The sequence below is a fragment of the Micromonospora sp. NPDC049645 genome (genome assembly GCF_040675155.1).
Lineage (GTDB): Bacteria > Actinomycetota > Actinomycetes > Mycobacteriales > Micromonosporaceae > Micromonospora.
On sequence record NZ_JBFAOI010000006.1, the window covers coordinates 57672 to 115342 of the forward strand.

The 57671-nt window shown below is 72.6% G+C and carries 55 protein-coding genes, 3 tRNA genes and 1 pseudogene (2 of these 59 cut by a window edge); 21 read left to right on the plus strand and 38 right to left on the minus strand.

What is annotated here, in order from left to right; translation table 11 throughout:
• The 4 genes from AB0J33_RS15775 to AB0J33_RS15790 all read left to right on the plus strand — a co-directional run.
• Positions 1-165, plus strand: partial view of a MarR family transcriptional regulator gene (locus tag AB0J33_RS15775; protein ID WP_225854595.1) — the final stretch only. It extends 276 nt beyond the left edge of the window; the window shows 165 of its 441 coding nt (coding positions 277-441); its start codon lies beyond the left edge, outside the window; the stop codon is at positions 163-165.
• A gap of 145 nt (positions 166-310) precedes the next feature.
• Positions 311-1930, plus strand: a complete 1620-nt coding sequence (locus tag AB0J33_RS15780) for an MDR family MFS transporter (protein WP_363614030.1) — start codon at positions 311-313, stop codon at positions 1928-1930.
• Between the two features lie 9 nt (positions 1931-1939).
• Positions 1940-2434, plus strand: coding sequence for a universal stress protein (locus tag AB0J33_RS15785; RefSeq protein ID WP_363614032.1), 495 nt, complete (start codon positions 1940-1942; stop codon positions 2432-2434).
• Positions 2435-2478: 44 nt separating this feature from the next.
• Positions 2479-3000, plus strand: coding sequence for a DinB family protein (locus AB0J33_RS15790; protein WP_363614034.1), 522 nt, complete (start codon positions 2479-2481; stop codon positions 2998-3000).
• Between the two features lie 7 nt (positions 3001-3007).
• Here the strand turns inward: AB0J33_RS15790 and AB0J33_RS15795 are convergent, their stop codons facing one another.
• The 3 genes from AB0J33_RS15795 to AB0J33_RS15805 all read right to left on the minus strand — a co-directional run bounded on the left by AB0J33_RS15795 (position 3008) and on the right by AB0J33_RS15805 (position 7784).
• Positions 3008-3628, minus strand: coding sequence for an HAD-IA family hydrolase (locus AB0J33_RS15795; protein ID WP_363614036.1), 621 nt, complete (start codon positions 3626-3628; stop codon positions 3008-3010).
• Positions 3628-7242, minus strand: coding sequence for a chromosome segregation protein SMC (gene smc, locus AB0J33_RS15800; protein WP_363614038.1), 3615 nt, complete (start codon positions 7240-7242; stop codon positions 3628-3630). Before smc ends, AB0J33_RS15795 begins: the two co-directional genes overlap by 1 nt.
• A 347-nt stretch (positions 7243-7589) precedes the next feature.
• The gene (locus AB0J33_RS15805; protein ID WP_007456482.1) at positions 7590-7784 is read right to left on the minus strand and encodes a hypothetical protein; all 195 of its coding nucleotides are present in this window, start codon (positions 7782-7784) and stop codon (positions 7590-7592) included.
• A gap of 372 nt (positions 7785-8156) precedes the next feature.
• Here AB0J33_RS15805 and AB0J33_RS15810 point away from each other — a divergent pair, with 372 nt between their 5' ends.
• A complete protein-coding gene (locus AB0J33_RS15810; RefSeq protein WP_363614041.1) occupies positions 8157-9275 on the plus strand; it encodes a CAP domain-containing protein in 1119 nt (372 codons plus the stop codon).
• Positions 9276-9392: 117 nt separating this feature from the next.
• On the plus strand, positions 9393-10235 hold the full coding sequence (locus tag AB0J33_RS15815) for an endo alpha-1,4 polygalactosaminidase (RefSeq protein WP_363614043.1): 843 nt from the start codon (positions 9393-9395) through the stop codon (positions 10233-10235).
• A 27-nt stretch (positions 10236-10262) separates the two neighbouring features.
• On the opposite strand, the gene AB0J33_RS15820 is transcribed toward AB0J33_RS15815, so the two are convergent.
• The 9 genes and pseudogenes from AB0J33_RS15820 to rsmD form a co-directional block, all read right to left on the minus strand.
• Entirely contained in the window at positions 10263-12482 is a 2220-nt protein-coding gene (locus tag AB0J33_RS15820; RefSeq protein WP_363614046.1) for an MMPL family transporter, read from the minus strand.
• Positions 12483-12702: 220 nt separating this feature from the next.
• On the minus strand, positions 12703-13560 hold the full coding sequence (gene mutM / locus AB0J33_RS15825; RefSeq protein WP_363614049.1) for a bifunctional DNA-formamidopyrimidine glycosylase/DNA-(apurinic or apyrimidinic site) lyase: 858 nt from the start codon (positions 13558-13560) through the stop codon (positions 12703-12705).
• Positions 13561-13858: 298 nt separating this feature from the next.
• A pseudogene (gene rnc / locus AB0J33_RS15830) lies at positions 13859-14566 on the minus strand (ribonuclease III); the annotation flags it as partial.
• Complete coding sequence (locus AB0J33_RS15835) at positions 14563-15525, minus strand: phosphate acyltransferase PlsX (protein WP_363614617.1); 963 nt, start codon at positions 15523-15525, stop codon at positions 14563-14565. The pseudogene rnc and the gene AB0J33_RS15835, both read right to left, overlap by 4 nt.
• A gap of 135 nt (positions 15526-15660) precedes the next feature.
• The gene (gene rpmF / locus AB0J33_RS15840) at positions 15661-15834 is read right to left on the minus strand and encodes a 50S ribosomal protein L32 (RefSeq protein WP_030335284.1); all 174 of its coding nucleotides are present in this window, start codon (positions 15832-15834) and stop codon (positions 15661-15663) included.
• A gap of 5 nt (positions 15835-15839) precedes the next feature.
• Positions 15840-16403, minus strand: a complete 564-nt coding sequence (locus tag AB0J33_RS15845; RefSeq protein ID WP_110562455.1) for a YceD family protein — start codon at positions 16401-16403, stop codon at positions 15840-15842.
• A gap of 109 nt (positions 16404-16512) precedes the next feature.
• The gene (locus tag AB0J33_RS15850; RefSeq protein ID WP_030335287.1) at positions 16513-17010 is read right to left on the minus strand and encodes a hypothetical protein; all 498 of its coding nucleotides are present in this window, start codon (positions 17008-17010) and stop codon (positions 16513-16515) included.
• Between the two features lie 259 nt (positions 17011-17269).
• Entirely contained in the window at positions 17270-17752 is a 483-nt protein-coding gene (gene coaD / locus AB0J33_RS15855; protein WP_363614052.1) for a pantetheine-phosphate adenylyltransferase, read from the minus strand.
• Positions 17749-18312, minus strand: coding sequence for a 16S rRNA (guanine(966)-N(2))-methyltransferase RsmD (gene rsmD / locus AB0J33_RS15860; RefSeq protein WP_363614054.1), 564 nt, complete (start codon positions 18310-18312; stop codon positions 17749-17751). Before rsmD ends, coaD begins: the two co-directional genes overlap by 4 nt.
• Before the next feature lie 305 nt (positions 18313-18617).
• Here rsmD and AB0J33_RS15865 point away from each other — a divergent pair, with 305 nt between their 5' ends.
• Positions 18618-20135 (plus strand): cell wall anchor protein, encoded by a 1518-nt coding sequence (locus AB0J33_RS15865; RefSeq protein WP_363614056.1) that lies wholly within the window; start codon positions 18618-18620, stop codon positions 20133-20135.
• 247 nt (positions 20136-20382) lie between these two features.
• Here the strand turns inward: AB0J33_RS15865 and recG are convergent, their stop codons facing one another.
• Together recG and AB0J33_RS15875 are read right to left on the minus strand one after the other, a co-directional pair.
• Positions 20383-22581: an ATP-dependent DNA helicase RecG gene (recG, locus tag AB0J33_RS15870; protein WP_363614058.1), complete on the minus strand. Its 2199-nt coding sequence runs from the start codon at positions 22579-22581 to the stop codon at positions 20383-20385.
• A complete protein-coding gene (locus tag AB0J33_RS15875) occupies positions 22578-24197 on the minus strand; it encodes a DAK2 domain-containing protein (protein ID WP_363614060.1) in 1620 nt (539 codons plus the stop codon). Before AB0J33_RS15875 ends, recG begins: the two co-directional genes overlap by 4 nt.
• Before the next feature lie 287 nt (positions 24198-24484).
• Here AB0J33_RS15875 and rpmB point away from each other — a divergent pair, with 287 nt between their 5' ends.
• A complete protein-coding gene (gene rpmB, locus AB0J33_RS15880; RefSeq protein ID WP_007456456.1) occupies positions 24485-24676 on the plus strand; it encodes a 50S ribosomal protein L28 in 192 nt (63 codons plus the stop codon).
• Positions 24677-24781: 105 nt separating this feature from the next.
• On the opposite strand, the gene AB0J33_RS15885 is transcribed toward rpmB, so the two are convergent.
• Both AB0J33_RS15885 and AB0J33_RS15890 read right to left on the minus strand, forming a co-directional pair.
• A complete protein-coding gene (locus tag AB0J33_RS15885; protein ID WP_363614063.1) occupies positions 24782-25243 on the minus strand; it encodes a GNAT family N-acetyltransferase in 462 nt (153 codons plus the stop codon).
• A gap of 29 nt (positions 25244-25272) precedes the next feature.
• Positions 25273-26262 (minus strand): thiamine-phosphate kinase, encoded by a 990-nt coding sequence (locus tag AB0J33_RS15890; RefSeq protein ID WP_363614065.1) that lies wholly within the window; start codon positions 26260-26262, stop codon positions 25273-25275.
• 96 nt (positions 26263-26358) lie between these two features.
• Here AB0J33_RS15890 and AB0J33_RS15895 point away from each other — a divergent pair, with 96 nt between their 5' ends.
• Positions 26359-26592: an Lrp/AsnC ligand binding domain-containing protein gene (locus AB0J33_RS15895; RefSeq protein WP_030487446.1), complete on the plus strand. Its 234-nt coding sequence runs from the start codon at positions 26359-26361 to the stop codon at positions 26590-26592.
• Complete coding sequence (locus tag AB0J33_RS15900; RefSeq protein ID WP_363614067.1) at positions 26593-27282, plus strand: DUF3515 family protein; 690 nt, start codon at positions 26593-26595, stop codon at positions 27280-27282. It begins immediately after the preceding gene.
• Positions 27283-27339: 57 nt separating this feature from the next.
• Here AB0J33_RS15900 and AB0J33_RS15905 read toward each other — a convergent pair whose 3' ends face one another.
• A complete protein-coding gene (locus tag AB0J33_RS15905) occupies positions 27340-28440 on the minus strand; it encodes a D-alanine--D-alanine ligase family protein (RefSeq protein WP_363614069.1) in 1101 nt (366 codons plus the stop codon).
• A gap of 172 nt (positions 28441-28612) precedes the next feature.
• Positions 28613-28831, minus strand: coding sequence for a hypothetical protein (locus AB0J33_RS15910; RefSeq protein WP_363614071.1), 219 nt, complete (start codon positions 28829-28831; stop codon positions 28613-28615).
• A 278-nt stretch (positions 28832-29109) separates the two neighbouring features.
• Between AB0J33_RS15910 and AB0J33_RS15915 the strand changes: the two genes are divergently transcribed.
• Both AB0J33_RS15915 and AB0J33_RS15920 read left to right on the plus strand, forming a co-directional pair.
• On the plus strand, positions 29110-29955 hold the full coding sequence (locus AB0J33_RS15915) for a helix-turn-helix transcriptional regulator (protein WP_363614073.1): 846 nt from the start codon (positions 29110-29112) through the stop codon (positions 29953-29955).
• Positions 29956-29960: 5 nt separating this feature from the next.
• Positions 29961-30161: a DUF397 domain-containing protein gene (locus AB0J33_RS15920; protein ID WP_363614075.1), complete on the plus strand. Its 201-nt coding sequence runs from the start codon at positions 29961-29963 to the stop codon at positions 30159-30161.
• Between the two features lie 89 nt (positions 30162-30250).
• On the opposite strand, the gene AB0J33_RS15925 is transcribed toward AB0J33_RS15920, so the two are convergent.
• From AB0J33_RS15925 to AB0J33_RS15945, 5 genes are all read right to left on the minus strand, one after another.
• Entirely contained in the window at positions 30251-31300 is a 1050-nt protein-coding gene (locus tag AB0J33_RS15925; RefSeq protein ID WP_363614077.1) for an ROK family protein, read from the minus strand.
• 172 nt (positions 31301-31472) lie between these two features.
• A complete protein-coding gene (locus AB0J33_RS15930; RefSeq protein ID WP_363614079.1) occupies positions 31473-32258 on the minus strand; it encodes a putative protein N(5)-glutamine methyltransferase in 786 nt (261 codons plus the stop codon).
• Between the two features lies 1 nt (position 32259).
• A complete protein-coding gene (locus tag AB0J33_RS15935) occupies positions 32260-33378 on the minus strand; it encodes a cystathionine gamma-lyase (RefSeq protein ID WP_363614081.1) in 1119 nt (372 codons plus the stop codon).
• An 8-nt stretch (positions 33379-33386) separates the two neighbouring features.
• Positions 33387-34394, minus strand: a complete 1008-nt coding sequence (locus AB0J33_RS15940) for an NAD(P)H-dependent glycerol-3-phosphate dehydrogenase (RefSeq protein ID WP_363614083.1) — start codon at positions 34392-34394, stop codon at positions 33387-33389.
• 61 nt (positions 34395-34455) lie between these two features.
• Positions 34456-35193: a lysophospholipid acyltransferase family protein gene (locus AB0J33_RS15945; protein ID WP_363614085.1), complete on the minus strand. Its 738-nt coding sequence runs from the start codon at positions 35191-35193 to the stop codon at positions 34456-34458.
• 128 nt (positions 35194-35321) lie between these two features.
• Here AB0J33_RS15945 and cofC point away from each other — a divergent pair, with 128 nt between their 5' ends.
• The 5 genes from cofC to AB0J33_RS15970 are packed head-to-tail and all read left to right on the plus strand — an operon-like array spanning position 35322 to position 41038.
• Positions 35322-35966, plus strand: coding sequence for a 2-phospho-L-lactate guanylyltransferase (gene cofC, locus AB0J33_RS15950; RefSeq protein WP_363614087.1), 645 nt, complete (start codon positions 35322-35324; stop codon positions 35964-35966).
• Positions 35967-36014: 48 nt separating this feature from the next.
• Positions 36015-36212 carry a hypothetical protein gene (locus AB0J33_RS15955; protein ID WP_030335323.1) on the plus strand — a complete coding sequence of 66 codons (198 nt, stop codon included), beginning with the start codon at positions 36015-36017 and terminating at the stop codon, positions 36210-36212.
• Between the two features lie 54 nt (positions 36213-36266).
• Complete coding sequence (locus AB0J33_RS15960) at positions 36267-38627, plus strand: RNA degradosome polyphosphate kinase (protein ID WP_363614089.1); 2361 nt, start codon at positions 36267-36269, stop codon at positions 38625-38627.
• A gap of 24 nt (positions 38628-38651) precedes the next feature.
• Positions 38652-40172 (plus strand): CYTH and CHAD domain-containing protein, encoded by a 1521-nt coding sequence (locus AB0J33_RS15965; protein ID WP_363614091.1) that lies wholly within the window; start codon positions 38652-38654, stop codon positions 40170-40172.
• Positions 40160-41038 (plus strand): NUDIX hydrolase, encoded by an 879-nt coding sequence (locus AB0J33_RS15970; RefSeq protein WP_363614093.1) that lies wholly within the window; start codon positions 40160-40162, stop codon positions 41036-41038. The genes AB0J33_RS15965 and AB0J33_RS15970 overlap by 13 nt, the downstream gene beginning before the upstream one ends.
• Positions 41039-41056: 18 nt before the next feature.
• Here the strand turns inward: AB0J33_RS15970 and AB0J33_RS15975 are convergent, their stop codons facing one another.
• From AB0J33_RS15975 to leuC, 4 genes are all read right to left on the minus strand, one after another.
• The gene (locus AB0J33_RS15975; RefSeq protein ID WP_363614095.1) at positions 41057-43006 is read right to left on the minus strand and encodes an endonuclease/exonuclease/phosphatase family protein; all 1950 of its coding nucleotides are present in this window, start codon (positions 43004-43006) and stop codon (positions 41057-41059) included.
• Between the two features lie 140 nt (positions 43007-43146).
• The gene (locus tag AB0J33_RS15980) at positions 43147-43830 is read right to left on the minus strand and encodes an HU family DNA-binding protein (protein WP_363614097.1); all 684 of its coding nucleotides are present in this window, start codon (positions 43828-43830) and stop codon (positions 43147-43149) included.
• A 172-nt stretch (positions 43831-44002) separates the two neighbouring features.
• Positions 44003-44590 (minus strand): 3-isopropylmalate dehydratase small subunit, encoded by a 588-nt coding sequence (gene leuD, locus AB0J33_RS15985; RefSeq protein ID WP_363614099.1) that lies wholly within the window; start codon positions 44588-44590, stop codon positions 44003-44005.
• Positions 44591-44604: 14 nt separating this feature from the next.
• Positions 44605-46050 (minus strand): 3-isopropylmalate dehydratase large subunit, encoded by a 1446-nt coding sequence (leuC, locus tag AB0J33_RS15990; RefSeq protein WP_363614101.1) that lies wholly within the window; start codon positions 46048-46050, stop codon positions 44605-44607.
• Positions 46051-46099: 49 nt separating this feature from the next.
• Here leuC and AB0J33_RS15995 point away from each other — a divergent pair, with 49 nt between their 5' ends.
• The gene (locus tag AB0J33_RS15995; RefSeq protein WP_007456408.1) at positions 46100-46786 is read left to right on the plus strand and encodes an IclR family transcriptional regulator; all 687 of its coding nucleotides are present in this window, start codon (positions 46100-46102) and stop codon (positions 46784-46786) included.
• A gap of 144 nt (positions 46787-46930) precedes the next feature.
• Here the strand turns inward: AB0J33_RS15995 and AB0J33_RS16000 are convergent.
• The 4 genes from AB0J33_RS16000 to AB0J33_RS16015 all read right to left on the minus strand — a co-directional run bounded on the left by AB0J33_RS16000 (position 46931) and on the right by AB0J33_RS16015 (position 48374).
• Positions 46931-47003, minus strand: a tRNA-Glu gene (locus tag AB0J33_RS16000).
• 180 nt (positions 47004-47183) lie between these two features.
• Positions 47184-47256, minus strand: a tRNA-Glu gene (locus AB0J33_RS16005).
• A gap of 134 nt (positions 47257-47390) precedes the next feature.
• Positions 47391-47462 (minus strand) — tRNA-Gln (locus AB0J33_RS16010).
• Between the two features lie 108 nt (positions 47463-47570).
• Positions 47571-48374 (minus strand): fumarylacetoacetate hydrolase family protein, encoded by an 804-nt coding sequence (locus AB0J33_RS16015; RefSeq protein WP_363614104.1) that lies wholly within the window; start codon positions 48372-48374, stop codon positions 47571-47573.
• A gap of 175 nt (positions 48375-48549) precedes the next feature.
• Between AB0J33_RS16015 and AB0J33_RS16020 the strand changes: the two genes are divergently transcribed.
• Complete coding sequence (locus tag AB0J33_RS16020; protein ID WP_363614106.1) at positions 48550-49989, plus strand: hypothetical protein; 1440 nt, start codon at positions 48550-48552, stop codon at positions 49987-49989.
• Positions 49990-50024: 35 nt separating this feature from the next.
• A complete protein-coding gene (locus tag AB0J33_RS16025) occupies positions 50025-50891 on the plus strand; it encodes a 3-methyladenine DNA glycosylase (RefSeq protein ID WP_363614108.1) in 867 nt (288 codons plus the stop codon).
• 31 nt (positions 50892-50922) lie between these two features.
• Here the strand turns inward: AB0J33_RS16025 and arfB are convergent, their stop codons facing one another.
• From arfB to AB0J33_RS16060, 7 genes are all read right to left on the minus strand, one after another.
• Entirely contained in the window at positions 50923-51348 is a 426-nt protein-coding gene (gene arfB, locus AB0J33_RS16030; protein WP_363614110.1) for an alternative ribosome rescue aminoacyl-tRNA hydrolase ArfB, read from the minus strand.
• A 34-nt stretch (positions 51349-51382) separates the two neighbouring features.
• Positions 51383-51679, minus strand: a complete 297-nt coding sequence (locus AB0J33_RS16035; RefSeq protein ID WP_363614112.1) for a hypothetical protein — start codon at positions 51677-51679, stop codon at positions 51383-51385.
• 98 nt (positions 51680-51777) lie between these two features.
• The gene (locus AB0J33_RS16040) at positions 51778-52632 is read right to left on the minus strand and encodes a trypsin-like peptidase domain-containing protein (RefSeq protein ID WP_363614114.1); all 855 of its coding nucleotides are present in this window, start codon (positions 52630-52632) and stop codon (positions 51778-51780) included.
• A 36-nt stretch (positions 52633-52668) separates the two neighbouring features.
• Complete coding sequence (locus AB0J33_RS16045; RefSeq protein WP_363614116.1) at positions 52669-53628, minus strand: VWA domain-containing protein; 960 nt, start codon at positions 53626-53628, stop codon at positions 52669-52671.
• Positions 53625-54650 (minus strand): DUF58 domain-containing protein, encoded by a 1026-nt coding sequence (locus AB0J33_RS16050; RefSeq protein ID WP_363614118.1) that lies wholly within the window; start codon positions 54648-54650, stop codon positions 53625-53627. Before AB0J33_RS16050 ends, AB0J33_RS16045 begins: the two co-directional genes overlap by 4 nt.
• Positions 54647-55696, minus strand: a complete 1050-nt coding sequence (locus AB0J33_RS16055; protein ID WP_363614120.1) for a MoxR family ATPase — start codon at positions 55694-55696, stop codon at positions 54647-54649. The genes AB0J33_RS16050 and AB0J33_RS16055 overlap by 4 nt, the downstream gene beginning before the upstream one ends.
• Positions 55697-56100: 404 nt before the next feature.
• Positions 56101-56610, minus strand: coding sequence for a hypothetical protein (locus tag AB0J33_RS16060; protein WP_363614122.1), 510 nt, complete (start codon positions 56608-56610; stop codon positions 56101-56103).
• A 386-nt stretch (positions 56611-56996) separates the two neighbouring features.
• On the opposite strand from AB0J33_RS16060, the gene AB0J33_RS16065 reads away from it, so the two are divergent.
• Positions 56997-57671 carry the 5' portion of an endonuclease/exonuclease/phosphatase family protein gene (locus tag AB0J33_RS16065; protein WP_363614619.1) on the plus strand. 264 nt of this gene lie beyond the right edge of the window, so 675 of the gene's 939 nt are visible here — the first part of the coding sequence; the start codon lies at positions 56997-56999; its stop codon lies off the right edge, out of view.

Consider the following 57671-nt stretch of genomic DNA (forward strand, 5'->3'; position numbering starts at 1 on the left):
CGGCGGGCCGCGCAGATCAGCCTCACCGAGGAGGGGCAGCACCGGTTCGACGTCGCCCGCGCGGCACGGTTGGGCGAGTTTCTGCGCGCCCTGGACGGCTGGCCGGAGCGGGACGTCGAGGAGTTCGCCCGGCTGTTGGGCCGGTTCAACGACTCCTGGCAGTAGGGCCCCCGCGCCGGGGAATAGCCGGCCCGCCCGACAAGTTGTTGCTTCAGGCAACCAAGCCTTACGGTTGCCTCAGGCAACTCTCAGGCGGCCCGTGCGTACCAGCCCCGCCGTTCCACCTCGACTCCGCTCGGAGGCAACAACGATGAGCCAGGCGACAGTGCCGATCCAGGCGCCCGCCGTCAACATGACCCACCGGCAGATCCTGGAGGCACTCTCCGGCCTGCTGCTGGGCATGTTCGTCGCGATCCTCTCCTCCACGGTCGTCTCGAACGCACTGCCACGGATCATCACCGAGCTGCACGGCGGCCAGTCCGCGTACACCTGGGTGGTCACCTCGGCTCTGCTCGCGACCACCGCGACCACCCCCATCTGGGGCAAACTCGCCGACCTGACCAGCAAGAAGACCCTGGTCCAGCTCTCCCTGGCGATCTACGTGCTCGGCTCGGTGCTGGCCGGCCTCGCCCAGGGCACCAGTGAGCTGATCGCCTGCCGGGTGCTCCAGGGCATCGGCGCCGGCGGTCTCACCGCGCTGGCCCAGGTGATCATGGCCACGATGATCGCGCCGCGCGAGCGGGGCCGCTACAGCGGCTACCTCGGCGCCGTGATGGCCGTCGGCACCATCGGCGGCCCGCTGATCGGTGGCGTGATCGTCGACACCTCGTGGCTCGGCTGGCGCTGGTGCTTCTACGTGGGCGTGCCGTTCGCCATCGCCGCGCTGGTCGTGCTGCAGAAGACCCTGCACCTGCCGGTGGTCAAGCGCAAGGCGCAGATCGACTGGTGGGGCGCCACCATGATCACCGCGGCTGTCTCGCTGCTGCTCATCTGGGTCTCCCTCGCCGGCGACCAGTTCGCCTGGGCGTCCTGGCAGACCGTCGCCATGGTGCTCGGCGCCCTGGTGCTCGGCGCGGTTGCCGTCCGGGTCGAGACCCGGGCCGCCGAGCCGATGATCCCGCCGCGGCTGTTCCGCAACCGCACCATCACCCTCGCCGTCGTCGCCAGCATCGCGGTCGGCGTGGGCATGTTCGGCGCGTCGATCTTCCTGGGCCAGTACTTTCAGATCAGCCGGGGTCAGAGCCCGACCATGTCCGGTCTGATGACCCTGCCGATGATCCTCGGCCTGCTCGTCGCCTCGACCGTGGGCGGGCGGATCATCACCAAGACCGGTCGTTGGAAGCGCTTCCTGGTGCTCGGCTCGACGCTGCTCACCGTCGGCTTCGCGCTCATGGGCACGCTCCGCGCGGACACCAGCTTCACAGTGCTCAGCGTCTACATGGTGCTGATCGGCGTCGGCCTGGGCCTGACCATGCAGAACCTGGTCCTCGCCGTGCAGAACACCGTCGGCCCGCACGAGCTCGGCGCGGCCAGCTCGGTGGTCGCGTTCTTCCGCAGCCTGGGCGGCGCGATCGGTGTGTCCGCCCTGGGCGCGGTGTTGGCCCACAAGGTCAAGGACTACACCGCCGACGGGCTGGCCCAGCTCGGCATCCCCGCGTCCAGCTCGGGCAGCGGCGGTGCCCTGCCCGACGTGCACACCCTGCCCGGCCCGCTGCGCGCCGTGGTGGAGAGCGCGTACGGCCACGGCGCCGGTGACATCTTCCTCACCGCCGCGCCCTTCGCGCTGATCGCGCTGATCGCGGTGATCTTCATCAAGGAGGTGCCGCTGCGCCAGCACAACAGCAACCCGGTTTCCGACGAGGTCGAGCGGGAATCGACTCTCGCCGCCGGCGCCGGAGCAGCCGTGGTCCGTACCGGCGAGCAGAGGTGAGGTAGGACCATGGGCGTGGGAGCACCGGACCGCGAGGAGTACGGCCCCCGGACCCGTCCGCTGCCCTTCGAGCGCGGCACGGACGGGCCCCGGGTGATCATGGTGGGGGTCGACGGCACCCGTACCTCCGAGCGGGCCGGCGCCTACGCGGCGGGCCTGGCCCGCCGGCAGGGCGCCGCCCTGGTGGTGGTCTTCGTCAGCTCGGCCAGCGGGCTGACCGCCCTGGTGCCCGGAATGGACGCGGGCGCGGTCCAGCGCACCCACGACGAGTTGGCCGACGAGCTGCGTCGCGAGTGCCGGCGCGGGGCCGAGCAGTGGGGCATTCCGGTGACCCTGCTGGTCCGGCGCGGCGACGCGTACGGCGAGCTGTGCGCCGCCGCCGACGAGTTCCACGCCGACATGCTGGTGGTGGGCGCCTCCGAGCAGGCCGGTCACCGGTTGGTCGGCTCGGTCGCCACCCGGCTGGTCCGCGCCGGCCGCTGGCCCGTCGTCGTGGTGCCCTGATAACCCGTCGCGGCGGGACCGGGGTGCCCGGCAGGATGCGCGGCATGACCTGGACCGCACCGGAGATCACCCGAACCCCCGAACCGTACGTCGGCGACGAGCGCACCATGCTCGAAGGCTGGCTCGACTACCACCGCCAGACCCTGCTGCTGAAGTGCGCCGGCCTGACCGCCGAGCAGCTGAAGACGCCGAGCGTGGAACCGTCCGGGCTGACGCTGCTCGGCCTGGTCCGGCACCTGGCCGAGGTCGAGACCTGGTGGTTCCGCGAGAACTTCGCCGGTGCGCTGGCCGACTACCCGTACTTCACCCCGCAGACGCCGGACGCCGACCTCGACGTCAGCTCCGCCGACGCCGAGGCCGACTTCGCCACCTTCCACCGGGAGGTGGCGCTGGCCCGCGAGGCCGCCGCCGGCCACTCGCTCGACGAGACGTTCACCGAGGTGGGCGCGAAGAAACGCACCTTCAACCTGCGCTGGGTGTACGTGCACATGATCGAGGAGTACGCCCGGCACAACGGTCACGCCGATCTGATCCGCGAACGCATCGACGGCGTCACCGGCGAGTGAGCAGCGCTCAGTAGTCCAGGGCCGCCCGCAGGTACCGCAGGTCGGCGTGGCCGCCCCAGCGGTGCGCGGACAGCCCGGCCGACCGGGCACCCCGCACGGCCCAGTCCTCGTCGTCGACGAAGAGGACCCGGGCCGGCGGGGTGGTCAGGGCCACGCAGGCGGCCTGGAAGTATTCCGGTGCGGGCTTGTGCACCCCGAGCGTCGACGAGTTGACCACCACGTCCACCTCGCCGACCAGGCCGAGGGCGGCCAGGTCGGCGTCGAGCAGGTCGGTGGCGTTGGTGGCCAGGCCGACCCGGATCCCGGCGGCGCGCACCTCGCGGACGAAGTCGAGCACCTCGGTGTCCACCTCGCCGCGGTAGCGCTGCCACTGCTCCACCGCCGCGCGGGCCCGGTCCGGCCCACCGGCCGGCTCGGCGAGCGCGTCCGCCACGCTGCTGACCCACTCGGCGTGGCTGACCTGGCCGGTGAGCACCGGCTGGAGCCGTCCCCACTGCATGGCGATCTCCAGGAGCACCCCGTCCGCGAGGCCGTACTCCCGCTCCACCCCGGCGGCGACCGCGGGGTCGAACCGGCGCAGTACGCCGTCCAGATCCAGCAGGAGCGCCGTCGCGCGTTCCCGAGCCACTACCCGTTCTCCTCGCCGCGGCCGTGCCGCTGGTCGTCCTCGTCGGCCCGGTTGAGCCGTTGGCTGATCACCTGAGTGACCCCGCTGCGCATGGTCACGCCGTAGAGCGCGTCGGCGATCTCCATCGTCCGCTTCTGGTGCGTGATGACGATCAGCTGACTCTTCTCCCGCAACTGTGCCAGCAACGTGATCAGCCGGCCCAGGTTCACGTCGTCCAGGGCCGCCTCCACCTCGTCCATGATGTAGAACGGACTGGGCCGGGCACGGAAGATCGCCACCAGCATGGCCACCGCGGTCAGCGACCGTTCGCCACCGGAGAGCAGCGACAGCCGCTTGATCTTCTTGCCCGGCGGGCGGGCCTCCACCTCGACGCCGGTGGTGAGCAGGTCGTCCGGTTCGGTGAGGATCAGCCGCCCCTCGCCGCCGGGGAAGAGCACGGTGAACACCTGCTCGAACTCCCGCGCGGTGTCCTCGAAGGCGCTGGCGAAGACCTCCAGGATCCGCTCGTCCACGTCCTTGACCACGGTGAGCAGGTCCCGACGGGTGGCCTTGAGGTCCTCCAACTGCTCGGAGAGGAACTTGAACCGCTCCTCGAGCGCGGCGAACTCCTCCAGCGCGAGCGGGTTGACCTTGCCGAGCAGGGCCAGTTCGCGTTCGGCCTTCGCGGCCCGCTTCTCCTGCACCGGCCGCTCGTAGCGCACCGGCTCGGGCACCGGCAGGCCGTCACGTTCGGCCGCCGCGACGTCGACCTGGGTGGGCGGAACGGGCTGGGCGGGGCCGTACTCGGCGACCAGCGTCTCCACGTCCAGTCCGAAGTCCTCGGCGGCCTTCGCCTCCAACTGCTCGATGCGCAGCCGCTGCTCGGCCCGGGCCACCTCGTCCCGGTGCACCTGGCTGGTCAGCCGCTCCAGCTCGGCACCGAGCCGCTTGGCCGCCCCGCGTACCTCCTGGAGCTCCGCCTCCCGCGCGGCGCGCTCCAGGGCGACCGCGTCGCGGTGCTCCTCGGCCGTCGCGATCGAGGTGGATAGCCGGGTCAGCGCCTCCCGGGCGCCACCGGCGACGGACCGGGCGATGCCCGCACCCCGGGCGCGGGCGGCCCGCCGGGCCGCCGCGCGCTCCCGGGCCGCCCGCTCCGCGGTGGCCTGCCGGGCGAGCGAGTCGGCCCGGCCGGCGATCGAGGAGACCCGCTCCTCGGCGGTACGCACGGCGAGCCGGACCTCCATCTCGTTCTGCCGGGCCTGCGGCACCATGGCGGCGAGTTGGTCCCGTTCCTCGGTGGACGGCTCGGCGTCGACCGGGGTCTCCTCGGCCAGCCGCAGCCGCTCCTCCAGCTCCGCGAGCGCGGTGAGGTCCCGCTGCCGGGCGGCCTCGGCCCGGGAGCGGGACTCGCCGAGCCGGTCGGTCTCGGCCTTCGCGGACCGGGCCGCCGCGCCCAGCTCGGCCAGCCGGCGAGCGGCGGCGTTGCGGTGGCTCTCCGCCTCGCGCTTCTCGGCGGCGGCGTGCTGTACGGCCTCCTTGGCGGCGGCCACCTCGGCACGCGCCTCGACCAACTGATCACGCAGCTCCAGGCCAGCGCGTTCGGCGGTGAGCCGGTTGGCGCGGGCCTCCTCGACGGCGGCCTGCACCTCGATGTAACTGGGCGCCTTGGCCGACCCGCCGGCCGCGGCGTACGCCCCGACCACGTCACCGTCCGGGGTGACCGCCCGCAGCTCGGGGTTGCTGGCAACCAACTCCGCCGCGGCGGCGAGATCGTCGACGAGTGCCACGTCGCGCAGGGCCCGGTGTACCGCCGGACGCAGCTCGGCGTCGCACTCCACCAGATCGGGGGCCCACCGGGCGTCGTCGGGCAGTTTCGGGCGCAGCGCGTCGGCGGTGCCGGTCATGCCGGGGCCTGCCGGGCTGCCGACCAGCAGGCCGGCCCGGCCGGCGTCGGAGATCTTCAGCAGCCGCATCGCCTCGACGGCCTCGTCCACCCCGGTGACGGCGACCGCGTCGGCGAGGCCACCGAGCGCGGCGGCCAGCGCGGCCTCGTGACCCGGCGCGACGGTGAGCAGGCCGGCGAGGCTGCCGAGCAGGCCGGGCACGTCTCCCGCGCGGGCGAGCAGCGCCCCGGCGCCGTCCTTGCGCCGCAGCCCCAGGGCGAGCGCCTCCTCGCGGGCCTTCCAGGTGGCGGCGTCCTTCTCCGCCGCCCGCTCGGCGTCGGCGAGCGATCGAACGCTGGCCTGGGCCCGCTCCTGCACGGCGACCGCCTCGGCGTGCCGGGCGTCCAGGTCGGCGTTGTCCCGGTCGGCCTCGGTCGACTGGGCAGCGACCGCGTCCAGGTCGGCCTGCGCCTGCTCGGCGCGGCCCAGCGCGTCGGCGTGCGCGATCGCGAGCCGTTCGATCTCCTCGCCGGCGCTGGTGGTCCGGGCCCGAGCGGAGTTGACCTGACCGGTGAGCCGGGCCATCCCCTCCCGCCGGTCGGCGATGGCCTTGGCCGCGGCGACCAGCTCCCGCTCGGCGGCGGCGAGCTGACGCTCCAGCTCCTGACGGTGCTCGACCGCCTCGGCCAGCCGGATCTGGTCGTCGGTGAGCGCCCCGCGCAGCTCCTCCTCCTGCTCACGGACGCGTTCCGCCTCGGCCTCCAGCTGGTCCGGGTCGCGGCCCGGCCGTTCGTCGTCGCCGGTGGCGCTGAGGTGCCGCAGCCGCTCCCGGGCCAACTGCTCGATCGAGCGGAAGCGTTCCTGTAGGGCGGAGAGCTTGTACCAGGTGTCCTGGGCGGCGGCGAGCAGCGGAGCGTCCTCCGCGAGGGCGGCCTCCAACTCACCGAGCCGGCCCTGCACCTCGGCGTGCTCGCCCTCGATCTGTTCGCGCCGTTCACGCAGCGCGGTCTCGTCGGCGATCTCCCGGTCCAGGGTGGTCCGCAGCGTGGCCAGGTCGTCGGCGAGCAGGCGCAGTCGGGCGTCACGCAGGTTGGCCTGGATGGCGGCGGCACGGCGGGCCACCTCCGCCTGCCGACCCAGCGGCTTGAGCTGGCGGCGCAGCTCGGCCGTGAGGTCGGTGAGCCGGTTGAGGTTGGTCTGCATCGCGTCGAGCTTGCGCAGCGCCTTTTCCTTGCGCTTGCGGTGCTTGAGGACGCCGGCCGCCTCCTCGATGAACGCCCGACGGTCCTCCGGCTTGGCGTGCAGCATGCCGTCGAGCCGGCCCTGCCCGACGATGATGTGCATCTCCCGGCCGATGCCGGAGTCGGACAGCAGCTCCTGGATGTCGAGCAACCGACAGGAGTTGCCGTTGATCTCGTACTCGCTCTCACCGGAGCGGAACATCCGGCGGGTGATGGAGACCTCGGTGTACTCGATCGGCAGCGCGCCGTCGGTGTTGTCGATGGTGAGAGTGACCTCGGCGCGACCCAACGGCGCCCGGCCGGCGGTGCCGGCGAAGATGACGTCCTCCATCTTGCCGCCACGGAGGGCCTTGGCGCCCTGCTCGCCGAGGACCCAGGCGATGGCGTCGACGACGTTGGACTTGCCCGAGCCGTTCGGGCCCACCACACAGGTGATCCCGGGCTCCAGCTTCAACGTCGTGGCGGAGGCGAAGGACTTGAACCCCTTCACCGTCAGGCTCTTGAGATACACCTACTCGATCCTCGTCCGGTGGCCGCCGTACCGTCGCCGGCTGTGGGGACCTGGGTGAACTCGCAGACTAACCCGGCGGTGGGAGCGGGCCGGCACGCGACCCGCCCCGCGTCGGGTCGCGCGAGGGCGCGGTGTTGTTCCGTTGGCCACCAGAAAGGCAAGCGCCTTTCATGATCGGCTTATCCGTCGGCGCTCTTTCGAAACTGCGCGGCGGGCTTACCGGGCGCGACCCATTACAAGATCATGAATCGTCGGCGTCGAAAGGTGCCGGACAGTGTTACGCGCCGGCACAGAGGTGTCGGCGCGCATTTTCGCGGTGGTGCGATTCAGTTTTTACGACCTGGAGATCAGGTCAGCGCCGGCTCGGCCAGACGGAGCAGATCGTCCGCCTCCGCCGCAGCCGCCGCGAGCCGATCATTGTCGGCACGCAGACGCGTGATCTCGAACTCCAGTGCCTGAACCCTGGCACGCAGCCGGGTGACCTCGTCGAGCAGACGCCGGTCGGGCGCTGCACCTACGTGGCCGTAGAGGGCCTTCGCCATGCTGACTCCTTGATATGCGCTGCCGGAAAGGCCGGCCAACGCGCGCCCATTTGTACGCGGCTGTCATTCCAGGCTGTATCTGGGCATGACCGGGCGCGACTGGCGACACCTATATATTGAGCCGCAAACCCCTCCTTCGTCAAGTTCTCGCAGGCCGTAGATCATCTCCACGTCGACCTGTCCACTTGTCGGGGGGCTGCCTACAAGGCACGGACACGCTCTGTCCGGACGCCTTTACTGTACGCCCGGATCCGCGGAAGTCCGCCCCCTGGCGTCCGACTTCCCCTTAACTCTTTCTTAGCCACGTTGCCGCAGGTCGCGGGCGCGCCGTAGCGTCACCCCGGCCCACAACCGACCCCTGGAGGCATAGGCGTGCACGGCTGGACCGATCCGATGGACCCGAACGGCGCCCCCCGGCGCGCCGAGCGGCCGACCGACGAGCCGGCCTGGCTGCACGACCGCCCGGAGCCCCGCTCGGCCTACCTGTTCGGTGACGAGCCCGGCCAGACGGGCGACGAGTGGCACCGGGAGCACGCCGACGACCACCGGCAGCCGGAGCCGACGGCCGACCCGTACGCCGCCGCCTGGCCGGCGGGTGCGACCGACCACTGGGGCACCAACGGCCCGGCCCGGGACGCCTCCGCCGACTGGCACACCGACACCGACCCGCAGACCACCGACGGCTGGCGCGGTGCCGGCGCGACCGGACGGCCCGGCGGGGGGCGGCACCGCTCCCCACGCCGCTGGCGCAAGCCGCTGATGATCGGAGGTGCCGCCGCTGCCGCCACGCTCGTGGTGAGCGTCGGCGTCGGTGCGCTCGCGCTTCCCGGCGGTGACGACGGGGCCGCCCAGCCGACCGCCGTCGACGACACGTACGCGGCGTCGGCGGCGCCGACCGAGGAACCGGCCCTGGACACCCTCGCCGCGCCGTCGCCGTCCAGCACACCCAGCCCGACGTCCCCGAGCCCGTCGCCGAGCAGGGTCGTCAAACCCACGCCGACGGCGGCACGGACCACCGCCGCGTCGCGGCGCGGCGTTCAGCGCAGCACCGCGCCGAGCAGCACCGGCGGGTCCAGTGGCTCGGGCTCCGCCGGCTCCACCGGCTCCGTCAGCGCCCAGGCCCGCGAGGTGGTGGACCTGGTCAACGCCGAGCGGGCCAAGACCGGCTGCAAGGCGCTGAGCATCGACGACAAGCTGATGACGGCCGCCCAGCGGCACAGCCAGGACCAGGCCGACCACCAGAACATGACGCACACCGGCAGTGACGGCAGCAACGCCGGCGTCCGGCTGGACCGCGTCGGTTACGCCTGGCGCACGTACGGTGAGAACGTGGCTTGGAACCAGCAGAACCCGGCCGCGGTGATGGACGCCTGGATGAACAGCTCCGGCCACCGGGCCAACATCCTGAACTGCGCGTTCACCGAGATCGGCGTCGGCATCGCCAGCAGCAACGGGCCGTACTGGACGCAGGTCTTCGCGGCGCCGCGCTGACCGCGCGTCGTTCCCGCCCCCGCGCTCGTTTGACCCGGTGAGGTACGTCGGGCCGGAGGGTGCGGGCCGCGTACCGGTGAGGGCGGCGACGGGCCGCCCGGAACCCGGGAGCTGCCGATGCGGATCCGGCCGCGGCGACGCGCCACCGTACGCACACTGCGCCGCGTCCTGTCGGCCGGCGTCGCGCTCGCCCTGGTGGTGCCGGCGTACGGGTGCCGACCCGCGCTGACCCCGCCCGGCGCGCCCACCGCGTGGCCAGCCGCACAGGCCCGGCACTGGCAGTGGCAGTGGCAGCTCACCGGCCCGCTCGACCCGGCGGTCGACGCGACCGTCTTCCTGCTCGACCCGGTGGCCACCACCACCGCGCAGACCGCCGAGCTGCGCTCCCGGGACCGCCGGTTGATCTGTCAGGTGCACGTGGGTTCGGTCCGCTCCGCCGACCCGGACGCCAGCCGGTTCCCGGAGATCGTCCGCGGCGCGGTCGGCCGTCGACCCGACAGCCGGTGGCTGGACGTGCGGAGTTGGGACGCGCTCCGACCGGTGCTGGCCGACCGGTTCCGGCTGTGCCGGGGCAAGGGCTTCGGCGCGGTGGCACTCTTCGACGCCGACGGGTACGCCGCCCGCAGCGGCTTTCCGCTCGACTTCGACGACCAGCTGCTGTTCAACCGTCGGCTGGCCGAGTTGGCCCGTTCGCTGAGCCTGTCACCCGGGCTGGTCAACGACGTGCCACAGCTCGCCGCGCTGGCACCGGACTTCGACTTCGCGGTCAACGAGGAGTGCGTCCGGCTGACCCAGTGCGCCAAGCTGCTGCCGTTCAGCGACGCCGGCAAGCCGGTCTTCCACGTGGAGTACACCGGCTCGACCGACGAGTTCTGTGTCACCACGGTCGGCTACGGCTTCGCGTCGATCCGCAAGGACCGCGAGTTGGACGCGTCCCGAGAAGCCTGCCCCCTCCCCTAAACCCACCCCACCCCACCCCGGCTGTGGTCAGGGCACCGGCACCAACTCCGGCGTGGGTGCGGGCGGATCGGCGGGGGCGGAAGCCGGGCGCGGGCGCAGGAAGCGCGGGGCCCACCAGTTGGCGTCGCCGAGCATCGTCATCAACGCCGGCAACACCACGCCTCGGATGATCGTGGCGTCCAGCAGGATCGCCGCCGCCAGGCCGATGCCGAGCTGCTTCATGTCGATCGTGCTCAGCGTCGCGAAGATCGAGAAGACCCCGACCATCACGATCGCCGCGCTGGTCACCACCCCGGCCGACGAGGTGATCCCGTACGACACGGCGTCGCGGTTGGGCATGCCGGACCGGATCCCCTCACGGATCCGACTGACCACGAAGACGTGGTAGTCCATCGAGAGGCCGAAGAGCACCACGAAGAGGAAGAGCGGCAGCCAGGACACGATCGCGCCCATCGAGGTGAAGCCGAGCAACCCCTCGGCCCACTCACCCTGGAAGACCAGCACCAGCAGGCCGTACGCGGCACCGGCGGAGAGCAGGTTCAGCACGATCGAGCTTGCCGCGATCACCACCGACCGGAACGTGAACGCCATGACCAGGAAGGTCAGCACCAGCACGAAGCCCATCACCAGCGGCAACTTGTCCCGGACGTGCTGGGCGTAGTCCTCGCTGTCGGCCACGCTGCCGCCGACCGCGTACTCGATGCCGGGGATGCCCCGCAGCTCGGCCGGGACCAGGTCCCCGCGCAACTTCTCCAACGACTGCACCGAGCGGTCGTCCCGACTGGCGTACGGGGTGGCCACCTCCAGCACCGAAACCCGCCGGTCGGCCGACACCTCGATCTTCGGACCGTCCGCCTCGGCCGCGGCGAACAGCGGATCGCCGGCGGCCCGGGTGGACAGGTCGGTGAGCGCGGCACGAACCCGGTCGGCCTGGTCGGCGGGCGCCCGGATGGCCACCACGTGATTGGTGCCGGCGCTCGGGAATGCGGCGGTGAGCCGGTCGTACGCCTGCATGGCCGGGGTCGTGCGGGGCAGGTCCTCCATGCCGGGGAACTTCAGTTTCATCCCGAGCGCCGGGGCGGCCAACGCGAGCAGCAACCCGACCGAGATGACCAGGGTCGCCACCGGCGCGCGCAGCGCGGGTCGGAGCACCGCGGGCCACAGTCGGGGTGTGCGCGGCTCACCGTGCCGGCCGGTACGCGGCGCGGTCAGTCGCCAGAGCAGCGGCACCCGGGGCCGGTCCACCCAGCGACCGAGCCGGGCCAGCAGGGCGGGTAGGACGGTCAGCGAACCGGTCACCGCGACGGCGACCACCAGGATGGAGCCGATGGCGAGGGACGAGAAGACCACGTCGCCGGCGAGCAGCAGCCCGGCCATCGAGATCATCACGGCGAAGCCGGAGACCACCACGGCGTGCCCGGAGGTCTCCGCCGCGATCTCCACCGCGTCCAGACCGGACCGGCCCCTGGCGCGTTCCTCCCGCTCCCGACGGATGTAGAACAGCGAGTAGTCGACCCCGACCGCCATGCCGATCAACAGAATCACCGGCGCCGTGGTGTCGGTGGCCGGCACCAGGTGCGAGGCGAGCGTGGACAGACCCATCGCGGCAGCCACCGACGAGAGGGCCAGCAACACCGGCACGCTCGCCGCGATCAGCGCGCCGAACGCGATGATCAGAATGGCCAGCGTGACCGGGAGACTGAGCAGCTCGGCACGCTTGAAGTCCTTGCCGAGGGTGTCGTCGAGGGCCTGCCCGATCGACGGCCCACCCACCTGCTCGACACGCAGCTCGGGGTGCGCGGCCTGCACGCCGGCGGTGGCGTCCCGCAACGGCTGCACCCGCTCCGAGGCCGTCTCCGGATCGCCCGACATGGTGATCGGCAGCAGCAGCGCCGAGCCGTCCCGCGCGGTGATCGGCTGGCCCACCTCGGCCACCCCGGTCACCGTACGCAGCCGGGCCGCCGCGTCGTCGGCCGCCGCCTTCGCCGCGGTCTGGTCCAGCGCCCCACCCCGGGAGGTGATGAGGACGTTGTCCACGGCCGGGTCGTCGAAGTCACCGGCGTCCACGATCAGGCCGGCCCGCCCCGTCTCGCCGATCGCCTGGTCGCCCCCGGTGGCCTCGTTGAGGCCGGCAGCGTTGCCGCCGACGAAGCACACCGCCACGAACACCGCCCACAGAGCGATCGCCCGCCACGGGTGCTCGGCGCTCCACCGCGCCAGCCGCACCGTCACCGGTCTCTTCGCCATCTCGGGTCCCCCTGTCACGTCAACCCCCTGTCAACGGTGCTGACGTTAGGAGCGTGACAAGGCGGTGATATCCGGGATCAGCCCCGGCCCACCCTGGAATCACCGCACCGGGGACGGGGGTCCGTCCGGCGGGCGGCGACCGGTGATCCGGGCGTACCCCGGGGGTCTGCCGGAGCGACCCGCCGCGACCCGCCGGCACCGCCCCGGAGCCGACTCCGGGTCATCCCCGAAGGGAACCCCGGGGCCGTGGCTGACAGCGCGGGCAGCTGTACGAGGATCGGTTCATGAACGCCTCGCGACGGATCGGCGCGCCGCACCGGCGGCACGGCTCGCCCTCGCGACCGTAGGCGTTGAGCGCCCGGTCGAAGTAGCCACTCTCGCCGTTGACGTTCACGTAGAGGGCGTCGAAGCTGGTGCCGCCCTCGCTGATCGCCTCGGCCAGCACGTCCCGGACGTGGCCGAGCAGGCGCTGCGCGGCCGGGCCGGTCAGCGCGTCGGTGGGTCGGCCGCCGTGCAGCCGGGCGCGCCAGAGCGCCTCGTCGGCGTAGATGTTGCCCACCCCGGAGATCAGGGTCTGGTCGAGCAGGGCACGCTTCACCTCGGTGTGCCGGCGGCGCAGCGCCGCGACGAACGCCGTGTCGGAGAACTCCGGATCCATCGGGTCGCGGGCGATGTGCGCGATCTCGTCGGGCAGCTCGGCGCCGCCCTCGCTCACCGAGAGCCCACCGAACGTGCGCTGATCGACGAAGCGCAGCTCCGGACCGTCGTCGGTGAACCGGAACCGGACCCGCAGGTGGGTCTCGTCGGTCGTGCCGGGTGGCTGGAGCAGCAGCTGACCCGACATGCCGAGGTGCCCGATGATCGCGTCGCCGCTGTCCAGTGGCAGCCACAGATACTTGCCGCGACGGCGGGCGTCCAGGACCGTCCGGCCGGCGAGCACGTCGGCGAAGTGCACGTCGCCCGGAGCGTGCCGACGGACCGCACGCGGGTGACGCACCTCGACCGAGGCGATCCGCCGGCCGACGACCCACTGGGCCAGCCCCTGCCGGACGGTCTCCACCTCGGGCAGTTCAGGCACGCCGCAACCCGGTCTCGTGGCCGTCGGCGCCGCCCGCCGGCAGCGCCTGCGCCAGGTGGTCGGCCCGCTCGGCCTGAGCGGCCCGCTCGGCGCGCTCCAGGGGCCCGAACGGCTCGTCCCGGTCGGTCGCGTCGTCCGGGTCGATCGGCTGGTCCCGGCCGGCGTCGCCGGCGCGACCATCCCGGCCGTCGTCGCCGGCGCGACCATCCCGGCCGTCGTCGCCGGCGCGACCATCCCGGCCGTCGTCGCCGGCGCGACCATCCTGGCCGGCGTCGCCGCTCTGGCCGCTCTGGCCGTTCTGCTCGGCGAGCGTCCGCCAGGCCGCCTCGGCGGCCCGCTGCTCGGCCTCCTTCTTGCTGCGCCCCTCGGCGCCGCCGTACCGGTTACCGGCCACCACCACCCAGGCGGTGAACGTCTTCAGGTGGTCCGGGCCGGTGCCCTCGATCCGGTACTCCGGCACGCCCAGCCCGAGCGCCGCCGTCAGCTCCTGGAGGCTGGTCTTCCAGTCCAGTGCGGCACCTCGACCGGCCGACTCCGCCATCAACGGATCGAAGAGCCGGTGGATGACGATCCCCGCGGTGTCCAGGCCGTACTGGAGGTAGATCGCGCCGAGCAGCGCCTCCAGCGTGTCGGCGAGGATGCTCGCCTTGTCCCGGCCACCGGTGGTCTCCTCACCCTTGCCGAGCAGCAGGTACGCACCGAGGCCGTCCGGGCCCAGACCGCGGGCCACGTCGGCGAGCGCCCGCATGTTGACCACGCTGGCGCGCAGCTTGGCCAACTGCCCCTCGGGCAGGTCCGGGTGGTTGTGGAAGAGCGCCGTGGTGATCACCACGCCGAGCACCGAGTCGCCCAGGAACTCCAGCCGCTCGTTGGTGGGCAGCCCGCCGTTCTCGTACGCGTACGACCGGTGGGTCAACGCGCGCTGGAGCAGCTCGGGTTCCAGGCTCACCCCGAAGGCGGCTTCCAGGTGATCGACGGACGCCCGCCGCCGCTTGTCGTTGCTCATGTGCGTACCTCGGTGTCGGTGGAGCGGTCGGTGCGATCCGTCGCGGCGTCGCCGTCGAGCAACGCGGTGACCAGATCGGTGGCGCGCCGCCGCCACAGGTGGGCGGCGAGAGCTATGCCGGAGGCGACGTCGTCGGCGCGGGCGGAACCGTGGCAGACGACCACCGTCCCCGCGACGCCCAGCAGGGCCGCCGCGCGGGGCGCGCCGCCCTCGGCGGGTGGGCCGCCGGCCATCGCGTACGCGCCCTCGATGGCCTTGAGCAGCACGTTACCGGTGAAGCCGTCGGTGACGACCACATCGGCGCGCGCGCCGAGGGCCACGTCGTACCCCTCGACCAGGCCGACGTAGCGCGCCCCGCCGGGCAGCGGTTCGACGGCGAGCAGGGGGTCGGTGGCCCGGCGGACCCGGTCGCCCTTACCGGCCTCGGTGCCGACCGAGAGCAGCCCGACCCGTGGCGCGGCGATCGAGTGGGCCACCGCGGCGTACGCGGCGCCGAGCACGGCGTGCCGGGCGAGGGTGGCCGGGCGGGGTTCCAGGGAGCCGCCGACGTCGAGCAGCACGACCGGCCCCGCCACGGCGGGCAGGGTGGCGGCCAGGGCGGGTTGGCGGATCTCCGGCGAGCGGCCGAGACCGAGCACGGCCGCGGTGACGGTGGCGCCGGTGGCGCCGGCGGAGACCAGGGCGTCGGCGGTGCCATCCCGGACGGCGGTGACGGCGGCCCGGACGGTGCTTTCGGCGCGGGCCGCGCTGGGATGGTCGGCCATGCCGACGACAGCGCGGACGGGCCGCACCGTGATCCGGGCACGTTGCGTCGGATCGAGGGCAGCGATCAACCCGTCGGCGACCTCGGTCGGGCCGACGAGAAGCAGATGCAGGTCAGGGTCGGCGCGCATGGCCCGCAGAGCGCCGTCAACCACGACGGCGGGAGCGTCGTCCCCGCCGAGGAGGTCAACGGCGATCCGCGCGGTGCCCGGCTCCGCCGGAACGCCGGCCGGATTGGGCCGGCCGACGTCGGAGGGAGCCGGGGCACCGGGCGAATGCCAGGATGCGCGCGCCGCCCGACCTGGGGTCGGGGGCGTCACTCGGCGTCCAGGTCAGACCTCGAGAACCTGGCGGCCGTTGTAGGTGCCGCAGACGGAGCAGGCGGCGTGCGGCAGCTTCGGGGACTTGCACTGCGGGCACGCAACGGTCGCGACCACGGTCGCCTTCCAGTTCGCCCGGCGGGACCGGGTGTTGCTGCGCGACATCTTGCGCTTCGGGACGGCCACGGTTCTTACTCCTCTGTAACGGTCAGTTGCGACAGGCCCGCCCAACGCGGGTCGATCTGCTGGTGACTGTGGTCGGCCGGCAGATCGTCCCAGTGCGCCCCGCATTCGGGGCACAGTCCTGGGCAGTCCTCCCGGCAGAGCGGGTTGGTCGGCAGCGTGAGCACCAACGCGTCCCGCAGCGCCGGCTCCAGGTCGATCAGATCGCCCTGCATCCGGCCCACCTCGTCCTCGTCGGTCGTGGCGTCCGTGGTGCTGTCCTCGTACGCGTACAGCTCCTGGATCGTCACGCCCATCGAGTCGTTGATCTCGCGCAGGCAGCGGCCGCACTCGCCCCGGACGGGACCGGTGATGGTCCCGGAGACGAGCACGCCCTCGGACACCGACTGCAACCTCAGATCGAGGTCGAGGTCTGCGCCCTCCGGCACGCCGATCAACTCCACACCGAGGTCCGCCGGTGCCGGCACGACCCGCTGGACCTCACGCAACGCGCCAGGGCGGCGCGGCAGGTCCCTCGTGTCGAGGACCAGCGGCGACCTGGGGTTGAGTGTCGATGGCGAGTGCTTGGGCATAGTTAGACTCCGGCCGGTGAGAGGCCGACAAAAAAGGTTACCTGGACGACCGCCGGACCGTCGAACCGGGGGCGACGCCCGCCTGAGAAGTCGGCTGGTGAGGTGCCGCTCAGAAGGGTAGCGGGCGTTCCGCCTCATCCCCAGCGAAGGTGCCGATCTCCCGCAGCGCGTGCATCTTGTCCCGGCCGCGCTCTATCGAGGCCAGCGCCCGGGTCAGGAACTGCTCGAAGTTGGCAAGCGCGGTGTCGACATAGTCGTCGACCTCCTCCCGCAGGCGCTGCGCCTCGGCGCGAGCCTCCCCGATGATCCGGGCACCCTCGTGCTCGGCCGACACGGTGATCTCGTTCACCGAGACCAGGCGGGCGTGTTCTGCCTCACCCTCGCTGATGATCCGGTCCGCCTCGCGCTTGCCGGCTTCCATGATCTTGTCGCGCTCCTCCAGGAGCGCGGCGGCGCGACGCAGGTCGGCGGGGAGATCGGCACGCATCTCGTCGAGGGCCGCGATCATCTCGCCCCGGTCGACCATGCAGTTGTTGCGCGACATCGGGACGGAGCGGGCCTGCTCCAGGATGGCGATCAGTTCGTCGATGCGATCGAGCGGGTCCACCGGCTACCTCACTCCTGTCGTTCGTCGGCCGACCTCAATGATGCGGGCTACGGCCGTTCCCCGCGCCACCAATCATGTCGTGCCCGCCCCACCGCCGCCCCACTCACCCCAACCCGGCGAGTCGCGACATTGTCACCCCGCGCGCCCGCCTCGCGCCCCTTCCCGTCGATCTTGCATTTCCTGTCGTGCCAAACCGCCCGAAAAAGGGCGACTCGGCAACCAAAAGTGCAAGATCGCGGGAGGGCGGGGTCGGCTCGACTCAGGGACGGGGGCCCAGGCGGGCCTGGAGGGCTTCGCGGACCGGGTCGGGGACGTGGGCGGAGATGTCCCCGCCCCACTTGGCGACGTCCTTCACCAGGCTCGACGAGAGGAACGAGTAGAGCGGGTTGGTCGGCATGAACAACGTCTCGACGCCGGCCAGACCGATGTTCATCTGGGCCATCTGCAACTCGTAGTCGAAGTCGCTGACCGCGCGCAGGCCCTTGATCAGCACACTCGCCTGCTGGGCCCGGCAGAAGTCCACCAGCAGCCCCCGGAACGACTCGACCCGCACGTTGCCGTACGACGAGGTCACCTCGCGGAGCATCTCGATCCGCTCCTCGACGGTGAACAGGCCACTCTTCGACTGGTTCATCAGCACACCGACGATCACCTCGTCGAAGAGCCGACTGGCCCGACCGATGATGTCGAGGTGTCCGTTGGTGACCGGGTCGAACGAACCGGGGCACACCGCACGTCTCATGATCGGCGACCGTACCAAAGGGTGGTCTCGCCGTAACGGCGACTGCGTTCCGGGGTGATCCCTTCCACCCAGTCGAACTCCCTGGTCCGGCTGGACCGCTCCACCACCACCAACGCGTCAGCCGTCAGCCAGCCACCATCGACCAGCGCGGTCAACAGCGCGGTGATCTCCGCGTCCGGCACCGCGTACGGCGGGTCGGCGAACACCACGTCGTACGGCTCGCCGTCCGGTCCGGCGGCCAGCACCGTCGCCACCTTGCCGGTGACCAGGCGGGCCGCCGAGCCGGCGCGGAGAGCCGCCACGTTCTCCCGGATCACCCGGGACGCCCGGGGGTCGGACTCGACCAGCAGCACGTGCCGGGCCCCCCGGGAGAGCGCCTCCAGCCCGACCGCGCCGGAGCCGGCGTACAGGTCGGCGAAGCGGGCACCGTCAAGGTCGACCTCGGCTTGGACGGCACTGAACAGCGCCTCCCGGACCCGATCCGAGGTGGGTCGGGTGCCGGCGCCGGGTGGCGCGGCGATTCGTCGGCCACCGAGCGTCCCGGCCACGATCCGGGTCACCGTTTCCTCCTGCTCATGCCCGCGACGCTACGCGACCCGTCGGACTTGGCGGCCGACACGGTCGGTACCACCATGCGGAACAGGTGATCACATTTCGTATATCAATGATCTCAAATTCATAACATCCGCCTTAGCTAAACCTGAGCGCTGTATCACGCGCGGCGATCTCGCTAGGGTCTGCCGGGTGTCGGCGGCAACCCACCGACCCGCGGCTCGGGAGGACGCCTCTCCTATCGGACGTGCAGTGACCGTCCACTGTCACTCCCGGGCCACACCCCTGACGCTTCAGCACTCCAGGAGTACCCGTGATCCGTCCCAAGCTGTCGCTCCGGCGACCGCTGGCCATCCTGGGAGCCGCCCTCATCGGCCTCACCGGGGTCGTCGCGGTGGCCACCCCAGCCAGCGCACACCACACCACCATCACCGCCACCGCCGACTGTGACCGGCTCACCGGCGAGCGCGTGATCACGTGGAAGGTGGAGAACAGCGAGACCAACAAGGACGCCACGCTCCAGACGGTGACCACCAACCCGGACACCCCGGTGAACGTGCTCAGCGACAGCGCCAAGTCGGCACCGCTGCAGGGCTACGTCATCGACCAGGGCAGCTCCGTGACGGCCGTCCAGCGGGTGCCCGGCGACACCACCACGGCGAACCTCAAGGTGTACGCCGAGTGGCTGGTGGACGGCGTCAAGACCGCGGACAACACCAAGGACGAGACCATCACCCTCGGTGCCGACAAGGCCTGCGCGCCGGCCCCGAAGTGCGTCGAGGTCGACAAGGCCACGTACAGCCACACCTTCGACGGCCCGAAGGGCACCGCCACCGTCAAGCTCGACGGTGACCTGCCGCTCTGCGGCGAGGGCAAGCAGTGGTTCACGCTGGTGTCGTACTTCGCGCCGCGGCCGCAGTTCGCCACCCCGCAGTACGTCTACGGCACGCCGGACACCGACTGGGTCGGTGGCACCCAGACCGAGATCACGCTGAACGTCGAGATCCCCGACTGCCACACCCAGGTCGACCTGATCTGGGGCGGCAAGGACGAGGTCATCGACGAGCTGGTTGATGGCGGCAAGCGGTACGGCGACAAGAAGCTCGGCTCGCCCGGCGCCCCGGGCAGCCGGTCCAAGGGCCCGCAGGGCTGGTACAACGGCGGCAGCAAGAGTTGCACCACCCCGGCCTCGACCTTCGCGTCCAACTGCGACGGATCGGTCGCCGTTTCGCTGAGCAACGACGGCAAGATCAGCAAGTACGCCGTCGAGTTCGAGGTCAAGGGCGAGAACGGCTTCTCCAAGAAGGTCTCCGTCCCGGCCGGCAAGGCCGACACCAGCATCGTGGTGCCCGCCGCCGACGCCGGCAAGATCGAGGTGCTGGTCGACGGCAAGGCCGTCGAGAACGGCACCTACTCGTGGCAGCGCCCCGAGGACTGCCCCCTGCCGGCCGTCACCACCAAGGCCGACTGCAAGAACTTCGCCCTCACCGCGACCAACCCCGAGGGTGGGCTCCCGGTCAAGGCGACGTTCAGCTACGACGGCAAGACCGAGACCCGTACCGTCGCGGCCGGCGCGTCGGAGACGGTGACCTTCGAGGCCGGGAAGGACAAGACGGCGATCGTCGCACTCCCCGACCTGGACATGGAGCTTGAGGCGATCTACACGCCGGAGGGCAACTGCGGTGGCGGTGGCGCTGGCGGCGAGGAGCCGGGCCTTCCGGTGACCGGTGCTGCCACCGGCGGCATCATCGCCGGTGCCCTGCTGCTGCTCGCTGCCGGTGCCGCCCTGTTCGTGGTGGCCCGTCGTCGTCGGGTGCGCTTCACCGCCTGAGACAACCCGCTCTGATCACTGAGGGCGCGTCGACCACCCGGTCGGCGCGCCCTCAGCCATGTAGCGGGCCTGCCTGATCCACTCGACAACACTGAAACCGGGGTATCCCGTCGGCGGGGATACCCCGGTTTCGTGAAATCGGAGTGGATCACCGGGCCGGCCCGCAGGCACGCGGCCCCCAGGCAGGCGGCCCGCAGGCAGGCGGCCCGCAGGCAGGCGGCCAGCAGACCGACCGCCGGGCGGGTGGTCAGCCCTTTTCCAGGTACTCCGCGCGGTCCTCGTCGACCAGGGCGGCCACCGAGGCGGCCAGCGCCGGGTTCCCGGTCAGCTCCGGGTCGCGCTCGACCAGGGCGATCGCCTCGGCTCGGGCGTCGCGGATCAGGTCGGCGTCCTTCAGCAGGGACAGCAGCCGCAGATGCGACCGGCGCCCGGACTGGGTGGCACCCAGCACATCACCCTCCCGGCGCTGCTCCAGGTCGAGCTCGGCGAGCTTGAAACCGTCGCTTGTGGACGCCACCGCGTCGAGCCGTTCCCGCGCCGACGAGCCCTCCGCCGCCTCGCTGACCAGCAGGCAGAGCCCGGCGGCGGCACCCCGGCCGACCCGGCCCCGCAACTGGTGCAGTTGGGAGACCCCGAACCGGTCGGCGTCCAGCACGATCATCACGGTCGCGTTCGGCACGTCCACGCCAACCTCGACCACCGTCGTGGCGACCAGGACGTCCAGGTCACCGGCGGCGAAGGAACGCATCACCGCGTCCTTCTCGTCGGCCGGCAGCCGACCGTGCAACACCCCGATCCGCAACCCGTGCAGCGGACCCTCGGCCAGCAGCGGAGCCACCTCGGTCACCGCCAGCGGCGGGCGACGCCCGTTGTCGTCGACCGGCGGCGGCTCCTCCTCCGACGTCGGTCCCTCGCCGATCCGCGGGCAGACCACGTACGCCTGGTGGCCGGCGGCCACCTCCTCGCGCAGCCGACGCCAGGCCCGCTCCAGGTAGGCCGGCTTCTCGGCGGCCGGCACCACGTGCGAGGCGATCGGTGAGCGGCCCCGGGGCAGCTGGGAGAGCGTGGACACCTCCAGGTCGCCGTAGACGGTCATCGCCACCGTGCGCGGGATCGGGGTGGCCGTCATCACCAACACGTGCGGCGGCTGGTCGGCCTTGGCCCGCAGGGCGTCGCGCTGCTCCACGCCGAAACGGTGCTGCTCGTCGACGACCACCAGCCCGAGGTCGGCGAAGTCGACCCCCTCGTAGAGCAGGGCGTGGGTGCCCAGCACGATGCCGGCGGCGCCGCTGGCCACCTCGCCGAGCGCCCGGCGGCGGGCCGCCGCGCCCAGCGAACCGGTGACCAGCTCGACCCGGGTGGCCTGCTCGGCGGAACCCAGCTCACCGGCCCGCCCGAGCGGGCCGAGCAGGTCGAGCATGCCGCGGTGGTGTTGGGCGGCGAGCACCTCGGTGGGCGCCAGCAGGGCCGCCTGCCCGCCCGCGTCGACCACCTGGAGCATCGCGCGCAACGCCACCACCGTCTTGCCCGAGCCCACCTCGCCCTGGAGCAACCGGTGCATGGGGTGCGGGGTGGCCAGGTCCGCCGCGATCTCCACGCCCACCTCACGCTGACCGGCCGTCAGCTCGTACGGGAGTCGCGCGTCGAACGCCTCCAGCAGCCCGCCCGGCCGCGCCGGGCGGGGCCGGGCCGGCCAGTCGGCCGCCCGGTGCTTGCGCTGCACCAGGGTCAACTGGACGGCGAAGGCCTCGTCCCACTTGAGACGCCGCCGCGCCCGGTACAGCTGCTCCTTGCTGGACGGTCGGTGGATCTCGGTCAACGCGGTGCCCAGCCCGACCAGTTTCCGGCTGGCCCGCACGTCGCTCGGCAGCGGATCGTCCGGCGGAGTGAACGTGTCCAGAACGACGCGGACGCAGCGCGCGATCACCCAGGTCGGCACGGCCGCGGCGGCGGGGTAGACGGGAATCAGCGCGCCGGCGAACTCCTCGATGTCGTCGCTGACCGCCGCCTCACCGTCGCCACCCTCGCCGAGCAGGACGTACTCCGGGCCGTTGAGCTGCCGTTTGCCCCGGAACTCGGTGACCTTGCCGGCGAACAGGCCCCACCGGCCGGGGCGCAGCTCCCGCTCGCGCCACGCCTGGTTGCCGAAGAAGGTCAACGTCAGCACCCCGCCCGTGCCGTCGCCGACGGTCACCTCCAACAGGTTGCCCCGCCGCTGACGCATCGGGCGCAGCGCGGTGCGCTGCACCTGGGCCAACACGGTGACCTGTTCACCGACGTCCAGCGAGCGGATGTCGGTGTGCTCGCCACGCTCGTCGTAGCGACGCGGGAAGTGGTAGACCAGGTCACCCGCGGTGTGCAGGTCGAGGTGCGAGGCCAGCGCCTTGGCTGTCTTGTCCCCGACCAGCTTCTTCAGCGGAGTGTCCACCGTGGCTGGTTCGCTCATTCGATCCCTACCAGGAGCGGATAAAACGGCTGGCCGCCCGGGTACGCGTGCACCTCGACGAACGGCCAGCGCCGCGCGACGTGCGCGCGGACGGCATCGGTGAGCCCGGCCGGGGCGTCCACCCCCGCCAACAGGGTGACCAGCTCGCCACCGCCGCCGAGCATCCGGTCGACGACGGCCGCGCAGGTGTCGGTGAGGTCGGTGCCGATCAGGTGCACCTCGCCCTCGACCAGCGCCAGCACGTCACCGGGCCGACACGGCCCGGCCACGGTCAGCGCCTCCCGGCTGGCGTGGCAGACCTCGGCGTAACGGCAGGCGCCCGCCGCCTCGGCCATGGCGATGACGTCGTCCTCGAAGCGGCGGTCGCCGTCGCGCACCGCGAGGGCGGCCAGCGCCTGCACGGGCGAGCGGGTCGGCACCACGCTCACCTTGATGCCGTGCCGATGGGCCTCACGGGCGGCCACGCTCGCCACCGCCTCCGTGTTGGCGTCGTTGGGCAGCACCACCACCCGGGCCGCGCCGGTGCTCCGGATGGCGTCCAGCAGCTCACCGGTGGACGGGTTGCCCGGCAGCACGGTGGCACCCTCCGCGGCGAACAGGTCGGCGATGCCGCCGCCGGTGGCGACCACCACCGCGGCCCGACCTGCCTCCGCCGGGCCGGGGGGCGGCTCCGGCTGGTCGGCGAAACGGGTCACCGAGATCCGGTACGGCCGGCCGGCCGCCACACCGGCCTCGACCGCCGCGCCCACGTCGTTGACGTGCACGTGCACGTTCCAGGTGCCCGTCGGCTCACGACCGTCGCCGACGACGACGAGCGAATCCCCCAGCGCGTCCAGTGCCCGGCGTAACTCGGCGACCGCCTCGGCTCCGGCATCGAGCAGGAACTGCACCTCGTACGCGTACTCGTCGGAACCGGTCTCGCGCGCGACGGTGGCCGCCGGGCGGGCGGAGCGCGGCGTGGGCGCGGGCGTCGGCGCGGGCGCGCTCTCCCCGGTGAGCACCTCGACCAGGGCGTCGAGCAGCACGCAGAGCCCTCGGCCACCGGCGTCGACCACACCGGCGTGGGCCAGCGCCGGCAGTTGCTCCGGGGTCCGGGTGAGCGCCTCGGCCGCCGCCCGGGCCGCGCCGCGGGCCACCGTCGGCAGGTCGTCGGTGTCCGCGCGTTCGGCAGCGGCGGCGGCAGCGGCGACCACGGTGAGCAGGGTGCCCTCGACCGGCCGGGCGACGGCGGTGTACGCGGCGGTGGTGCCGCAGCGCAGCGCGGCGGCGAACTCCCGGCCGCGCACCGCCGGCACCCCGGCGACCTCGTCGGCGAACCCCCGCAGGATCTGCGAGAGGATCACCCCGGAGTTGCCCCGCGCGCCGAGCAGCGCGCCCTGCGCCATCAGCCGCAGCGCGTGCCCGTGGGCGGTCGGCCCGCTGTCGGGGAGAGTGTCCAGATCCATCGCGAGGGCCTGCTGGGCCGATGTGAGGGTGAGCACCAGATTGGTGCCGGTGTCGCCGTCGGGCACCGGATAGACGTTGAGCTGGTCGATCTCGCCCTGGTGGCGCTTCAGTGCGGCCAACCCGCCCGCGCACCAGCGGCGGACCGCGGCGGCGTCGAGGGTGTCCAGCACGGGCAGAAGCCTACTGGCGCGCACCGACACCCGTCGGACTCGTCCGGCGTGTCCTCCGCGCCTCGGGCCGGCGGTGGCCGTAACGCGGACGAACCCCTCCGGTAGCCTTGCCGCCGGGCCGGCCCACCGTCGGGCGGACGGGCCCACGACCAGGCGTGAGCCGGGGCACGGGCGAGCGCCGGACCGGGCCGGTTGGCCGGGTCGGCGAGTCATCGGGTAACCTGACCAGGTTGCCCGGGCAGCACCTGCCGGCGACCTCATGAACGTATCAATCCCAGGAGTATCCCGTGGCTAGCGTGTGCGACGTCTGTGGCAAGGGACCGGGCTTCGGCCACAACGTGTCCCACTCGCACCGGCGGACCAACCGCCGCTGGAACCCGAACATCCAGTCGGTGCGTACCCCGGCCGGTGGCGGCAACACCAAGAAGTTGCAGGTCTGCACCTCGTGCATCAAGGCCGGCAAGGTCACCCGCGCCTGACGCGGTAGCACCCACCTTCTCGTACGGCTCAGCCGGCGGACCCTGCGGTCCGCCGGCTCTGTCGTGTCCGCGCCGGGGCCTGCCCGCCGGCGTCCGACCCGCGGATCAGAGGGTACGGCCGAAGGAGACGCAGCCCTCCGCGTCCTTGTAGAAGCCGAAGTTCGGAATCCGCTCGTACCCGGCGGAGCCGTACATCGCGATCGCCTCGGGCTGCTTGTCGCCGCACTCCAGGACCATCCGCTTGCGGCCCCGCTCACGGGCCGAGCGCTCGACGGCCGCCAGCACCGCGCGGGCCACCCCCCGCCCCCGGGCCGCCGGGGCGGTGTACATCCGCTTCAGCTCCGCGGTGTCGGCCCCGTGGCTGCGCCAGCCGCCACAGCCGACCGGCTCACCGCCGAGATAGGCGACCAGGAACGCGCCGTCCGGCGGCTCGAACTCGGCCGCGTCCACCGGGGTGTCGTCGCCGGAGCCGCCGTAGCGGGCCCCGAGGTCGGCCAGTGCGGCTTGGATCAGGTGCTGTGCCACCGGTGCGTCGAACCGCACCGCCCGGATCTCGATCTCACTCACGGTATCCAGGGTACGGCGGTCGTCGGGCCTCACCGGAAGTGGTCCCAGCCTGCCGGGCCGTCGTGGGCGACGCCGTCGACCGTCACCCCGGCACCGTCGGTGACCAGGCCGATCGGCCGCCAGTCCGGCGGCAGCGCCACCGCCGGGGGGAAGGTCGCGGCCAGCGCGTGGTCGTCGCCACCGGCGAGGATCCAGGTGTACGGGTCGACGCCGAGCGCCTGCGCCGCGTCGGCCATCTGCCGGGGCACCTCGAACGCGGCGCGGTGCACGTCGATCGCCACCCCGCTGGCCGCCGACACGTGCCCGAGGTCGGCGAGGAGCCCGTCCGACACGTCGATCATGGCGGTGGCGCCGAGCTGGGCGGCCTGCGGGCCGGCCGGGTAGGGCACCTGCGGCCGCCGGTACGCCTCAACCAGCAGCCGGGGGGTACGGAAGCCCCTGGTGAGCACGGTCAGCCCGGCTGCCGCGTACCCGCAGCGCCCAGCCAGGGCGAGCACGTCACCGGGGCGGGCGCCCGACCGCAGCACCGGCGGCCGGCCGGCCAGGTCACCCAGCGCGGTGACCGCGACGGTCAGGGTGGGACTGGCCGACATGTCCCCGCCGACGACGCTCGCGCCGATTGTCGCCGCCTCGGCGGAGAGCCCGTCGGCCAACTCCTCCGCCCAGCCGGTGTCCAGGTCCGCCGGCATGCAGAGAGCGACCAGCAGGGCGGTCGGCGTGGCACCCATCGCCGCGATGTCCGCCAGGTTGGCCGCCGCCGCCCGGTGCCCGACGTCGCGGGCCGAGGACCAGTCCCGCCGGAAGTGCCGGCCGTCGACCAGCACGTCGGTGGAGGCCACCACCCGGCCGTCCGACGCGGCCACCACCGCCGCGTCGTCGCCCGGGCCGAGCAGGGTCGTCGGCCCGTACGACAGCCGGGCGGTGATCTTCCCGATCAGCCCGAACTCCCCGACTCCGGACACACCGACGCCGCCGCGGGCGTTGCGCCCGTGCTGCCCGGCTCCGCCGTGCTCGCTCACCGCTGCTCCTTGACCACCGATAGGGATCAGACCTGGTCCGTAAGGTACTTTCACCCTTCGGGCCGCTCCCGGGCGGCGACGGACGGAGGTCGAGTCGTGGTACAGGCGTACATCCTCATCCAGACAGAGGTCGGTCGCGCACGCGACGTGGCGGGTCTCATCGCGGACATCCCCGGCGTGGTACGCGTCGACGCCGTCACCGGGCCGTACGACGTGGTCGTCCTCACCGAGGCGAACACCGTCGACGAGCTCGGCAAACTCATTGTCAGCAAGGTGCAGATGGTGCCCGGCATCACCCGCACCCTCACGTGTTCGGTGGTGCGGCTGTAAGTGGACGAGATGACGACCTCCTCCGCTGCTCTGGACGACGAGGCGCGCGACGCGGCCGACGGGACGCCCGAGCCGGCTGACGGTAACCGCGAGTCGGGCGATCCGTCCGCCGCCGCGCCGGCCGGCCACGATCGGAGCATGCGCGGCGCGGCCCTGCTGGCAACGGCGATCGCGCTGCCGATCACGCTGCTGGTGGCCGTGCTGGCCTTCAGCAAGCTCGCCCCGGACACGCCGGCCGCCGCGCCGACGCCCTCCGCGACCACCGCCCGGGCGCAGTCCACCGCTCCGGTGGAGATGGCCGCCCCGGCCCTGGCCGCCCGCCCGGCCACGGTCTGCCGGGCCCTGCTCTCCCAGCTGCCGGCGAGCATCCGCGACCTGGCCCAGCGGCCGGTCACCGCCGGCCCGGAGCAGAACGCCGCGTACGGCGACCCGGCGCTGACCGTGGCCTGCGGCGGTGCCGAGCCGACCTTCCCCAGCACCGACGAGGTCTGGACGGTCAACCGGGTCTGCTGGCACCTGGCCGAGCAGGCCGACGCGGCCGTGCTCACCACGGTCGACCGGGAGACGATGATCAGCGTGCGGGTCCCGAAGTCGTACGAGCAGCCGTTGCAGTGGCTGCCGGCGATCTCCAGCACGATCGTGGCGAGCGTGCCCTCCGGCGGCGCGATCCCGTCCGGCTGCCAGCGCTGAACGCGGTCCGGCCCCGCCCGCTCCCGGCTGATCCGGACGGGGGCGGGGCCGGACCGCTCAGTGCAGGCCGACGCCGCGCCGCTGGGCGGTACGGATCAGCCGGTTGACCAGCTTCGGGTATTCCAGCCCGGCAGCCGCCCACATCCGCGGGAACATCGACGTCGGGGTGAAACCGGGCATCGTGTTGATCTCGTTGAGATAGACGTCCAGCTCCGGGGTGACGAAGAAGTCGGCCCGGGCCAGGCCGGCGCAGTCCAGCGCGGTGAACGCGCGGACCGCGTACTCCTGCACCTGGCGGGTCACCCGCTCCGGCAGGTCGGCCGGGATGTCGTACTCGCAGGAGTCGTCGAGGTACTTCGCCTCGAAGTCGTAGAAGTCGTGGTCGGCGACGACCCGCACCTCGGCCAGCACGGACGCCTCGGGCGCGCCGCCGGCCTCCCCCTCCAGCACCCCGCACTCGACCTCGCGGCCGACGACCGCGGCCTCGACGATGACCTTCGGGTCGAACTGCCGGGCGGCGGCGACGGCCGCGTCCAGCTGCGCCCAGTCGGTGACCTTGCTGACGCCGAACGACGACCCGGCTCGGGACGGCTTGACGAAGACCGGCAGGCCGAGCTGCTCCTTGTCCTCCTCGCCGAGCGTCATGCCGTTGCGCAGCACCGCGTACGGGACGACCGGGATGCCCTCCACGGCGCAGAGCTTCTTGGTGAACTCCTTGTCCATGGCGGCGGCGGACGCGAACACGTTCGCCCCGACGTAGGGGATGCCGGCCATCTCCAGCATTCCCTGGATGGTGCCGTCCTCGCCGTACGCGCCGTGCAGCACCGGGAAGACCACATCCACGTCGGCCAGCACCCGGGGGCCCTCGGTCGGGTCGAGCACCATCAGACCGTTGCCGGTGGGGTCGGCGCGCAGCACGATGTCGTCGCCGGAATCGGCGGTGATCTCCGGCAGTTGACGGGCGTTGATCGCTAGCTGGGCGGGATCTCCGCTGGTCAGCACCCACTGGCCGGCCCGGGTGATGCCCACGGGCACCACCTCGAACTCGTCCGGGTCGAGTGCGCCGAACACGCTGCCGGCACTGACGCAGGAGATGCCGTGCTCCGGGCTGCGGCCGCCGAAGACGATCGCCACGCGGGTCTTGCCTGGGGTGGTCACTCCGGTCACCTCTTCGTACGCGACTGCGGCTGGTCGTGCTCGCCGGTGGCGCTCACCCGGTTGACCTTACTGTGCGTGGCGATGGGGCGAGGCGATACCCGGCGAGCCACGGCACGACACGGCAATCGGTCATCAGAGGATATACGGTGCGTAATCAGACGGTTGTGTGGCCTCAGTCCCGGGAGTGCCGGCGGCCGACGGCGATCACCTTCACCCGCTGCCGCCCGGCCCGCACCATGCCCAGCGCCATGAACGCCCCGGCGATGCGGTCGGCGGCCTCCCGGCTGCTGGCGCCGACGACCTGCCGACGTCGCTCCGGCGCGGTTCGCTCGTTGCGGTTGACACCTTCGACGGGCCGCACGTCGGTGAGCACCACGAGGAAACGGGTCATCGCACGCCACCCGAGGGCACGGCGGGGGGCTCCGGGCGGGTTCGCACGTCGTCTCCTTCCGGCAGGCCGGGATGGAGGGGAGGCACGCGACGATCGGGTACGGGGGAGAAACCCGATCGCCGCGCGCCCCATCCCCTCCGGTCGCTCACCACCACCGTCGCCACGACAACCGGCGGTGAGGACGCCATGACAGATTGACACGTGTACAGCCGTGAATGCAACTCTCATCGACGTTCTCTCATGCAGACGTTCCCGCAAATGTGTGCGACCATCGATGCATGGCCCCGAAGACCGCCCGTGCCCGCCGGCTCGGCATCGCCCTGCGCCACCACCGGGAAGCCGCCGGGCTGACGCTGGAGACCGCGGCGGATGAGATCAACAGCACCCGCAGCACCCTCTCCCGGTACGAGAACGCCCAGACCCTGATCACCCCGGCGACCGTGCGCGCCCTGCTCACGTCGTACGGGGTGAGCGCCGACGAGGTGGCCGCGGCGGTGCAGCTCGCCAAGGACGCCCGCAAGCCAGGCTGGTGGGTGTCGTACTCCTACGTGCTGGATCGGCGCACCATCGACTTCATCGCGCTGGAGGCCGAGGCGACCGCCATCGCCAACTTCGAGCCCTCGGTGGTGCCCGGTCTGCTGCAGACCGCCGACTACATCCGGGGCGTGATGCGGGGCGGCCCGCACACCCTCGGCGACGACCTGGTGGAGCAGCGGGTCAAGGTCCGGCTCGACCGGCAACTGCGACTCACCGGCGACCAGCCGCCCATCTTCGACGCGATCATCGACGAAGGCGCCCTGCTGCGCCCGGTCGGTGACCAGTCGGTGATGAACGGGCAGCTCCGACACCTGGTCAAGATGGCCGAGCTGCCCAACATCAGCGTCCAGGTGATCCCGCTCTCCGCCGGCTACCACCGGGGCACCCGGGGTTCGCTGCACATCCTCGAATTCGCCGACCCGGAGGATCCGATCATCGCCTCGGTGGAGACCGTCGCAGGTCAGATGATCCTTGACCGGGCCGGCGAGACGCGTACCTGCACCAAGATCATGGAGCATCTCCGAAGTGTGGCGCTCAGCCCGGCGGACAGCCGCGAGATGCTCTTGTCAGTCCTGAAGGGACGGTAGGACCGATGACACCGACGATCACAGCGGCCTTGGCCGCGGCGGCGTGGCGCAAGAGCAGCCGCAGCGGCGACGAGGGCGCCTGCGTGGAGGTGGCCGCGATACCGCGGCTCGTGGCCGTCCGCGACTCCAAGGACCCGGCCGGCCCGGCGCTGCTGTTCCCCCCGGCCGCCTGGGCCACCTTCGCCCAGGCACCACCGCGCCGCTGACCCCACCGATGCCCATCAGCGGCTGAGACCGGGCCGCCCCCGGTGACGTGAAGCGTGCCGAGCCGGCGCGGGCCGATGCCCGCGCCGGCTCAGGCAACCAGCGGCCGAGTCTCCGGAACGGCGCGCAGCGCCTCCAGCGCGGCGATCGCGACCCCCCGGGCACCGGCCATGTCCCGGTCCGGCACCAACGCGAAGGTGGCCACCGACGCCTGCTCCTCCCGAAGCACGGTGTGCTCGCGGACCGTCTCCAGGAACCAGTCACGGAACTCCGGCGCCGCCTCCACCACCCCGCCACCGACGAAGTACGCGTGCGGGTCGGTGAAGTTCGCGGCGACCGTGAACAGCCGCCCCAACGCCATCGCCTGCTGGGTGAAGAGGTCCCGAGCGAGGGCGTCCGCGCGCTCGCCGTACCCGCGGACCAGCTTGGCCGCCCGGGCCACCGGCTCGGCGGCGAGCGGATGCTCCGGATAGCGGGTCAGCCAGTACGGCAACAGGTTGCGTTCGATGCCGGTCAGCGAGGCCACGCTCTCGACGTCCCCGGTGAAGCCGCAGGCACAGGTGGGTTCCGGCTGACCCGGGCCGAGCAGCCCGCTCAGCGGGATGTGCACGTGACCGAGCTCGCCGGCCATCCCGGCCGCACCGGCGATCACCCGACCGCTCTCGACCACACCGCCGCCGAGGCCGGTGCCGACGATGGCCGACACCGACGAGCGGTTCATCGCGTCGGAGCCGAAGTAGACGTGGTGGGCGTAGAGCGCCGCCGCGTTGCCGTCGTTGTGGTAGATCACCGGCAGGCCGAGCCGCCGCTCCAGCGCCCCTCGCACGTCGAAGCCGCGCCAGGCCGGTTGGGAGAAGTTGGTGGAGCCCCGCGACGAGATGACCCCGTCGGCGCTGGCCGGGCCGGGAGTGTCCAGCCCCACCGCCCGGACGAGGTCACGCGGCACGCCGGTCTGCGCCAGCGCGCCGTCCAGGGCACGGGCCAGCGCCTCGATAGCCGCCTCCGGCCCGGAGCGCACCTCGCTGGGGATCTCCAACAGCCCGTCCACCAGGAAGTGGCCGTCCACCGTCAGCACGGTGGCGTTGTTGCTGGTGCCGCCGTTGTCCAGCCCGACGACCACCGGCACCCCTGCGCTGCCCACCGAAACCGCCTCCCGCCCTCGTGAGTGTGAGCCGAGGCTAGTGCCAAGCCCTCTCCCCCGCCACGCCCCGCCCCACCCCTCCCGCGATCTTGCACTTACTGTCCCGACATAAGGGGCATCCGGCTCATCCGGGCAACCGCAAGTGCAAGATCGCCGGGAGATAGGGCGTGGGTCAGGGGCGGCGGGCGAGTAGCGCGGTGGCGTCCAGGTCCTCGTCGTGGCGCACGGTGGGCACCAGGCCGGCCGCCCGGAACGCCTCGCCTAGGGCGTCGACCTGGGTGGTGCCGGCTTCCACCACCAGGTGCCCGCCGGGGGCCAGCCAACCGGCCGCGTCGGCGCCCACCCGGCGCAGCACGGAGAGCCCGTCCGGACCACCGTCGAGCGCCACCGACGCCTCGTGCAGTCGTGCCTCCGGCGGCATGAGCGCGACCGCGTCGGTCGGCACGTACGGAGCGTTCGCGACCACCAGGTCGAGCCGGCCCCGCCAGCGCCGGGGCAGCGGGGCGAACAGGTCACCCTGGTACACCTCGACGTCCAGCCCGGCGACGTTGCGGCGGGCACAGGTCACGGCCGCCGGGTCGATGTCGGCGGCGGCCAGCCAGCGCGGCGCGAGCCGGTGCGCCAACGCGACAGTGGTGGCCCCGGAGCCGCAGCAGAGGTCGACCACGGCCGGCGCGGGGCCGGTCACCTCGGCCGCCACCTCGACCAGCAGGGCGGTCCGGGCACGCGGCACGAAGACGCCCTCGTCGACCGCGATCCGCCGGCCGCAGAACTCCGCCCAGCCGAGCAGGTACTCCAACGGTTCACCGGCCACCCGGCGGTCGGTCAGGTCGGCCAGCGCCGCCGGACTCCGCGCGGCGGCCAGCAGCAGCTCGGCCTCGTCCTCGGCGTAGACGCAACCGGCGGCCCGTAGTCGACTCACGAGGGCGTCCCGGTCGGCGGGCGACGACGATGCCAACTCAGGCCGCTCCGGCGGCGTCCAACGCGGCGGCGATGTCGGCGACCAGGTCCGCCGTGTCCTCCGCCCCGCAGGAGAGCCGGACGAAGCCGGGCGAGGTGTCGTCGCCCCACTGCGCCCGCCGGTCCGCCGTGGTGTGCAGGCCACCGAAGGAGGTCGCCGCCGCCACCAGCCGGGCGGCCTGGACGAATCGGCCCACCCGGTCGGCGTCGCCCAGGTCGAACGAGAGCACCCCGGGGATCCGGCGCATCTGCGCCGAGGCCACCGGGTAGGCGGGGTCGACCGGCCGCCCCGGCCAGCGCAGGCCGGTCACGTCCGCGCGGCCGGCGAGCAGGTCGACGACGGCGGCGGCGTTCGCGCTCTGCCGTGCCAGCCGCAGGTCGAGAGTGGCCAGTGACCGGTGGGCCAGCCAGGCGTCGAACGCGCCCGGAACCGAGCCGGTGCCGGTACGCCAGAGCGTCACCGCCTCGACCACCTCGGCGGACCGGCTGGCCACGTAGCCCAGCAGCAGGTCGGAGTGGCCGGTGAGCGCCTTCGTGCCGGACGCCACCACCAGGTCGGCGCCGAGGTCCAGCGGGCGCTGACCGAGCGGGGTGGCCGTGGTGTTGTCGACCGCCAGCAGGGCACCGGCGGCGTGCGCCCGCTCCGCCAGGGCGGCCACGTCGACCACGTCGAGACCGGGGTTGGCCGGCGTTTCCACCAGCACCAGCCGGACGCCCTCGAAGGACGGGTACGGCCCCACGGTCGGCACGAAGAGCACCCGCACACCGATCGTCTCCAGCACGGCGGTGGCGAACGCCCGGACCGGGAAGTAGCCGTCGGCGGGCAGCACCACGGTGTCCCCCGGCCGCAGCAGGGTGAGCAGCGTCCCGGTGATGGCCGCCTGACCGGTCGCGAAGACCCGGCAGTCACCGCCCTCCAACTCGCCCACCGCCGCCTCCAGCAGCCGCCGGGTCGGATTGTCCGGGCGACCGTAGCCGTTCGGTGACGAGCCCTGCCCCTGGAACGGGTCGAGATGGTACGGCGCGGCGAAGACCGGCCCGGGCAGGAACGGGTCCCCCGGTGCCGGCTCGGGCAGGCCGGCGCGTACGCAGCGGGTGCCGTCTCCCCACTCGCTCATTGGCTTCCTCACTCGTACGATTCGGGTTTGGCGGTGCGGCTCATCAGGGTGTCCACGGCGAGGCGCGGGTCCATCCCCTCGTGGCAGATCCGCTCGACGTGCTCGGTGATCGGCATCTCCACGCCGTGCGCCCGGGCCAGGTCGCGGATCGCCAGGCAGCTCTTCACACCCTCGGCGGTCTGCCGGGTGGCGGCCTGCGCCTGCTCCAACGTCTCCCCCCGGCCCAGATGTTCACCGAAGGTGCGGTTGCGGGCCAGCGGGGACGAGCAGGACGCGACCAGGTCGCCCATGCCCGCGAGGCCCGCGAAGGTGATCGGGTCCGCGCCGAGCGCCACGCCCAGCCGAGCCGTCTCGGCCAGCCCACGGGTCATCAGCATGGCCCGGGTGTTGTCACCGAACCCCATCGCGGTGGCGATGCCGTACGACAGGGCGATCACGTTCTTGACCGCCCCGCCCAGCTCACAGCCGATCACGTCGTCGTTGGTGTACGGGCGCAGGTACGGCGTCCGGATCGAGGACTGGACGAGCGTGGCGCGGTGGCTGTTCGTCCCGGCGACCACGGTCGCGGCGGGCTGCTCGGCGGCGATCTCCGGGGCCAGGTTCGGGCCGGACACGACCACCACCCGGTCCGCGGCGACCCCGGCGGTCTCCACGATGACCTCGCTCATCCGTTTGGTGGTGCCCAGCTCGATGCCCTTCATCAGCGACACCAGGGTGGAATCCGGGTGCAGGTGCCCGGCCCACTCGGCGAGGTTGCCGCGCAGGGTCTGCGACGGCACGGCCAGCACCACCACCTCGGCGTCGGTGATCGCCTCGGCGGCGTCGGCGGTGGCGGTGACCCGGGCCGGCAGCAGCAGGTCGGGCAGGTACTCCGGGTTGCGGCGCTCGGACCGGATGCTTTCGGCGACCGGCGCGCGGCGGGCCCACACCGTCACGTCCCGCCCCGCGTCCGCGAGGATCTTGGCGAACGCGGTGCCCCAGGAACCGGCACCGAGCACCGCGACGTGACCGCTCATGCCGCCGCTCCGCGTCGGCCCGAGTCACCACTGAGCCCGATGATTCGCTCACTCCGCTCGCTCATGCCGCCTCATCCCGCTGTTCGCGACCGACGGAGGACCGGGCCGGTCGCTCCCACAGCGGCGGCGGGGTACCGCCACGGATCTCGGCGAGCATGTCCCGCAGCCGCAACATGATGGTGTCCGTCATCTCCTCGAGGGTGGCCCGGGTCGGCTGGGCGTCCGCCCACCGGCTCAGGTCGATCGGCTCCCCGGCGGCAACGGTCACCGGGATCCGGGGGCGCAGGCTGACGCGAGCGGTCCGCGGGTCGAAGATCCGCTCCGGCCCCCACATCACCACCGGTACGACCGGGGCGCCGGTGGCCAGGGCGAGCCGGGCCGCGCCGGTCTTGGCCTTCATCGGCCACAGCTCCGGTTGTCGGGTGGTGGTGCCCTCCGGGTAGATCACGACGGCGCCGCCCTCGTTGAGCGCGGCGACCAGGGCGTCCAGCGAACGGACCGCGTCCACCGTTCCCCGCTCGACCGGGATCTGCCGGCACCGGTGCAGGATCCAGCCGACCACCGGCACCCGGAACACGCTGGCCTTGCCCAGGTACTGCGGCCAGCGCCCGGAGTCGTAGATGAAGTGCGCCGACACCAGCGGGTCGGCGTGGGAGATGTGGTTCGCCACGATGATCATGCCGCCGTCGCGGCCGAGGTGCTCCTGACCACGCCACGTACGCCGGGTCCAGACGGTCATCACCGGCTTCACCAGCCCCACGGCGAACCGTTGCCAGAACCCCAGCCTCCGCCGTGTCACTGTGCCTCCTCGTCGCGCCCCGACCCCGCCGCGAAATCCCACCCGCGACACCCGCAGCGGAAATCATGCCTGCTCGCCCCCGGTACGGCCAGCGAGGGTCCCGTCGTCCGGCTGGCAGGATTGCGGATGTGAGTCAGCCGAGGTGGGCCGTGGTGGTGCCGGTGAAGCAGCTGGCCGCGGCGAAGAGTCGGCTGCGCGGCGCGCTGCCCGTCGTACCGCACGAGGAGTTGGCGTTGGCCCTGGCGGCCGACACGCTCCGCGCGGTGCTGGCCTGCCCGGCGGTCGCCGAGGCCCTGGTGGTGACCAACGACGCCCGGGTGGCGACGGAGGCGCGGGCCGCCGGCGCGCGGGTGCTGCCGGACGAGCCGGACGCCGGCCTGAACGCCGCGTTCCGGCACGGCGCGGCGGGGGCCGCCGGGTGGGTGGCCGGAATCACCGCAGACGTGCCGGCGCTGCGCCCGGCCGAGCTGGCCGGCGCGCTGCTCGCGGCGCAGAACACCCGGCCCGCGGTACGCCGGTTCCTGCCGGACACACCCGGCGGGGGCACGGTGCTGCTCACCGCCCCGCCGGGCGTACCGCTGGATCCTCGCTTCGGGGTGGGCTCGGCCCTCGCGCACGCGGCGAGCGGGGCGCTGCCGCTCGACGGCGACTGGCCCAGCCTGCGGCGGGACGTGGACACCGCCGCGGACCTGGCCGCCGCCGCCCGGCTCGGGCTGGGGCCGCGCACGGCCGCGCTGGTCGCCGCCGGTCGCGCCGCCCGCTCCGCGGGTTGAGTAGCTCGGCCCGCTCCGCGTGCTGAACCCCGGGTGTACGGTGCCAGCATGCAGGGCACAGTGGCCAGCTACGACGCGGCGACGCGCAGCGGTGTCCTGCTGCTCGACGACGGCACCGAGATGCGTTTTCCCGCCCGCGCCTTCGACGCCTCCGGGCTGCGGCTCCTCCGGCTCGGCCAGCGGGTCCGCATCGACACCGATCCCGACGGCGAGGTCGTCCGGGTGACATTGCCGACGATGATCTGACCCGGCGAGCCCAAGTTCATTTTGCGTTTACCGTAATCGGGTGATTATGAGCGGGTGAGCACCCCTCGCGAGCAACCGGTCCAACCGCCCACCACCGACCTCCGCAACGGCTCCCGCGCGCGCGGCACCGACGGCCGATTCCGCCCGTCCCGCGCCGAACGCGCCGGCGCCGCCCGCGCCGACACCCTCGCCGACGATCCCGGGGCGGCCTCCTCCGGGCTGGACGAGGTGATCGACCCCGCGCCGAGGGTCGAGGCGGACGGACCGGCCGCCGGTGACGTCCACCCGGTTCTGCCCGACGACCTGCCCACCGGCGCCGCCGACGAGGACGACGAGCCCCCCGCGGCCCCGCCGCTGCCGGAGGACCGGTTCCTCAACCGGGAGTTGTCCTGGCTCGACTTCAACGCCCGGGTGCTCACCCTGGCCGAGGACCAGCGCACGCCGCTGCTGGAGCGGGCCAAGTTCCTGGCCATCTTCGCCAGCAATCTCGACGAGTTCTACATGGTGCGCATCGCCGGGCTGAAGCGGCGGCTCTCCGCCGGCCTGCCGGTACGCGGCGGGGACCGGCTGCCGCTGCGGACGCAGTTGGAGCTGATCGCCGAGCGAACCGCCGCGTTGGTGGCCCGGCACGCCGCCTGTTTCGTCGAAGACGTGCTGCCCAAGCTCGCCGACGAGAGCATCCGCATCCTGCGCTGGGGCGAGCTGGGCGACCCCGAGCGGGAACGGCTGCGCACCTACTTCCGGGAGCACATCTTCCCGGTGCTGACCCCGCTCGCGGTGGACCCGGCGCACCCGTTCCCGTACATCTCGGGACGGTCGCTGAACCTGGCGGTGGCGGTTCGGGACCCCGACGGCGGTTCGGAGCTGTTCGCCCGGGTGAAGGTGCCCAACAACGTCCCGCGTTTCGTCCGGGTGGACCGGGACCAGCCGGGCGTCCGGATGCTGCCGGTGGAGGACCTGATCTCGGTGCACCTGGGGCAGTTGTTCAGTGGCATGCAGGTGGTCGAGTGCCACCTGTTCCGGGTCACCCGCAACGCCGAGGTGGAGGTCGACGAGGACCGCGACGAGGATCTGCTCCAGGCCCTGGAACGGGAGCTTGCCCGTCGGCGGTTCGGTCCCCCCGTCCGCCTGGAGGTCGCCGCGTCGATCTCCGATCACATGCTGGAGTTGCTGGTCCGCGAGCTGGACATGGACGACCAGGACGTGCTGCGGGTGCCGGGCCTGCTCGACCTGTCCGCGCTCTGGCAGGTCTACGGCGAGGCCGACCGACCGGACCTCAAGGACCCGCCGTTCGTGCCGGCCACCCACCCCCGGCTCGCCGAGGGCGAGGTGCCGCGCAGCGTCTTCGCCACCCTGCGCGACGGGGACATCCTGGTACACCACCCGTACCACTCGTTCGCCACCAGCGTGCAACGCTTCATCGAGCAGGCCGCCGCCGACCCGAACGTGCTGGCCATCAAGCAGACCCTCTACCGCACCAGCGGCGACTCCCCGATCGTCGACGCGCTGGTCGACGCGGCCGCCGCCGGCAAGCAGGTGGTGGTGCTGGTGGAGGTGAAGGCCCGCTTCGACGAGGTGGCCAACATTGGCTGGGCCCGCACACTGGAACGTGCCGGCTGCCACGTGGTGTACGGCCTGGTGGGTCTCAAGACACACTGCAAGACCGCGCTGGTGGTCCGGCAGGAGGGCAACCAGATCCGCCGCTACTGCCACATCGGCACCGGCAACTACCACCCGAAGACGGCCCGCCTGTACGAGGACTTCGGGATGCTCACCGCCGACCCGGAGATCGGCGCGGACCTCACCGACCTGTTCAACGTGCTCACCGGGTACAGCCGGCAGACCGCGTTCCGGCGACTGCTGGTCGCCCCGCAGGGCATCCGCAGCGGCCTCATCGAGCGGATCGAACGGGAGATCTCGCACGTCCGGCTGGGCATGCCCGGCCTGGTCCAGTTCAAGGTCAACTCGTTGGTCGACGAGGGGGTCACCGACGCGCTGTACCGGGCCTCCCAGGCCGGCGTACACGTCGACCTGCTCATCCGGGGCATGTGCACGCTGCGCCCCGGGGTCCCCGGGTTGTCGGAGAACATCCGGGTCCGCTCGATCCTCGGCCGGTTCCTGGAACACTCCCGGGTCTTCCGGTTCGGCAACAACGGTGAGGCCGAGTTCTGGATGGGCTCGGCCGACCTCATGCACCGCAACCTCGACCGTCGGGTGGAGGCCCTGGTGCAGGTGAGCGACCCGATCGCCCGTGCCGAGCTGGACCACGTGCTCACCGCCGCGATGAGCCCCGACGTGGACGCGTTCGAGCTGGCCGGCGACGGCACCTGGACCCGGCGTACCGGCGGTGACGACGGCGCTCGGGCCCATCTACAGGAACTGCTGCTGCGCCGCGTCGGTGGCACGGCCAGCTGACCGCGTAGCGCATAGGCTGAGCTGATGGTCGAGGAGGAGCAGAAGTACGAGGTGGACGACGCCTACGTGCTGCCGGACCTGGCCGGCACGGCCCCGGCCGGGGGTCGGGTCCGGGCACTTCCACCGGTGACACTGGTCGCCCGCTACCTCGACACGGTCGACCTGCGGCTGGCCCGGGCCGGTGCCTCGCTGCGCCACCGCAGGGGCGACGAGCTGCCCTGGACGGTGAAACTACCGACCGGCACTCCGGGCGTCCGGCACGAGGTCTCCCGCTCCGGACCGAAGGGACAGCCACCGCCGGAGCTGGTGGAGCTGGTCACCGTCCTGCACCGGGGGGCTCCGCTGGCCCCGGTGACGGTGGTCCGGACGGTTCGGCACGCGTACGAGGTGTGTGACCGGGCCGGCACGGTGCTCGCCGAGGTGGTGGACGACCGGGTGACCGTCCTCGACGACGCCGGCACCACCACCGACACCTTCCGCGAGGTGGAGGTGGAGCTGAAGTCCGGCGACCGCGATCTGCTCGACCGGGTCGGCGCGGTGCTGCGCGAGGCCGGCGCCCAGGTCGGGGCGTTCACCCCGAAGCACGTACGGGCGCTGGGCGAGGCGGCGCAGGCCGACCCGGATCTGGTCGGGCCGACCGGGCCGACCGCCGAGGCGAGCGCCGGTGACGTGGTGACCGAGGCGGTCCGCAAGGAGATCCGCCGGCTGCTGGCGCACGACCCGCTGGTCCGGCTGCGCGCCCCGGCCGCCGGTGGCGACACCGCGGTGCACCAGATGCGGGTGGCGTGTCGACGCCTACGCAGTGACCTGCGCACCTTCAAACCGTTGGTCCGCAAGACCTGGGCCCGTCCGCTGCGCACCGAGCTGCGCTGGTTGGCCGGTGTCCTCGGCGCGGCCCGCGACACCGAGGTGCTGCGCGCGCGACTGCGCCGCACCGCCGACGCCGACCCGCTCAGCCCGCTCGACCACGACGCGGTGAACCGGCTGGACGAGGTGCTCGCGCAACGGCAGCGGCAGGCGCTCACCGCCATCGACGAGGCGCTGCGCTCCGCGCGCTACCTGGCCCTGGTGGACTCCCTGGTGCTTGCCGCCCGCGCGCCCCGGCTCACCCGGCGGGCGTCCGCCCCGGCGGCGGAGGCGCTACCCGCGCTGGTGGCGCGTCCGTGGGGGCAGCTGACCGGGCCGGACGGCGTGAGCGGGCTCGACGCCCAGTCGCCGGACGATCGCTGGCACGCCGTCCGCAAGGAGGGCAAGCAGGCCCGGTACGCGGTCAACGCGGTGGCCCCGACGGTCGGCAAGGGCGCGCGCCGGCTGTCCCGCGCCCTCGCCCGGGTGCAGGACGTGCTCGGCGAGCACCAGGACGCGGCGGTGGCGGCGGACACCTGGCTGGAGATCGCCGCCGAGCGGCCGGACGACCACGAGTTGGCGGTCACCGCCGGGCGGCTGGCCGAACGGGAACGCGCATCGGTACGCCGGATGCGGGCGCTCTTCCCGGCCGCCTGGCACCGGGCGACCCGGCGACGGCGGACCAGTTGGCTGCCGTGACCGGCATCCGGGCGGCGGGCGGGGTGGCCTGGCGGCCGACCGCCGACGGCGTACGCGTCTGCGTGGTGCACCGTCCCCGCTACGGCGACTGGACACTGCCGAAGGGCAAACTGGAAACGGGCGAGCACGCGCTGGAAGCGGCGGTCCGCGAGGTGGCCGAGGAGGCCGACGTGCGGGGCGTGCCGCAGGTTCGACTGCCCTCGGCGCGGTACCACAGCGAGGGGCAGGCCAAGCTGGTCGACTACTGGTCGATGCTCGCGGTGGCCAGCGGCGGTTTCCAACCGGGCACCGAGGTCGACGACATCCGCTGGCTCGCGGTGGACGACGCGATCCGGTTGGTCAGCTACCCGCACGACGCCGAGGTGTTGGCGGCGTTCGCCGCGCTGCCGCCGGTGACGGCCACGGTCGCGCTGGTCCGGCACGCGCACGCCGGTAAGCGGGCCACCTGGTCCGGCCCGGACGTCGGACGACCCCTGGACGCCGAGGGGTGGGCCCAGGCGAGCGCGCTGGCCGCGCTGATCGCCCTGATCCGACCGGCCCGACTGGTGTCGGCGTCGCCGCGTCGCTGCGTGCAGACACTCGACCCGACGGCCACGCTGCTCGACCTGCCCATCGAGGTCTGCGGCGACCTGGACGAGCCACAGCCCGGCCAGCAGAGCGACGAGCAGATCCTGGCCACCGCCGCCCGGCTGTTGGAGTTGGCCGGCGCCGGTGGGCAGGCGGCGGTGTGCAGCCAGGGCAAGGTGCTGCCGGGTGCACTGCAACGGTTGACCGGCCGCACCGACGAGGACTTCAGCACCCCGAAGGGCGGCGGCTGGCTGCTTGCCTTCGCCGCCGACCGGCTGTTGGCCGCCGACCGCCTGTAGCGCCCGGTCCGGCTCTCGTCAGCGCGGCGGCAGGGTCAGGGTCACCGCGACCGGCAGGTGGTCGCTGGCCGTGGCGCGCGGCGCGACCGGGTCGCTCGGGGTCAGGTCGGGCGAGACGAAGATGTGGTCGAGCTGCTGACGCGGGTCGTCCGCCGGGCTGGTCGCCAGCGGTCGGGCGGTCGCCAACGCGTCGACCAGGCCCGCGTTGGTGAACTGCGCGAACGCCTCGTCGCCCGGCTCGGTGTTCAGGTCACCCGCCACCAGCAGCGGTCGACCGGCCGCGTACCGGGTGGCGAAGTCGGCGACCGCGCGGGCCTGGACCACCGGGTCTTCGCCCGGCGGCGGTTGCAGGTGGGTGCTGACCACTGCGGTACGGACACCGTCGCCGAGGTCGAGCGTGACGGCGAGGGCCTGCGCTCCGGTGGGCGCGCCGACGGCGGGCAGCGGCAGGGTCCGCGCGCCGTCCACCGGCCAACGGCTGAGCACCGCGTCACCCCACACCGGGTCGGCGGCCGGCCCGAAGACGTACGGCATGCCGAGCCGGTCGGCCAGCAGGTCCAGGGTGTCGTGCCCGCCGTTGAGCAGCCAGGCCCGATCCACCTCGCTGAGCAGCACCACGTCGGGCCGTTGCCGCTGGACGACCTCGGCGAGGCCGGTCAGGTCGAACCGGCCGTCCAGCCCGAAGCCCATCCGGATGTTGTAGGCCACCACGGTCAGCCGCTCCGGCGGGCCGTCCCGGTTGCCGGCCACCGGCACCTCGTCGGCGAGCACCGGTGCCAGCAGGGCCAGCGCGGTGACCGTGGCGGCGGCACGCAGCGCCGGGAACGGCCCGGGAAGCCGGTGGACGACGGGACGGGCGGTGAACGCCACGACGGCGACCAGCACGGCCACCGCCACGGGCACCGCGGCGTTGGGGTAGCCGAGGTCGTAGGCCGAGTAGTACCCGACCGCTCCCAGCGCGAAGACCAGCATGCCGGCGGCGACCGCGTATCCCCGGCGGGCCGCCCTGACATCGGCGCGATCGGCGGCACCGGTGGGAGCGGTGTCGCTGCCCGGGTCGCTGGCGTCGTCGCTCAGTCCGAGGCAGCCGCCGAGGCCCACCGCGGCGAGGAGGACGGCCGGGAGGAGCAGGTCACCCCGGCCGAGCGCGAACAGCACCGCGCCGGCCAGCAGCGCCACCGGGCCGTACGCCCGCCCCCACCGTCGGGGTGGCCGGGTCAACGCGGCGCACAGGAACCCGGCGACCGCCACCGGCACCGGCGCCAGGCCGAACAACGGCGAACGCGCCACCCCGTCGCCGGCGACCAGGTACGACATCCCGCTCCGGGCCAGCGCCGGGGAGAGCGCCACCATGCCGGCCAGCAGCAGCGCGGGCCCGGCCAGCAGCCAGGACCGAACTCCACCGGGGCCGGCAGCGAGGTCACCGGGGCCGGCGACGGCGTCACCGGCGCCGGTGGGCCAGCCGGGTCGTGCCGTGCCGAGCAGGAACAGCACCACCGCGGCGGCGCTGAGCAACCAGGCCAGCCAGTCGCCCCGCCAGACCAGGTCGACGGTGTCCAGCACCGCGTGCAGGGCCGCGTTGACCGCGAACCCCAACGCCAGCCCCGGGACCGGTCGGTCGGTGTCGGCGGCGACGCCGACCAGCCAGACCAGCCCGGCGAGCAACCCGGCGGTGGCCAACCAGAGCTGCGTACGCCCGCCGGGGGCGGCGGTGAGCGTGAGCCGGGCGACGGCGAGCACGACGGCGGCGACGACGGTGACCGGGCGGGCTCCGATCCGGCGGACGATCGCGGGTGCGCCCAGCGCGAGCACGAACCAGCCGAGGGCGAACGCGCCCATCAGCTCGGCCGGGGTGGACGCCGCCTGACCGAAGATGGTGATGATGCCGGGCAGCCAGACCCGCAGCACGTCGACGAAGAGGAGCACGCCCAGCGCGAGCGTTCCGGTGGTGAGCTGGCGGTAGCGCACCGGCGCCCCATTTCCGTCGGCGGGCCGGCGGAGGGGGGCCGGCACGGCGATTCTGCGCGAGCGAGCCGACCGGGTCAACGGCCCGGTACGCCGAAAGGGCGTCCACCCGCGGGGGTGGACGCCCTTTCGGAGCGGGCCGGTCAGCGCTTGCTGGCCGCCTTCTTGGCCGGAGCCTTCTTCGCGGGCGCCTTCTTGGCCGCCGTGCTCTTGCTCGCCGCCGCGGTGGTCTTCTTCGCCGTGGTCGACCGGGTCGCCGCGGTGGTCTTCTTCGCCGCGGTGGTCTTCTTGCTGGCGGCCGTCTTGGTCGCCGTGGTGCTCTTGCTCGCCTTGGCCGGGGCGGTCTTCTTGCTGGCGGCCGTCTTGGTCGCCGTGGCGGTCTTGCTCGCCTTGGCCGGGGCGGTCTTCTTACTGGCCGCCTTGGCCGTGGTCGCCTTGGTGCCCGTCGCCTTGGCGCCGGCCGCCTTCGTGCCGGTCGCCTTGGTGCCCGCCGCCTTGGCCGTGGCGGTGCTGGTGGTGGCCTTCTTCGTCGCCACCGTGGCCTTCGGCACCTTGCCGCTGGCCACCATCTCCTTGAACCCGGCGCCGGGGCGGAAGGTCGGGACTGACGTCTTCTTGACCTTCACCGCCTCGCCGGTACGCGGGTTGCGCGCTGTTCGCGCGCCACGCACACGCTTTTCGAATGCTCCGAATCCGGTGATCGCCACCTTCTCGCCCTTGGTGACCGCCGCCTGGACCTCGGTGAGGACCGCGTCGAGCGCGGCCGTCGCCATCTTCCGGTCCCCCAGGCGAACGGCGAGCGCCTCGATGAGCTCGGCCTTGTTCACGACTTCCTCCCGATTGTGCAACTGACTCGTCGCGAGCCATTCTGCGCGCACGGTATGCCCTGTGCTGCCGGGACACAAACATTCGGTAGAAAAAAGCCCTTGTGTCGTAACGGATTCACCCCCACCGGTCGGGCCGATGGGGGTGAAATCCGCTGCGCGGGCGGCCTAACGGCTATGCCACGGAGGGCAGGAACGGCAGTCGGCGCGCCTCGTAGGAGTCGATGTCGGCGGCGTGCCGGAGGGTGAGTCCAATGTCGTCGAGGCCCTCCAGCAGGCGCCAACGGCTGAAGTCGTCAAGCGGGAACGACCAGCTGGCGTCCCCCGCCCGGAGCTGGCGGGCGGTCAGGTCGACGGTCACCGGCGTGGTCGGGTCCGACTCGACCAGGTCCCACAACTCTTCGACGGCTTTCAATTCCAACTCGACCGGCAACAGACCTTCCTTGAGGGCGTTGCCGCGGAAGATGTCACCGAAGCGCGGAGCCACCACCGCGCGGAAGCCCCAGTCCCGCAGTGCCCAGACGGCGTGCTCCCGGGAGGAGCCGGTGCCGAACTCCGGGCCGGCGATGAGGATCGACGCCCCGGAATAGTTTTCATCGTTGAGAACGAATGTCGGATCTTCCCGCCAGGCGCTGAACAGTCCGTCGGCGAAGCCCGTCCGGGTCACCCGCTTGAGGTACACGGCGGGGATGATCTGGTCGGTGTCCACATTGGACCGGCGCAGCGGCACGGCGGTGCCGGTGTGGGTGGTGAATTTGTCCATCTCGTCGGTCCCTTCTACAGGTCGGCGGGGGCGGCCAGCCGGCCGACCACGGCGGTGGCGGCGGCCACCGGCGGGGAGACCAGGTGGGTGCGCCCACCCCGGCCCTGACGGCCCTCGAAGTTGCGGTTCGAGGTGGAGGCGGAGCGCTCGCCCGGCTTCAGCGTGTCGGGGTTCATGCCGAGACACATGGAGCAACCGGCGAACCGCCACTCGGCCCCGGCGTCGGCGAAGACCTTGTCCAGCCCCTCGGCCTCGGCGGCCTCACGCACGGCGGCGGAACCGGGCACCACGAGCATCCGGACGCCGTCGGCGACCCGGTGGCCACGCAGCACCTCGGCGGCCGCCCGGAGGTCCTCCAGTCGCCCGTTGGTGCAGGAACCCACGAAGACCACGTCGATCGGCAGCTCCCGTAGAGGGGTGCCGGGACGCAGGTCCATGTACTCCAGGGCCCGACGGGCGGCGGTGCGCTCCGAGTCGGTGGTGAACTCCTCCGGGTCCGGCACCGGGGCGCTCAGCGGCGCCCCCTGGCCGGGGTTGGTGCCCCAGGTGACGAACGGCGTGATGCGGCTGGCGTCCAGGGTCACCTCGGCGTCGAAGCGCGCGCCCTCGTCGGTGGGCAGCGTCCGCCACCACGCCACCGCCGCGTCCCAGTCCGCGCCCTGCGGCGCGTTCGGTCGACCCTTGAGGTACGCGAAGGTGGTCTCGTCCGGCGCGATCATGCCGGCCTTGGCGCCCCACTCGATCGACATGTTGGCGATGGTCATCCGCCCCTCCATGGAGAGTGCCTGGATCGCCTCGCCGCGGTACTCGACGATGTGCCCCCGGCCGCCACCCGTGCCGACCTGGGTGATCAACGCGAGCACCAGGTCCTTGGCGGTCACGCCGGGCGCGAGGCGGCCGGTGACGTTCACGGCCATCGTCTTCGGCCGGCTCTGCGGCAGCGTCTGGGTGGCCAGCACGTGCTCCACCTCGCTGGTGCCGATGCCGAAGGCGAGCGCGCCGAACGCGCCGTGGGTGGCGGTGTGCGAGTCGCCGCAGACGATCGTCAGGCCCGGCTGGGTGAGGCCGAGCTGCGGGCCGATCACGTGCACGATGCCCTGGTTGTCGTCGCCGAGCGGGTGCAGCCGCACCCCGAACTCGGCGCAGTTGCGGCGCAACGTCTCGATCTGCGTACGCGACGTGGGGTCCGCGATGGTGAGCAGGTCACCACGGCGGAGGCGGAAGGCCGGGTCGGCGTACCCGGTCGGGGTGTTGTGGTCCTCGGTCGCGAGGGTCAGGTCGGTACGACGCACCCGGCGCCCGGCGAGCCGAAGCCCGTCGAACGCCTGCGGGCTGGTCACCTCGTGCAGCAGGTGCAGGTCGATGAAGAGCAGGTCCGGCTCACCGGCAGCGGACCGTACGACGTGCGCGTCCCAGACCTTCTCGGCCAGGGTCCTCGGCTCAGGAGTGACTCCCACCATCTGGACATCCTAAATTCTGGGAGGTAAGTTTCGGCTTGTGGGACACAGTATGAGCGGTGTCGGCGTTCTCGACAAGGCGGTGGTCATCCTGGCCGCCTGCGTGGACGGCGCCAGCCTGGCCGAACTCGTTGAACGCACCAAGCTGCCCCGAGCCACCGCACATCGGCTGGCCCAGGCCCTGGAGATCCACCGAATGCTGGTGCGGGACACCCAGGGCAGATGGCGACCGGGGCCCCGGCTGGGCGAGCTGGCCAACGCGGCACCGGACGTGTTGCTGACCGCCGCCGAGCCCCTGCTGGCCGCGTTGCGCGACGCCACCGGTGAGAGCGCGCAGCTCTACCTGCGCCGCGCCGACGAGCGGATCTGCGTGGCGGCGGCGGAGCGCGCCAGCGGCCTGCGGGACACCGTTCCGGTCGGCTCGGTGCTGCCGATGACGGCCGGCTCCGCGGCCCAGATCCTGCTCGCCTGGGAGCCGCCGGAGGCGGTGATGCCGCTGCTGCCGCGCAGCAAGTTCACCGGCCGCACCCTTGCCGAGGTACGCCGGCGCGGCTGGGCGCAGAGCGTCGCCGAACGGGAGGCCGGTGTGGCGAGCGTCTCCGCCCCGATCCGCGACCGCACCGGCCGGGTGATCGCCTCGGTCAGCATCTCCGGCCCGATCGAGCGCCTGGGCCGCCGCCCCGGCGAACGCCACGCCATGGCGGTGGTAAGAGCCGGCCAACGCCTCTCCGGCCTCTAACCCCACCCCACCCCACCCCCTATGTTGATCAAGAGGTTTGCGTCACCGCCCTCGACGTGTCGTGACGCAAACCTCTTGATCAACGCAGCAAGGTGGGGGACGGGAAAAGGCTCATCTCGCGAAGCGAGATGAGCCTTTGTTTTGTAGCCCCGACCGGATTCGAACCGGCGCTACCGCCTTGAGAGGGCGGCGTCCTGGGCCACTAGACGACGGGGCCAGAACTTTTTCGTTCACCGCCCTCGCGGGCGGTGCGACTGTAGTCTAGCGGCACCGCCCGTCGGGGTCAGCGCGGGGTCGGCACCACGGCACCGAGCGGCGCGACAGCGGGACGAACAGACAAACGGGACGAACAGACAAAACAGCCCGCCTCACCAGGTGAGACGGGCTGTACACGATGTAGCCCCGACCGGATTCGAACCGGCGCTACCGCCTTGAGAGGGCGGCGTCCTGGGCCACTAGACGACGGGGCCAGAACAACTTTCGCTCCCCCACCTTGCCGGCGGAGGAGCTGCACTCTTCCAAAGATCACTCTCCGCCCCCGGAGGGGCGGAGTCGAACTCCGTCAGAATCCAGCGTCTGGAGATTCTCGCGAATTCCAGCAGCGCTGGGGTACCAGGACTCGAACCTAGACTAACTGAACCAGAATCAGTCGGGCTGCCAATTACCCCATACCCCATTGGCCCCTTGCGGCGCCGGGAGTGAACTTTACCCTCCCGGTGCCGGCAGGCCAAATCCGATCCCCCCGAACCACCCGTGAGCTGCGGAAACAGGGGCATCAGACGGATCAGGCGACGGGAACCACCGGGTTGGTGAGCTCACCGATGCCGTCGATCCGCACGGTGACCGTATCCCCCTCGACAAGCGGGCTAACCCCGGCCGGAGTACCGGTGAGAACGACGTCGCCGGGCAGCAGAGTCATCACGTGCGAGATGTACGACACCAGGCCGGGAACGTCGAAGACCATGTCCTTCGTCCGGCCGAGTTGGCGTACCTCCATCTCCTCCGGGTTGCGGCCCACCTCACACCGGATCTCCAGGTCGGAGACGTCCAGCCCGGTGGTGATCCACGGGCCGATCGGGCAGAACGAGTCGAAGCCCTTGGCCCGGGTCCACTGCCCGTCGGAGCGCTGGAGGTCCCGCGCGGTGACGTCGTTGGCGCAGGTGTAGCCGAAGATGGCGCGTTCGGCGGCGGCCCGGTCGGCGCGGCGGGCGCCCGGCGCGCCGATCACGACCGCCAACTCCGCCTCGTGCTCGACCTGCTTGGAGAAGATCGGCAGCCGGATGGCGTCCCGGGGCCCGATCACCGAGGTGGACGGCTTGAGGAACAGCAGCGGCTCCTTCGGCACGTCGTTGCCGAGTTCGGCGGCGTGGTCGGCGTAGTTGCGACCGACGCAGACGACCTTGCTGGGCAGGATCGGCGAGAGCAGCCGAACGTCGGAGAGGGCCCACCGGGCCCCACTGAAGGAGAGGTTGCCGAACGGATGGCCCTCGATCTCGGCGATGGTCAGGCCCTGCGGCCCGGCCCCCGGTTCGCCTTCGACGGCACCGAACGACATTCCCTTGGCATGGGCGAAACGAGCGATACGCACCCGGCCAATCTAGCCCCGCCGGCGCCCCAACCGGCCAGGACCGGCGCCCGGGTGTGCTCAACCTGTCAGCGGCGCCGCACTTTACCGGAGCGGGAGGTGACCGGGGCGGGGTTCCCGACTTCGTACCCGCCCGGAACCGACCCACCCCTAGCGTCGGCTCCGGAGGTTCGTTCGTATGCCTGCATCGACACGACACCACAGAGCCCTCGCAGTGTTCGTGCACTGCCTCGGCATCCTCGCCGCCGTGCCGGCCCTGCCGGCGGCGGCCCCGGAGGCGGCGCCCGCGCCACGGCCACCGGCTGCCACGCCACGGCCACCGGCGACCACGCCACCACCACCGGCAGCCACGCCACCACCAGCGGCACCAGCCGACCCGGTGGCCACCCGGCCACCGGTGGCGATGGTCGCACGAGTGGCGGAGCCCACCCCGCCCTCGGCGCCACCGGCGATGGCACCGCCCACCCGGGCACCGGCGTCGGCGCCCCCGCAACAGGTCACGGTGGCGGTAGCGACGGAGAGCAGCCCGGCACCGAGGTACCGGATCCAGGTGCGCAACGTCAGCAACGCGCCGCTGGACACCACGGTGCGTCAGGAACTGCCGCCCGGCTCGTCGCCGACCGCGATCAGTGGCGGCGGCCGGTCCACCCCGGCTGGCGGGTCGACCACCGAGGTGACCTGGCGCCTGCGGCTGCCCGCGCGCAGCACCGCCACGTTGGGCACCGCGCTCGCCGCGACCGCGCCGGGCCGACCGCTGACCGCGCCGACCTGCGCGTTCACCAGTGACGGCAGCCGGCCGTACGACTGCGCCACGGCCACCTGGCAGGCGGCGGCGACACCGGTGGCCAAGGTGACCGAGGCGCCGCCCTGGCGCCGCTACCCGGTGCTGCTCGCCGGGCTGGCGGTCCTGCTGCTGATCAGCGCCGTCCTGGTGTGGGTCTGGCGACGGCGGCGCGGGCGTCGGGTGACGGCTGCCGCGTTGTCGACCGGCGGCGGGGCCGGAGCTGACCGCGGGACGATCTATCCGCGCCCGGCCGCCCCGAGCCCGGTGCGGCGTCGGCGCGCCCCACCGGTCTGGACGTTGGTGGGCGCCGCCGTCGTGGTGCTGGCCGGTGTCGTCGGCACCGCGGGTTGGACGGCGACCCGGCAGGTCGCGTCGATCGACACGCAGAAGCAGCCCACCAGCGGCGCGTGGATGGGCACCGGGGTCACCGGGCCGGTGGGCGTGCCGTTGCGCGAGTCCGCGTTCGAGTTCACCGTCTACCGGATGGTCTGTGGCGCGCCCGGCGTCGCCGGGATCGCGAACGGCGGCAGCGCCGCGCCGGCCAACAGTCGGCGCTGCCAGGCCACCGTGGGTGTGCGCAACGTCACCGGCGACCATCAGCCCTGGCACAGCCAGCTGCAACGGGCGTACCTGCCCGGCGGGCGCTGGGTGAGCACCGACGAGTCGGCCACCCGGGCCGCGAACCTGGGCCGGGACGTCTTCGCCGACCCGATGGCTGCCGGCACCCGGGTGGTGCTCCCGCTGGTCTTCACCGTCGACGGGCGGGACCCGCCGCAGCAACTCGAGCTGCGCAGCGGGGTGTTCTCCGCCGGGGTCCGGGTGCACATGCCCTGACCGGCGGTGGGGGCGGCGGTCGTACCCTGGGGTGCGTGACCGCCGCCCTCGCCCCCGCCGTGCTCGACGTGGCGCAGTGGCAGGCCCGCCGGCGGGCCCACGAGGAGCGGGTGGACGTCTGGCTGACCCCGCACCTGGCCCGCCGACGACGCGGTGAGCGGCATCCGGTGGCCGACTTCCTGTTCACCTACTACTCGCACCGCCCCGCTCAACTGCGACGCTGGCATCCCGGGCCCGGGGTCGAGCTGCGCGACGCCGATGCTGCCGAGTTCGGCCGCGACTACCGTGCCACCACCGCCGGGGTCACCCTCGACACCGACGCGGTACGCGCCCGGCGCGGCGAATCGATCGCCTGGATCCGCTCCCTGCTGACGGCGACGGCTGGTCGGGCGCCACACTTCGGCTGCTTCGGGATGCACGAGTGGGCGATGGTCTACCGGCAGACCCGGGACGAGCTGCGGCACAACGCCTGGCCGCTGCGACTGAGCGCGGAGCGGACCGCCGCGGTCGTCGAGGAGCGAGGGGTACGGTGCAGCCACTTCGACGCGTTCCGGTTCTTCACAGCGCCGGCCCGCCCGTTGAACCTGCTCACCCCGACCCGGGAGACCCAGCACGCGCACGAGCAGCCGGGCTGCCTGCACGCCAACATGGACCTGTACAAGTGGGCGTACAAGTTGTCGCCGTTGGTCTGCTCGGAGCTGGTGGCCGACGCGTTCGACCTGGCCCGGGACATCCGCACGCTGGACATGCGGGCCAGCCCGTACGACCTGGCCGCGTTGGGTTGCCCGCCGGTGCGGGTGGAGACTCCGGACGGCCGGGCCGAGTACGCGGCCGCGCAACGTGCGTTCGCCGAACGCGCCGCGGTGCTGCGCGACCGCCTGCTGTCCGCCGTCCCGGCCTGAGCCAGCCCCGCCGTCCCGGCCCGAGTCGGGGCTAGTCGCCGTCGGCGCGGCGGTCCCGCTTGCGCTGGGACTGACGCTTCTTCTCGGCCAGCCGGCGTTCCTTGGCCCCACGGGACGGGCGGGTCGCCCGGCGGGGCGGCGGTGGCGGCGCGGCGGCCTCGCGCAGCAGCGCGGTCATCCGTTCCCGGGCCGCCTCCCGGTTGGCCAACTGGGCCCGGTGCTCGCTGGCGGCGATCGTCAGCACCCCGTCGACGAGTCGGTTGGCGAGCCGGGCCAGCGCCCGCGACCGCAGCGACTCCGGCACGCCCGGGGAGTTGGCCAGGTCGTAGCTCAGCTCGACCCGGGAGTCCGCGGTGTTGACGCCCTGCCCACCCGGCCCGGACGAGCGGGAGAAACGCTCCCGCAGCTCGCCGGCGGGGACGACCCACCGGTCGGTCACCCGCAGTCCGTCGTCCACGTCCTGAGGCTAACCCGCGACGTCCCGCCGAGGGTCATCGGTGCGGAGGCTCGCGCCGCGTCGGGGACTGGCTGGGTGCCGGCCCGGCGGTCTCCTCGTCGGAGCCGACCGCCGCGTACGCCACCGCGCCGAAGAGCAGCAGCCCGACCACCGTGGCCTTCACGGCGACGCCACGGATCAGCGACCAGGCGCCCCGGCGGGCGCCCGGCACCGATTTCTTGACGGTCTGGTAATCGTTCCACCCGCGTCGTGCCCGGGCGTACGCCGACCCCACTGCACATCCGATGACCAGGCCCACCAGCAGGAGGACCGTGAGAAGAGGACGCTCCACCTCCGCCAGTATCCATACCGACAGTAATATTTCCATGGCCCGATGACGTCCGGCCGGATATCTGACAGAGGCAGCTTTCCGCAGGCCGTTCGGGCAGCTCAGCCGCCCTTGCCGATGATCGTGTCGGCGGTCTGCTGCACCTGGTCGATCGGGATGGCGAACCCGATGCCGATCGACCCGTTCCCGTCGATGGTGGCGATGGCGGTGTTCACCCCGACCACCTCGCCGCGCGCGTTGACCAGTGGCCCACCGGAGTTGCCGGGGTTGATGGACGCGTCGGTCTGTACCGCGCTGTGCCGGTTGTTGCCGAGCCGTACCTGGCGGTCCAGCGCGCTGACGATGCCCGCGGTGACCGTCCCCGACAGGCCGAGCGGCGAACCCACCGCGAGCACCGGTTCACCGACCCGGGTCGCGCCCGGTTTGGCCAACGGCAGCGGGGTGAGACCGGCCGATGCCGGCACCTTCAGCACCGCCAGGTCGCTGCGCGGCTCCCGCCCGATCACCTCTGCGGCGAACCGGCGCCCGTCGGGCAGTTCCACGGTCACCGGCCCGCCACCTCCCTTGGCCAGGATGTGGTCGTTGGTGATCAGGTGCTGCTGGTCGTCCACGGCGAAGCCGGAGCCGGTCGCGGACCCACCGGCCGCGCCACCGGCCAGCACCGACACCACCCCGGGAACGGTCTTTTCGGCTGCGGTGACCAGCTCGGCCGGTACCGGGGCGGCGGATGCCGCGGCTGGGCCTCCAGCCCCGTCGCGGCTGGCCACGACGCCACCGGCGAGAGCACCGGAGACCGCGGAGACCGCCACCACCGCCAGCAAGGCGAGCAGCCGCCCGGGCCGCCGCCCGCCCGGGTCACGCTCGGGCGCGTCCCACCACCCGCGCCCGTCCGGGTCGAGCTCCGGCGAGATGAACCAGGGACCGCGCGGTTCGCCCAGTCCGGTCTGCACTGCCATGCGTACTCCTCACGGTCGCGTCGGTCTGCGCGGTGGTCAGGGCAGTCGGGAGAACCAGCGCATCGAGCCGGCGGCGGCGCCCATCGCGAACACCAGCCCGAGGCCGATGAACCGGGCCGAGACGTCCTGCCGCTCGGTGCGGTAGCCGACCGAGCTGCCGATGTCGTCGTAGACGGCCCGCAGCTCGTCGGTGGTGCTGGCCTCGTGGAACATTCCGCCGGTCTCCTCGGCGACCGCCTTGAGGGTCTGCCCGTCCACCGGCACCTGGATCGGCCGTCCACCTCGGTCGACGAAACCGGACGGTGTGCCGAACGAGATCGAGTGCACCGGCACCTCCGCCTTCACCGCTTCCGCCGCAGCCTCCATCGGATCCATCCCGGAGGTGTTGGCGCCGTCGGAGAGCAGGATGATCCGGGCGGGTGGTGTCTCCTTCGCGGCGTCGCTGTCCAGGCTCTTGACCGCGCCGAGCGAAGTGTTGATGGCCTCGCCGATCGCGGTGCCCTGCACGCCGGTGATCCCCTCGGCGAGACGGCCGATCCCCTCGTCGAGGGCGTCCCGGTCGGTGCCCGGGGGCACCAGCACGGCGGCACTGCCGGCGAACGCGACGAGACCGACGTTGAACTCGTCGGGCAGGCCCTCGACGAAACGCCGGGCGGCCTCCTTCGCCGCGGCCAACCGGTCCGGTTCGACGTCGGTGGCGAGCATCGACGTGGAGACGTCCACCGCCACCATCACCGTGGCCCGCTCGCGGGGCACCCGGACCTCGGCGCTGGGACGGGCGAAACCGACCACGAGCAGCGCCAGCATGGCCAGGAAGAGCCCGGCCGGTACGTGCCGACGCCAGGCGGGCCGCTGCGGCGCCACCCGGTCCAGCAGTCGCAGGTTGGTGAAGCGGACCGCGTACCGGCTGCGTCGCCGCTGCATCACCAAATAGGCGATGACCAGGGCGAGCACGCCGAGCAGCAGCCAGAGTCGCAGCGGCGACTGCCAGATCACGCGACACCTCCCCGGGATGGGCCGGCCGGCGCGGCGGCCATCCGACGCTGGGCGTGCACGTGCCGGACGATGTCCGCGCTCCAGTCCCCGTCGGTGCGCAGCGGCAGGTGGATGGCTCCACTGCGCCGCAACGCCTGGTGGACCTGTTCGCGTTGGGCGGTCGCGGCCTCGGCGTACCGCTCGCGCAGCCCACGGTCCGATGTGCACACCTCGCGGTGCCGGCCGGTCTCCGGGTCGACGAGTGTGATCAGGCCGACGTCCGGAAGTTCCAACTCACGCGGGTCGGTCACCTCGATGGCCAGCACCTGGTGCCGGACGGCCAACCGGCGCAGGGTCCGCTCCCAGGGCGCTGGCTGGTCGGGGTCGTCGGGCAGGCCGTCGAGGAAGTCGGAGACCACCACGACCATCCCGCGCCGGTTGGCGATCCGGTGCAGCGCGTCGAGCCCGTCCGCCAGGTCGGGCGGTCGGGTCGTCGGCCCGCGCCCCGGACGGTCGGGGGGCGCGGTGGCCCGCGGGGCGGCGAGCAGCGCGCGCAGCAGCGCAAGCAGATGGGTACGCCCGCTGCGGGCTGGGAAGCGGCGTACCCCGTCGGCGCGCAGCACCTGGGCGCCGAGGCGGTTGCCGACGCCCGCGGTCAGGAACCCGACCGCCGCGACGGCGGCCACCGCCAGTTCCCGTTTGTCCAGCTCGGCGGTGCCGAACTCCATGCTGGCGCTGCCGTCGACCAGCAACCAGGTGGTCAGTTCCCGGTCGGCGTCGACCTGCCGGACGTGCGGCACGGCGGTCCGCGCCGTCACCGCCCAGTCCATCCGACGGACCTCGTCCTCGCCCGGCCGGTACTCGCGACTGCCGGACGGTTCGCTGCCCGGACCGGGCAGCAGACCACGGTACTGGCCGTGCAGCAGGCCGTTCAGTCGACGCGTGACGGTCAGCTCCAGGCGGCGCAGTCGCTGGTCCGGTGCCAGCTCGGCCAGGCCGGGGTCGGCTGGCGTTCCGGCCGACATGACGGTCGCGCGTCTCATGCCGCCGCCAGATCCGGCGCCTGTTGTGGGTGTCCGGTGGCCAGCCGGGGCGGCGGCACCGCCTCGACCAGCCGGCGCACCACGCTCTCGGCAGACACCCCGTCGGCCACCGCGTCGAAGGAGAGCACCAGCCGGTGGGCGAGGACATCGACGGCCAGGTCGCGGATGTCCTCGGGCAGCACGTACTCCCGGCCCCGCAGCAGGGCCTGCGCCCGAGCTGCCGCGACCAGGCCCAGGGTGGCTCGCGGGCTGGCCCCGTACGCCAGCAGCGGGGCGATCTCCGGCAGCCCGAACCGGCCCGGGTCTCGGGTGGCGAGGATCAGCCGCACCACGTACTCGGCCAACGCGTGGTGGACGAAGACCCGCTCGGCGTGGGCCTGGAGGTCCCGCAGCCGTTGCGCGTCGAGCACCTGGCGCGGGGTCGGCCGATCGGTGCTCATCCGGTAGAGGATGGCCAGTTCGTCGGCGTCGCTCGGGTAGTCGACCACCACCTTCATCAGGAAGCGGTCGCGCTGCGCCTCCGGGAGTTGGTAGACCCCCTCGGACTCGATCGGGTTCTGGGTGGCCAGCACCAGGAACGGCTCCGGTACCGGCCAGCTGCGCCCACCGATCGAGACCTGCCGTTCGGCCATCGCCTCCAGCAGCGCCGACTGGACCTTGGCCGGGGCGCGGTTGATCTCATCGGCCAGCACCAGGTTGGCCATGATCGGGCCCAGCTCGATGTCGAAGGTCTCCTTGGAGGCCCGGTAGATCCGGGTGCCGACGATGTCGGAGGGCACCAGGTCCGGGGTGAACTGGATCCGGGAGAAGGTGCCGCCGACCACGGTCGCGAGGGTCTGCGCGGCAAGTGTCTTGGCCACACCGGGCACCCCCTCCAGGAGGCAGTGTCCGTTGGCGACCAGGGCGGTGAGCAGGCGTTCGACGAGGCGATCCTGCCCCACGATCACGCGTTTGACCTCGAAGAGGGTCTGTTCCAGCTCGACGCCGGTCGGCTCCGGATCGACCGGGCTGGGCATGCTGGCCAGGGTGTCCGAGATGTCCGTCACGCTGCTTGCTTCCCGGGCACACGACCAGCAAACGTCGGATTGTGCGGGCCGGACGGGCCCGGAGTGGCCGGAATGGGGATGAGCCGCGCGGAAAGGTGACGACGGTCGCGAGTAAGCCGAGGAGCGCCCAACCGGCAGGTGACCGGCCAGAAGCGCGGATCGGCGCGAGCCGGGTCAAAGGACGCACAACCGTCAAGCGATCGGCCACGGAGAGCCCGTGATCCACTCGCGTTCACGGAGATCGGGGTATCCCGCGTCCCCGGACACCCCGACTTTGTGAAACCCGAGTCGATCCATGCCCGGACCGGCTGGCCGAGGTGCAGCCGGCGAGTCCCGCCGAGTGGACAAGGTCCGGGCCCCCGTCGCCGTGGGCGACGGGGGCCGGGTGTCGGGTGTCGGTTCGGTCAGGGTGTGTGGGTGAGCAGGGTGAAGCCCAGGTCGGACGGGGTACCGGCCGAGTTACGGGTCTGCACGAAGACCGCGTTGGGCGTGCCCAGCCGTGGAGCCACCGAGACCTCGCCGCCCGGCGGGATGCAGCAGGAGTCGGACCGGGAGATGGTGGCCAGGAAGGCGCCGGCCGACACGGTGTGGCCGTAGACCACCTCGTACTGACCGACACCCCACTTGATCACGGTGCCGCCGCCGCGCGCCTTGGTGCCGTTGGAGTTGACGACGGTGAAGACGTTGGTGGCCGCCAGTGGGGTGGCCGCACCCGCCTTCAACGCGGCTTTCGCGATACGCGTCGACTCCGCGGTGGCCGGCGGCTGGGCGTTCGTGCTCCGTGCCGCCGGTTGGACCGCGTCCTGCGGCGCCTTCGCCGACGGCTGGGCGAGAGCGATGCCCCCGCCGGCCAGACTGAGCGCCAGGACGGCGAATGTGACCGCCGCCGCCTTACGTCGGAAGGATGTGCTCATGACAGGTCCCCCTTGTGTGACCGTGCGAATTCGGCCGACCCGCGGGGCGGGACGGATGACAGCCAATAAATAGGCGTACGACGACGGTGGGGTGACGGAAAGCGGAATCACCTATCCCCGAAAGGGCTGATTCCTCGACGATCTGCATCCCCCTTGAGCTGGGGTTACTACTCAGAGTTGCGTCGTTTAAGCCAGATGGAACGTAGCACCGGAAAAAGCCACCAGTCAATAGTTGATCTCGCTTTTCCGGGCTGTCAACCAACCGTCAGATAATTGTGAAATGTGAGCGCTGCGCCATTCATGAAATGGGTTCGTGGGGCCCGACTACGATCGTCGTCGTGATCGTCGACGCTCCGCCCGCGCACCGACATGCTCGACTCGGCACGGTGCTCTGCTGGCTGGCCGCCACACCCACAGCCCTCTGGGCCGCGATCCGGCTGCTCGGCCTGGACCGAGGGCCGTTGGTGCAGGCGCTCGCCTTCACGCCGTACGTCGCGGGGGTCAGCGTGCTGGTCCTGGCCCTCACCCTCGCCCTGCGGCGCTGGTGGCCGGCGGCGCTCGCGGCCCTGGCGGCGATCGCGTTGCTCGGCGCCGTCGCACCCCGGGCGCTGGCCAGCGCCCAACCGGCGGCAGGCGGGCCGACCGTGCGCCTCCTCACCGCCAACCTGCTCGCCGGCTCCGGCGACGCGCGGACGCTTGTCGAGCTGGTCCGGCGACACGAGGTGGACGTGCTCGTCGTGCAGGAGTTCACGCCGGACGCGCAGGCCGCCCTGAATCAGCTCGGCCTCGTCGGGCTGCTGCCCCACCGACAGCTCAACCCGGAGATCGGCACCCCCGGCTCCGGCCTCTACTCGCGGTGGCCGCTCACCGAGGTCGGCCTCCGGCGCAACCTCGAAGGCTGGGGCTTCACCCAGGCGTACGCGACGGTGACGGTTCCCGGCGGACCCCCGGTCCGCGTCGAGTCGGCCCACCCCTCGGCGCCGTACGCCTTAGACCAGGTCGACGCCTGGCGTACCGACCTGACCGCCCAACCACCGGCCACCCCGGACGGTGGGCTGCGA

Coding starts and splice junctions, on each gene's coding strand:
- AB0J33_RS15780 (WP_363614030.1), top strand. CDS start 311: ATGAGCCAGGCGACAGTGCCGATCCAGGCGCCCGCCGTCAACATGACC.
- AB0J33_RS15785 (WP_363614032.1), top strand. CDS start 1,940: ATGGGCGTGGGAGCACCGGACCGCGAGGAGTACGGCCCCCGGACCCGT.
- AB0J33_RS15790 (WP_363614034.1), top strand. CDS start 2,479: ATGACCTGGACCGCACCGGAGATCACCCGAACCCCCGAACCGTACGTC.
- AB0J33_RS15805 (WP_007456482.1), bottom strand. CDS start 7,784: ATGGCGAAGGCCCTCTACGGCCACGTAGGTGCAGCGCCCGACCGGCGT.
- AB0J33_RS15815 (WP_363614043.1), top strand. CDS start 9,393: ATGCGGATCCGGCCGCGGCGACGCGCCACCGTACGCACACTGCGCCGC.
- AB0J33_RS15820 (WP_363614046.1), bottom strand. CDS start 12,482: ATGGCGAAGAGACCGGTGACGGTGCGGCTGGCGCGGTGGAGCGCCGAG.
- AB0J33_RS15845 (WP_110562455.1), bottom strand. CDS start 16,403: ATGCCCAAGCACTCGCCATCGACACTCAACCCCAGGTCGCCGCTGGTC.
- coaD (WP_363614052.1), bottom strand. CDS start 17,752: ATGAGACGTGCGGTGTGCCCCGGTTCGTTCGACCCGGTCACCAACGGA.
- recG (WP_363614058.1), bottom strand. CDS start 22,581: ATGAGCGAACCAGCCACGGTGGACACTCCGCTGAAGAAGCTGGTCGGG.
- AB0J33_RS15910 (WP_363614071.1), bottom strand. CDS start 28,831: ATGACCCGTTTCCTCGTGGTGCTCACCGACGTGCGGCCCGTCGAAGGT.
- AB0J33_RS15915 (WP_363614073.1), top strand. CDS start 29,110: ATGGCCCCGAAGACCGCCCGTGCCCGCCGGCTCGGCATCGCCCTGCGC.
- AB0J33_RS15920 (WP_363614075.1), top strand. CDS start 29,961: ATGACACCGACGATCACAGCGGCCTTGGCCGCGGCGGCGTGGCGCAAG.
- AB0J33_RS15935 (WP_363614081.1), bottom strand. CDS start 33,378: ATGAGCGAGTGGGGAGACGGCACCCGCTGCGTACGCGCCGGCCTGCCC.
- AB0J33_RS15940 (WP_363614083.1), bottom strand. CDS start 34,394: ATGAGCGGTCACGTCGCGGTGCTCGGTGCCGGTTCCTGGGGCACCGCG.
- AB0J33_RS15955 (WP_030335323.1), top strand. CDS start 36,015: ATGCAGGGCACAGTGGCCAGCTACGACGCGGCGACGCGCAGCGGTGTC.
- AB0J33_RS15965 (WP_363614091.1), top strand. CDS start 38,652: ATGGTCGAGGAGGAGCAGAAGTACGAGGTGGACGACGCCTACGTGCTG.
- leuD (WP_363614099.1), bottom strand. CDS start 44,590: ATGGACAAATTCACCACCCACACCGGCACCGCCGTGCCGCTGCGCCGG.
- leuC (WP_363614101.1), bottom strand. CDS start 46,050: ATGGTGGGAGTCACTCCTGAGCCGAGGACCCTGGCCGAGAAGGTCTGG.
- AB0J33_RS15995 (WP_007456408.1), top strand. CDS start 46,100: ATGAGCGGTGTCGGCGTTCTCGACAAGGCGGTGGTCATCCTGGCCGCC.
- AB0J33_RS16020 (WP_363614106.1), top strand. CDS start 48,550: ATGCCTGCATCGACACGACACCACAGAGCCCTCGCAGTGTTCGTGCAC.
- AB0J33_RS16040 (WP_363614114.1), bottom strand. CDS start 52,632: ATGGCAGTGCAGACCGGACTGGGCGAACCGCGCGGTCCCTGGTTCATC.
- AB0J33_RS16050 (WP_363614118.1), bottom strand. CDS start 54,650: ATGAGACGCGCGACCGTCATGTCGGCCGGAACGCCAGCCGACCCCGGC.
- AB0J33_RS16060 (WP_363614122.1), bottom strand. CDS start 56,610: ATGAGCACATCCTTCCGACGTAAGGCGGCGGCGGTCACATTCGCCGTC.